We start from the raw sequence: 55,678 nt of genomic DNA, 5'->3' as shown, positions 1-55,678 counted from the left end.
GTCCTCGATCCATCCCGACCAGTCGGGCTTGCGGCGCTGGCGCTCGAGCGCGGCCCGGAGGCCGTCGAGCACCAGGGTGAGGTCGCCGTGCGCGCTGCCCGCCAGGGGGGCATGCCGGGAGAGCTGGGCTTCGGTGTCGGCGAGGTGGACGACCTTCGCCGTGGCTGCCTCTCCCTTCACGCCGAAGACGCCGTACCCGAGCCGGAAGTCGAGGGGAGTGCCGACGACGATCGCGAGGTCGCACCTCCCCAGCGCCGAGCTGCGCGCCTTGGTGACCAGCAAGGGGTGACCGCTCGGCACGACCCCTCGGCCCATCCCGTTGGTGATCGCCGGGAGGCCCACCTCCTCGACGAAGCGCAGGGCGGCCTCCTCGGCGCCGTCGGCCCACACGTCGGTGCCCAGGATGAGGACGGGCCGCTGCGCCTCGGAGAGGAGGGCGGCGACGGAGTCGAGGGCCTCCGGGTCGGGCTCGGTCCGCTGGCGAGCGGTGGGCGCGGGTCGGTCGAGGGTGGCTCGCTCGAAGAACTGGTCCATCGGCACGTCGAGGAACACGGGGCCGCGGTGTGGCGCGGCGGCGACCCGGAAGGCCTCGTCGACCTTGTCGACGATGTCGTCGGCGTTGTGGACGGTGGCGGCCATCTTGGTGATCGGAGCGAGGAACGGTGGGTGGTCGAACTCCTGGAGCGCCCCTGACCCCCAGCGCCCCGCTGGCGCGCGGCCGCCGATGACCACCAGGGGAGAGCCGGAGAACTGGGCCTGCGCGATGGCGCTGGACCCGTTGGTCACCCCGGGCCCCGCGGTCAGCACGGCGAGACCGGGGGAGCGGGTCAGCTTGCCGACCGCCTCGGCGGCGAACACGGCCGTCTGCTCGTGGCGCACGTCGAGGATCCGCATCGTCGGGTCGGCGTTGACGGCACCGTCGTACATCGGGAACACGTGGGCGCCCGACAGGGTGAACATCGTGTCCACACCGTGCAGGGCGGCCACGGCCACCGCGTGGTCGCCGGCGTGCCCGTCGGTCGGCCCGTCACCGGATGGGGCGGTCGGCTCGACGGACGGGTGTGTCGTGGCCTCGGAGAGGGGACCGGTGGTGCTCGGAGTCTGCGTCATGGCTCGACGCTAGGTCGCTCCGGAGGCTGGTGGGATGCCTCGACCGTCACAAGGTTGGTGCCGTGTCTTGTCACCCCGGTGACAAGACACGCCACCTCAGGGCCGACTCCAGCCGGTACCGCTCGTCCGAATCCTCCAAGGCGGGACCGAACAAGGCCTTGAGCTGGCGGACGCGGTAGCGGATGGTCTGCGGGTGCGCGTGCATGGCCTCCGCGGTCGCCACGACGCGTCCCTGCTCCCTGAGCCAGGTCAGCAGGGTCGCCTCGAGGGTCCGTCGGTGCCCCGGCTCGACCTGGAGCAGCGGGGCCAGGGCGCTGGTGGCGAACTCATCGGCCAGCCCCTCCTCCCAGCCGAGGATCAGCGTCAGCAGGTGGTCGGCGCACACCACCAGGTCCGTGTCGGGAAGCACGCCGGCGTGGAGGAGCCGCAGTCCTCGGGCCGCCTGGCGGTGGGACTCCTGGGCATGGACGAGGGGGACGGTGACCCCCACTGCTGCGCGGCGTCCCTTCACAGCGCGGCGCACGCGCGTCAGGCGACCGGCCGAGTCGGCGCGGGGGACGACCACGACGGCTACGTCCTCCAAGGTGGCGCCGATGCTGTCCGCGCTCACCATGCGCGCCAGCTGGTCGGCGTCAGCGCCCTCGACGACCAGCACGCCGACGCGCTCGGGGACCGGCCACCGGGCCGCCTCGGCCGCAGTCCTGACCCGCGTCTCGTCGACCGGGTTGGAGCCGACCAGGGCCGAGACGAGGCCCCGACGGGTCATCCCCAGGTCCAGCGAGGCCCGCGTCTGCTCCTCGAGGTAGCCCTCCGCGGCCGCCGCGGAGAGCTCGTCGAGGAAGGGGAGCAGTGCACCCGCCAGGACGTGGAGGTGCCGGGGCTCCATGGACGAGTCCTCACCGAGCTCGACGAGCACCGACCACATCGCCTGTGTGCCGGCCACCAACGTCGACCGCAGGGCGTCGATGAACCTGCCGTCGCGGAACTCCTCGCGGCCGAGCTGGCGAAAGACCTCCCTCACCGGCCCCAGCTCGTGCCCGGGGTCGGCGACCAGGGCGACGAACGCCTCGACCGCGGCACGCGTCCCCGCCTGGATCCCGCGTCCTGCGGCACCGTCGAGCGGTCGGCCCTGCCGCTGCGACGACGCGTGCGCCGCGTCGACGACGCGCTCGAGCAGGGTGGCCTGCACGTCCTGCAGCCGGTGTGGCACCGTGGGCGGGAGGACGCGGAGGAGACTCGGCAGATCGGCTCTGGGCGCGGTCACGTCCACCATCCTTCGCGAAGCCAACGGTGCCGGGCGACCAGTGTGGCACCTCCCCCGGAAGAGGAGCGTGCAGATGGCCAACCGACTCGCCGCCGCCACGTCGCCGTACCTCCTGCAGCACCAGGACAACCCGGTCGACTGGTGGGAGTGGGGCCAGGACGCCTTCGAGGAGGCTCGCCGCCGAAACGTGCCGGTCCTGCTGAGCGTCGGCTACGCCGCCTGCCACTGGTGCCACGTGATGGCGCACGAGTCGTTCGAGGACCAGGCGACGGCCGCCTACCTCAACGAGCACTTCGTCGCCGTGAAGGTCGACCGCGAGGAGCGCCCCGACGTCGACGCGGTCTACATGCAGGCCACCACCGCCATGACCGGTCACGGGGGCTGGCCGATGACCTGCGTGCTCGACCACGACGGCAGCCCGTTCTTCGCCGGCACCTACTTCCCCGACGAGCCGCGGCACGGCCAGCCGTCGTTCCGTCAGGTCCTCGAGGCGCTGGTCGACGCGTGGCACAACCGAGGTGACGACGTACGACGCGTGGCCGACAACCTGCGCGACCACCTGCGCCGCGAGGCGGCGATGACCGCGGGTCCGGTCGACCGGGAGGTGCTCGACAAGGCGGTCACCACCCTGCACCGGGAGTACGACGCGCAGCGTGGCGGCTTCGGCGGCGCACCGAAGTTCCCGCCCTCGATGGTGCTGGAGTTCCTCGTGCGCCACGGCTCGCCCGACGCGCTCACCATGGTCGACCACACGCTCGACGCCATGTCGCGCGGCGGCATCCACGACCAGCTCGGCGGGGGCTTCGCGCGCTACAGCGTCGACGCCGACTGGGTCGTGCCCCACTTCGAGAAGATGCTCTACGACAACGCGCTCCTGCTGCGCGTCTGCGCCGACCGTCGCACCCCTGTGGCCGCCTGGGCCGGCGAGGGGATCGCCGACTTCCTGCTACGCGAGCTGCGCACGCCCGAAGGTGGCTTCGCCTCCGCCCTCGACGCCGACAGCGAGGGGGAGGAAGGACGCTTCTACGTCTGGACGCCCGCCCAGCTCGTCGACGTCCTGGGCGAGGCCGACGGCAGGTGGGCCGCCGAGCTCTTCTCCGTGACCGAGGCCGGCACCTTCGAGCACGGCGCCTCGACCCTCCAGCTCCGCGAGGACCCCGACGACCTCGACCGCTGGCGCGACGTGAAGGCAAGGCTGCTCGCGGCCCGCGAGCAGCGCGTCCGCCCCGAGCGAGACGACAAGGTGGTCGCTGCATGGAACGGCCTGGCCGTCAGCGGCCTGGCCCGCCTGGGCCTGTGGCTCGACGAGCAGGAGTACGTCGACGCCGCTGCCCAGGCCGCCGACCTCCTGCTGCGCGTCCACGTGGTCGACGGTCGCCTCCGGCGGGTCTCCCGCGACGGCGCCGTGGGTGCTCCGGCCGGTGTGCTGGAGGACTACGGCTGCGTCGCCGCCGGGCTCCTCGACCTGGTGCAGGCCACCGGGGAAGCGCGCTGGCTCGACGCCGCGACCGGGCTGCTCGACACCGCGCTGGCCCACTTCGTGGCGGATGGCGGCGGCTTCTTCGACACTGCCGACGACGCCGAGGCGCTCGTCGTACGCCCCCGCGACCCCTCCGACAACGCGGCTCCCTCAGGCCTCTCGGCGACGCTCCACGCGCTGGTGACCTCGTCGGCGCTCACGGGCGACGACGGTCATCGCGATGCCGCCGAGCGCGCGCTCGCGTCGGTCCACCCGCTGGTCACCCAGGCGCCGCGCTTCGCCGGCTGGTCGCTGGCGGCGGCTGCGTCGATGCTCGAGGGCCCACGCGAGATCGCCGTCGTCGGCCCGTCGGGCAGCCCCCGCGACGCCCTCGCCGACGCCGCCCGGCGCGACCCCAACGCCGTGGTGGTCGTCGCCGACGGCCCGGACGACCGGATCCCGCTGCTGGCAGGTCGCGTGCCCGTCGACGGCCAGCCGGCGGCCTACGTCTGCCGCCACCACGTCTGCGCCGCCCCCGTCACCGACCCCGCCGACCTGGCCGGCGCCCCTCCCGGATAGCTCGCTGCGAGAAGCCGGCGTGTGGCCGGAGGACATCGGCGCGCCCGCCGGTGTGGAGGCAAGCGCCATTGTGACGGCGTGGCCGAGCCAGCACGGTCGAGACGATGTGACCGGCGTCACTCGGGTGCCGGTCGTCGCTCGAGGAGTCCTTCATGCACGTCCGCACCAGGCTCATCCGTTCTCGAAGCACCCAGTCCGTCCTCGCGACGTGGCTCGTCGCGGTGGCACTGCTCGTGCCGACCGGCGGTGCCCAGGCAGCGTCCGGCCCGCTCGACCAGGTCACCGGGTTCGGCAGCAACCCCGGCATCCTGACGATGCACGCCTTCGTCCCCGACGACCTGCCGGACGATGCGCCGCTGGTCGTGGCCCTGCACGGGTGCACGCAGAGCGCGTCGGCCTACCACTCCCACTCCGGCTGGTCAGAGCTCGCCGACGAGCACGGCTTTGCCATGGTCTACCCGCAGACGAGCTCGGCCAACAACGCCAACTCGTGCTTCAACTGGTTCGAGCCCGGGGACACCGCCCGTGGGCAGGGCGAGGCTCTCTCGATCCGGCAGATGGTCGCGCACGCTGTGTCGTCGTACGGGCTCGACTCCGACCGTGTGTTCATCACCGGGCTGTCGGCGGGTGGGGCGATGACCGCGACGATGCTGGCGACCTATCCCGACGTCTTCGCGGGCGGCTCGGTGGTGGCCGGCATCGCGCACGGGTGCGCCACGTCCGTGTCGCAGGCGTTCACCTGCATGTACGCGCCGCCCGACCGGACGCCCGACGCCTGGGGTGACCTCGTCAGTGCCGCCCACCCGGGTTACGGCGGCCCACGCCCGGTCGTGTCCATCTGGCACGGCACCGCCGACACCACGGTGCGTCCCGCGATGGCCCAGGAGACCCGCGACCAGTTCACCGACGTGGCAGGCGTGGGTGAGCAGCCCACCGCCACCGAGCGGCTGTCCGGCGGTACGACGTTGACCGAGTACGGCGGCGGGGCCGTGCGCATGTACCTCGTCGACGGCATGCGTCACGGGACGCCGGTCGATCCGGGTGCGGGATGCGGCCGCGAGGGGGACTACTTCCTCGACAGCATCTGCTCGGCCGGGTACGACGCGGCCTCGTTCGGCATCGCGGACGGGACCGGTGGTGACCCGGAGCCCGAGCCGGAGCCGGAGCCGGAGCCCGAGCCGGAGCCGGAGCCGGAGCCGACGTGCGTCACGACGAGCAACTACGCCCACGTGGACGAGGGGCGCGCCTACGTCGCCGGTGGCTACGCGTACGCCAAGGGTTCCGGTGACCCGATGGGTCTCTGGAACGTCTGGCAGACGACGTCGTTGCTGCGCACCGGGCCGGACCACTGGGAGGTCGGCTGCTAGCCGGGCGTGGGTGTCAGCCGCCGGTGGGAGAGTGGCCGCATGAAGGCTCGGGACCTCACCACGCACGTGCCGCAGCAGCCGCGGCGGTTCTACGACGGCGGCACCCTGCCCGCCGACGGGCGCCCCGGGTCGCCGCCCGACCCCGGCAGCGACCCGCGCATCGTCCTCGAACGCGAGACCAGCGAGGATGTCGAGCGCTGGCGCATGGGACGCCGGCTCGCCTACCTCGACCGCCACCTCGGCGAGATCCTGGTGCCGGCCGACGCCGGCTTCCGCACCGACCTGACCTCGGTCCCCTCGCTGTTCACCTGGCTGGTGCCCAGGACCGGGGCCCACCTGCCTGCGGCCCTGCTGCACGACGCGCTGGTCGCCGGGCCCGACGAGGCGTCGTACGACATCCCGGGCGGCGCGGCGGTCGACCGGGTCGAGGCTGACCGGATCTTCCGCGACGCGATGGCCGACACCGGGACGGGTGTGGTCCGGCGCTGGCTCGTCTGGACCGCGGTCACGACCGCCACGATCTTCGTGGGGCGCGAGGTGCCGTGGACACGGGTGCAGACGTGGGGCTACCGAGCGGCGGCGGCCGTGACGATCGTCGTGGTCCTCGTCCTCGGCGGGGTCGCGACCGCCGACCTGCTCGACCTCTCGTGGGCGCCGACCCTGCCGTGGATGGGTGACCGACCGTGGGTGGGTGAGCTGGCCGGTGGCCTGGCCGGGGCGATCGTCGTCCCGCTGGCGCTCAGCCTGCTGTGGGGGCGATTCCGTCTAGCCGGGGCGATCGCCGGGGTGGTGCTGGCGGTGCTCCTCCACGTCACGGTCGCCCTCGCGGTCATGACTGCGGTCTACCGCGGCGTCGAGCACCTCGCGACCCGGTCGCCCCTGGTCGCGTGGGTGGTGTGTGCGGTCGCGGTCGCGACCGCCCTGGGCGCCTTCGGCTGGCTCAGCCTGGCGTGAGCGCAGCTACCTGCCGAGCCCCCGCCTGCCGAGCGCGTCAGCGCAGGGAGTAGGTGGCCAGCGAGACGCCGACGTAGTGGGCGGCGAAGGCCACCACGGTGAAGGAGTGGAACAGCTCGTGGAAGCCGAACCACTGGGGCCACGGGTTGGGGCGCTTGAGGCCGTAGACCACGCCGCCGAGGGTGTAGAACACCCCACCGACCGCGACCAGGGTCAGCACCGCGATCGCGACGTCGTTGTTGAAGCGGTCGGCTCCCTCGATGAACTGGGGGATGAAGAAGAGCGCGGCCCAGCCGAGCGCGAAGTACATCGGGGTGTAGAGCCAGCGGGGGGCGTCGATCCACAGCACCCGGAAGGCCACCCCCGCGAGGGCGGCCACCCACACCACGACCAGGAGTGTCGTGCGGGCTGACCCCTCGAGGAACAGCAGGGCGTAGGGGGTGTAGGTGCCGGCGATGAGCACGAAGATGTTGGCGTGGTCGAAGCGGCGCAGGAACGCCCAGGTGCGTGGGGACCACGTGCCGCGGTGATAGATCGCGGACACGGTGAACACGAGGAGCGCCGACAGCACGAAGGCAGCAGACCCGATGCGTGTCTCCGCCGTGGGCGACAACATCACCAGGACGACACCGGCGGCGAGCGCGACAGGAGCCGTGCCGGCGTGGAGCCAGCCGCGCAGGTGAGGCTTCACCTCGGCCATCTTGTCGGCGACGATCTCGGAGGCCCGGTCGACGGCACGCTCGACGCGATCGCGCGGGCTGGTGACGGGACGGGTCATGGCCCCAAAGTTACGGCACGGCAGGTGACTGGGCGACCCTGCTCACGGAGTGGTTCGTCACGCGATGCTGTCGCGGTCGGGTGCCCCGTCGCGCTCGTCCTCGTCGCCCTGGGTGAAGAACGAGAAGCTGCCGTCGGTCTCCAGGACGCACAGCTCGATGTGGCGCATCCGGCGGATGCCCTGCTCGCGAGCCGCCTCGTGGATGTCCTGGATCGTGATCCGCTCGGCCCGGAGCATGTCGAGAAGCGGCTCCCCGTCGCGAACGACGATGCGGGCGCGGCCCTCGATCCAGGGTCGGAACGGCGGGAAGTGGATGGCCAGCGAGCTGAGCGTGATGCCGGCGATGGAGAAGGTCGCCACCGCGATGACCGCTGCGGTCAGGGAGTAGTCCTCCTGGACGATGCCCTGGCTGACCAGGTCGCCCACCGTGATGAGCAGGATCATGTCGAAGGCCGAGAGCTGGGCGACCTCCCGCTTGCCGCCCACCCGGACGATGAGCCACAGGAAGGCGAAGATGACCAGGGAGCGGATCAAGATGTCCATCAGGGCATCCTCCAGGTCGTGAACGCCGTCGAGACGACCGGCCGGTCGTCCTCGAGCACCGAGATCTCGCAGTCGCGGATCCCTCCGAACTGGCCGGGGGCCGAGCGGGCGTCGAGGCTGACCTCGAGCGTGTTGCCGGAGACCGGTGCGTCGAACTCGTAGACGACCTCGGTCGGCGTGGAGGTCTCCGCGGAGGGGTTGGGGTACCAGTTCTGGAAGTCGAAGTTGTCGAAGATGCCGTCACACGCGCTCACCTGCACGGTCTCCCCGAAGCCCGCCTCGGCGGTGATCCGGACATGGAGGGGAGCGGGCTGGCCCGCGCGCGTGACCTGGGGATAGGTGACGTCGAGCTGGTAGCCCCGGGCCGTCGCGGACGTCTCCGCGGTGCGTGGGCCCAGCAGCCCGACGGTCGCGGCCAGCAAGATCGCGACGAGGAGCGCGACTCCGGCCCACCTCCACCACTGGCCGCGTCGGGACGGGTCGTCGCTGAGCCGGGCGGTCGTGCTGTCCTCACCGAGCAGGGGATGCTTCTCCACCCGGTCACCATGCTGCAGACGCTCACGGAACGCATGCCGCCGCGCCGAGACGCCCGCTCGGAACCCTGTGACAGGGCTACCATCGCCGGGTGACGGGCTGGAAGGACGCTGTGCGCCGGGTGCTCTACCCGGCCTACGAGTCGCGCGTCGTGAGGTCGCTGCCGTCGGGCCGCATCCCCAAGCACGTCGGCGTCATGCTCGACGGCAACCGCCGCTGGGCCAAGGCCGTCGGTGCCGACACCGCACACGGCTACCAGGCGGGCGCCGACAACATCCGCCCGCTCCTGGGTTGGTGCGAGGAGGTCGGGGTCCAGGTGGTGACCCTGTGGCTGCTCTCCAGCGACAACCTCACCAGCCGGCCACCCGAGCAGCTCTCCGGGCTTCTCGGCATCATCGAGGGAGCCGTGCAGTCGCTCGCCGAGGCGGGCCGGTGGCGTATCCACCCGGTCGGTGCGCTCGACCTGCTCCCCTCCGACATGGCCGAACGGCTCAAGGCCGCCGAGGAGGCGACCCGCCACATCGACGGGGTCCTGGTCAACATCGCGGTGGGCTACGGCGGCCGCCGCGAGATCGCCGACGCCGTACGCTCCCTCATGCTCGAGCACAGCGCCCGTGGCGCCACCCTCGAGGAGCTCGCCGAGACCATCGACGTCGAGCACATCGCCCAGCACCTCTACACCAAGGGGCAGCCCGACCCCGACCTGGTGATCCGCACGTCCGGCGAGCAGCGGCTCGGCGGGTTCCTGCTGTGGCAGAGCGCGCAGTCGGAGTTCTACTTCTGCGAGGCCCTGTGGCCCGACTTCCGGCGCGTGGACTTCCTCCGCGCGATCCGCGCCTACGCCGAGCGCGAGCGCCGCTTCGGCGCCTGAACGGTTCATCTCGTCGTCACCCTCCGCTCGGGCGTGTCGTGCCCGGATCGTCCTGGACGGGCGTACTTTCGTGCTCATCGGCAGGTGGGGAAGCCGGCCGAACCGGGAGGCAGCAGTGAGAAGTCACGCACCACTTCAGGGAGCCGGCCGGTCCATGTGTTGAACAGGACCGGGCGAGGTGTGTCGCGCCGGTCCGTGAGGGGTAGACGTCCGTGGCAGCCAAGACCGAGACGCCCGCAAGGCTCACCTATGTCCTCGACACCAGCGTCCTGCTGGCCGACCCGGGCGCGCTGAAACGCTTCGCCGAGCACGAGGTGGTGCTCCCCGTCGTGGTGATCACCGAGCTGGAGGGCAAGCGACACCACCCGGAGCTGGGCTTCTTCGCCCGGACGGCTCTTCGATCGCTCGACGAGCTGCGCGTCATCCACGGCCGGCTCGACGAGCCCGTGCCGATCGGCGAAGAGGGCGGGACGCTGCGCGTCGAGCTCAACCACACCGACGCGACGTCGCTGCCGAGCGGCTTCCGCCTGGGTGACAACGACACGAGGATCCTGGCCGTCGCCAAGAACCTCGCCGACGAGGGTCACCGGGTCACCCTCGTCTCCAAGGACCTGCCGCTGCGCATCAAGGCCTCGGCCGTCGGCCTCGACGCCGAGGAGTACCGGGCCGAGGCGGTCAGCGACTCCGACACCGGCTACACCGGCATGGCCGAGCTCGAAGTGACCTCCGCCCAGCTCGACGAGCTCTACGAGGACGGGACCCTCGACCTCGACCTCGCCCGTGACCTGCCCTGCCACAACGGCCTGGTCCTGCTCTCCGACCGGGGTACGGCGCTGGGGCGGGTCGGTCCCGACAAGCAGGTCCACCTGGTGCGTGGCGACCGTGAGGCGTTCGGCATCCACGGCCGCTCGGCGGAGCAGCGGGTCGCGCTCGAGATGCTCCTCGACCCTGACGTGGGCATCGTCTCGCTCGGCGGCCGCGCGGGCACGGGCAAGTCCGCGATGGCGCTGTGCGCCGGCCTCGAGGCCGTCATGGAGCGCCGCCAGCACAAGAAGGTCGTGGTCTTCCGGCCCCTCTTCGCCGTGGGCGGCCAGGAGCTCGGCTACCTCCCCGGCTCCGAGAACGAGAAGATGTCGCCGTGGGCCCAGGCGGTCTTCGACACCCTCGGCGCGCTGGCCGGCAAGGACGTCATCGACGAGGTGATGGACCGCGGCATGCTCGAGGTGCTCCCGCTGACACACATCCGCGGCCGGTCCCTCCACGACTCGTTCGTGATCGTCGACGAGGCGCAGTCGCTGGAGCGCAATGTCCTGCTGACCGTGCTCTCGCGCATCGGGGCCAACTCCAAGGTCGTGCTCACCCATGACGTGGCCCAGCGGGACAACCTGCGCGTCGGCCGGCACGACGGCATCGTCGCGGTGGTCGAGAAGCTCAAGGGCCACCCGCTCTTCGCCCACGTCACGCTGACCCGATCCGAGCGGTCGCCCATCGCCGCGCTGGTGACCGAGATGCTGGAGAACGTCACGCTCTGACCTGCCTGGTCCTGCGAGGCCACCAGGGTGGCGGCACACGACACGCCTCCCCCTGAGGGTGGCGGCACACGACGCGCCCACGGGCGATCGGGGCGTCGTACGCCGCCACCCTCGCCCGCGCTGATGTCGTACGCCGCCACTGTGGAACGCCTCACGGTGAAACGTGCCCGATGAGGCAGGCGGGGCCAGTGTGATCAGTGGGGCCAATGAGGCACGGTGAATTGCTTCGTTCTCTTGGCGGGCCTTGAACGGCTCCGGCATGGTGGCTCGTGATCGTTTCGTGACCAAGCGGTCGGGGGCTCGGACCCTCGCCTGGTCGCACGCGTGACGAACCCCCGTCGTCAACCCCCCTGTGGACACACCTGTGCCGAAACCCGACAAGTACACCCCCAAGCACCGCGCGCCCGGTCGCCACAAGGCGACCCGCACGTCGGCCCGCGTGATTCGCCGGTCCGTCGTCGTGACAGGGGTCGCCGCCGCGGCCACCGGCGTCGCCGTGTCCGGGGGGCTCCTGGAGGCCCCGCCCGAGGTGACCGCAGCATCGGCGAACATCAGCTCGACCACGCCGTCCACCGCCGGCGCGGAGGCGCTCGAGGAGCGCGCCCCGGTCGTCTCGCGCTCGGACCGCCGCGGTCACCGCGACGCGACGAAGGCCGCCGCGCTCTCTGCGTCAGCAGGCACGGCGGTCAGCCGCAGCCAGGACCTCTCGCAGAGCGACCCGCGCGACATCGCCCGGGCGCTCCTCCCCGAGTACGGCTTCTCCGCCGACCAGTTCGCCTGCCTCGACTCGCTGTACGTCGGGGAGTCCAACTGGCGGGTCGACGCGGACAACCCCACGTCGTCTGCGTACGGCATCCCGCAGGCGCTCACCCAGCTGCACGACCTGCCGGCCGACTACATGACCTCGGCCGAGTCGCAGATCCGGTGGGGACTCGAGTACATCGCCGGGCGCTACGGCACGCCCTGCAACGCCGACAGCTTCAAGCGGAGCCACGGCTTCTACTGAGTCCACGCACCCCTACGGTGAAGGGCATGAACGAGGACTACAAGGCCGACCGCGTCGGCTCGGCGATCGCCGGGACCAACCCGACCGTGCTGCGCCGGCTCGAGGCCGGCTTCGCCGTGATCGGTGACAACCAGCACCTGCCGGGCTACTGCGTGCTGATCTCCGACACCCCCGGTGTCGATCAGCTCACCGACCTCGAGCCGGCACGCCAGCTGGTGTTCCTCCAGGACATGGCCGTGCTGGGGCGGGCCGTGGGGGCGGTGTGCGCGCGGCGCGACCCGCAGTTCCGCCGCATCAACCTGGAGATCCAGGGCAACACCGACGCCTTCCTGCACGCCCACGTGACGCCGCGGTACTCCTGGGAGCCGGCCGACATCGTCGGGTGGCCCGCAGCGTTGCACCACTGGGAGAAGCGCGTGGAGGAGCGGCCTGCGCTGGGCGGCGACCACGACGACCTCATCGAGGAGCTTCGCGCCGAGCTCGACCACCAGCAGGAGCTTCGGCTCTCGGGTGCCTGAGCCGGCTCGTTAACGTGGGGGCATGACCCAGGTTCCGACGCACACGCTCAACGACGGTCAGCCGCTCCCCGCGATCGGCCTCGGCACCTACCGGCTGCGTGGCGCCGACGGCGTACGTGCCGTGGCCTCCGGCATCGACGCGGGCTACCGCCTGCTCGACACGGCGGTGGCCTACGAGAACGAGGCCGAGGTCGGTGAGGGCATCCGCGCCAGCGGCATCGACCGTGACGAGCTGGTCGTCACCACCAAGATCCGCGGGCGGGACCACAGCGCCGACGGAGCCGTCCGCTCGGTAGAAGGGTCACTAGAGAGGCTCGGTCTCGACCGGATCGACCTGGTGCTCATCCACTGGCCCAACCCCTCGCGAGACCTGTACGTCGACACCTGGCGCGGCCTCGTCTACCTTCGCGAGCGAGGGCTCGTCGGCAGCATCGGGGTCTCCAACTTCACCCCGGCGCACCTGCAGCGGATCATCGACGAGACCGGCGTGACGCCCGCCGTCAACCAGGTCGAGCTGCATCCCCGCTTCGCCCAGGCCGACCTGCGCGCCGAGCACGAGCGACTGGGCATCCGCACCCAGTCGTGGAGCCCGCTGGGTGCTCGCAAGCCGCCCTTCGACGAGCCGGCGATCGCCGAGGCGGCGCGGGCGTACGACGTCACCCCGGCCCAGGTCGTGCTGCGCTGGCACGTGCAGCTCGGGGCGGTCCCCATCCCCAAGAGCGCGACGGCGCAGCGGCAGGCGAGCAACCTCGACGTGTTCGGCTTCGAGCTCGCCGACGCCGAGATGGCGGCGATCAGTGCTCTGGACGACCCGTCGGGCCGGCTGTGGGGCGGCGATCCGGAGACCCACGAGGAGATGTGAGCCTCAGGGGTGGGTCATCGACTCCACGTCGAGGGCGGCGTCGAGCTGCTCCTCGGTGAGGTCGCCGCGGTCGACGTACCCCAGCGCCAGCACGGTCTCGCGGATGGTCGCGCCGTCCTTCATCGCCTGCTTGGCCACCTTGGCGGCCTCCTCGTAGCCGATGTACTTGTTCAGCGGGGTGACGACGCTCGGCGACGACTCGGCGTAGGCGCGCATGCGCTCGGCATCGGCGGTGATCCCGTCGATGCAACGCTCCGCGAGCAGCACCGACGAGGTCGAGAGCACGTGGATCGACTCCAGCAGGTTGTGGGCGATCACGGGCATCATCACGTTGAGCTCGAAGTTGCCGGCAGCGCCGGCCCAGGCGATCGTCGCGTCGTTGCCGACGACCTGGGCGCACACCATCAGCGTCGCCTCGGGGAGCACCGGGTTGACCTTGCCGGGCATGATGCTCGACCCCGGCTGGAGGTCGGGCAGGTGGATCTCCGCGAGCCCCGTCGTCGGTCCCGACGACATCCAGCGCAGGTCGTTGCAGATCTTGGTGAGCCCGACGGCGATGGTGCGCAGGACCCCGCTGAGCTCCACGAGTGAGTCGCGGGTCCCCTGGGCCTCGAAGTGGTTGCGGGCCTCGGTGAACGGCTGGCCGGTACGACGACCCAGCTCCTCGATCACCTGGGCCGCGAAGCCCTGGGGGGTGTTGATGCCCGTGCCGACCGCGGTCCCACCCAGCGGCAGCTCGCGCACCCGGGGGAGGACCGACTCGAGCCGTTCGGCGCCGTAGCGGACGGTGGCGGCGTAGCCCCCGAGCTCCTGCCCGAGCATCACCGGCGTCGCGTCCATGAGGTGCGTGCGGCCCGACTTCACCGTCGTCGCGAACTCGTCGGCCTTCGTCTCCAGCGAGGAGGCGAGCACGTCGAGGGCGGGCAGCAGGTCCTCGGCGACGGCCAGGGTCGCGGCGACGTGGATCGACGTGGGGAAGGTGTCGTTGGAGGACTGGCTCGCGTTGACGTGGTCGTTGGGGTGGACCTCGACCCCGGCCCGGCCGGCGAGGGAGGCGAGCACCTCGTTGGTGTTCATGTTGGAGCTGGTGCCCGAGCCGGTCTGGAAGACGTCGAGCGGGAACTCCGAGTCGTGGCGGCCCTCGGCCACCTCGCCCGCCGCCGCGACGATGGCGTCGGCCTGCTCCCGGGTGATGACGTCCAGCTGCGCGTTGACCGTCGCAGCCGCCGCCTTGACGTGGGCCAGCGCCTGGATGTGGCGCGGCTGGAGGGTGATCCCGCTGATCGGGAAGTTCTCCACGGCCCGCTGGGTCTGGGCCCGCCACAGGGCGTCGCGAGGCACCTCGACCTCGCCCATGGAGTCGTGCTCGATCCTGGTCTCGTGGGCGCCGCTCGGTGTCATGGGTCCGACGCTACGCGCTGGAGCGGCGGGCGAGGTAGAGGTAGTACTGCTCGGGGCGGTCCTGGAGCAGGACGTCGTACGCCCGCTCCTCGGCCTTGCCGAAGACGTCCTCGAGCGTGCGCAGCAGCTCGGGTGACTCATTGGCCGCCCAGACCACCAGCACGCCGTCGGGGTTGAGGATCCGGCGGCACTGCTCGACCATCGCGGGCTCGTAGAGGCCGACGTTCTGGTCGTGGACGAGGTAGCCGGGCCCGTTGTCGACGTCGAGCAGCACGAGGTCGTAGGTGTGCCGCGCCTCGGCGACGGCCATCGTGATGTCGGCGTTGACGAGGTGGACACGGCGGTCGGCCAGCAAGGCCGGCCCGTGGGGGACCGTGCCGTCGCGCATCCAGCCGATGAGCGCCTCCTCGACCTCGACCACGCTCACCTTCTCGACCCGGGTGTCGGCCAGGACACGCTGGAGGGTGAACCCCAGGCCGAGCCCACCGATGACGACGTCGCGTGGGTCGGCCACGAGCTCGAGGGCAGCTGCCGCGAGCTCGGTCTCGGTGCTCGTCTCGAGGGTGTCCATCACGAAGACCCCGTTGGCGCGCAGCTCCAGCACGTCGGCGCCGGCATCCGACGTACGTCGTCTCAGCACCACCTCGCCCCGCTCCGACTCGGCGCGGGCGACTTCGTGGGCGGCCTCCTGCTGCATGTTTGCGAGAGTAGCCGGGTCCTGGCGCCACGGACGTCATACGGTGATTGACCGGTGGGTCCAGCGACGTATGACGTGCGTGCGGCATGACGCTCCCACGTGCGCGCGGCGCCCCGGAACAGGCCGTCAGTCGTCCACAGACGCCTCTGGTGCGGGTCGTCCACAAGGGCGGCGACCAGCCCCGGCGGTCGGCCGACGCCAATGGACATCCTCCTCGACATGGAGATCACGAGGAGCACGGCGGCGCGTCGCCGGGGCCATCACCTCACCGCGCACGAGCTGGGGGAGAAGCAGGCCGGAGTCGTCACCCGGGCGCAATTGAGCCGTGCGGGTCTGAGCCCAGCCGCGATCGCGGCCAACATCACGGCGAACCGGTGGCGCCCGCTGGGGGTGCACTCGATCGTGCTTCACTGCGGCCCGCTGGACGAGAGAGCCAAGCACTGGTCGGCAGTGCTGGAGGCGGGTCCGCGTGCCTACGTCGACGGAGCGTCGTCCTTGGTGCTCGGCGGGCTCAAGCATTTCGACGCCACGCCACTGCGCGTCACCGTGCCGCGCGGTGCGCGCGTGCGACACCGGGGCGCAAGCGTCGACATCAGGCAGACGAGGCGGTGGAACGAGGACGACATCGACCGGGAGGACGTCCCCCGCTCCCGCACTCCGGTCGCCGCCGTTCGAGCAGCCCTGTGGGCGAGATCCGACCGGCAGGCAGATCTCGTCCTGACGATGACCGTCCAACAGAAGCTGGCGACCCCCGGCGAGATCGCGGCGGCGCTGCTCGCCGTGCGGCGAGACCGTCGTCGTACGCGCATCGACTCGCTGCTCCTGGACCTGGCAGGAGGTGTGGGGTCTCTGGGAGAGCTCGACGTCCTGCGGGGCTGCCGAGAACGAGGGCTCCCCGAGCCTGACCTCCAAGCGCTCAGGCGGACATCGGCCCGGACCTACTACCTGGACTTCCGATGGAGCTGGTTCAGGGTGTGCCTCGAGGTCGACGGGATCCAGCACGGCTGGGTCCAGAACGCGATCGCTGATGCACTGCGACACAACACCATCGCGCTTGAGGGCGACATCGTGCTCCGACTCCCGGTGCTCGGACTGAAGGCATGTCCAGACGACTTCTTCGCACAGGTCGAGCAGGCGCTGGTCTCGCGCGGATGGAGGGCGCCGACGTCATACGGCGTGGGGACGTCATACGCGAGTCGACCGATGGGTCCACCAGCGTATGACGTCCGGGGCTAGCCGACCGAGCGGACGCGGATCCCGCTCAACGGCACCGTCGTGGTGCCGGCGGGGTCGGTGAAGAAGTCGTTGCCCTTGTCGTCGACGACGATGAAGGCGGGGAAGTCCTCCACCTCGATCTTCCACACCGCCTCCATGCCGAGCTCCTCGTACTCCAGCACCGAGACCGACTTGATGCAGTCCTGGGCGAGCCGGGCGGCGGGCCCGCCGATGGAGCCGAGGTAGAAGCCGCCGTGGGCGTGGCACGCGTCGGTGACCTGCTTGCTGCGGTTGCCCTTGGCGAGCATCACCATCGAGCCGCCGGCCGCCTGGAACTGCTCGACGTAGGAGTCCATGCGACCGGCCGTCGTCGGGCCGAACGAGCCGGAGGCCATCCCGTCGGGCGTCTTGGCCGGTCCGGCGTAGTAGACCGGGTGGTCCTTGAGGTAGGACGGCATCTCCTCGCCGGCGTCGAGGCGCTCCTTGATCTTGGCGTGGGCGATGTCGCGCGCGACCACGAGCGGGCCGGTCAGCGAGAGGCGGGTCTTGACCGGGTGCCTGGAGAGCTCGGCCAGGATCTCGGGCATCGGGCGGCGCAGGTCGATCGGCACGACCTCACCGCCGGCGATGTCGTGCGCCATGCCGGCGTCGGGCATGTACTGCGCCGGGTCGGTCTCGAGCTGCTCGAGGAAGACCCCCTCGGGGGTGATCTTGCCGAGTGCCTGACGGTCGGCCGAGCACGACACCGCGATCGCCACCGGGCAGGAGGCGCCGTGGCGGGGGAGGCGCACGACCCGTACGTCGTGGCAGAAGTACTTGCCACCGAACTGCGCGCCGATGCCGAAGGACTGCGTCAGCTCGAAGACCTCCTCCTCGAGCGCGGTGTCGCGGATGCCGTGGGCGCTCATCGACCCCTCGGTGGGCAGGTCGTCGAGGTAGTGCGCGGACGCGAGCTTCGCGGTCTTGAGCGCGAACTCCGCGCTGGTGCCGCCGATGACGACGGCGAGGTGGTAGGGCGGGCACGCGGCGGTGCCGAGCGAGCGGATCTTCTCGTCGAGGAACTGCATCAGCCGCGTCGGGTTGAGGACGGCCTTGGTCTCCTGGAAGAGGAACGACTTGTTGGCGGACCCGCCGCCCTTGGCCATGAAGAGGAACTTGTACTCGGGCACGTCCTGGGCCGGCGTGGAGTAGAGCTCGATCTGCGCCGGCAGGTTGGTGCCGGTGTTCTTCTCCTCGAAGGTCGTCAGCGGAGCGAGCTGGGAGTAGCGCAGGTTGAGGCGCGTGTAGGCGTCGTAGACGCCCTGGCTGATGGCCTCGCCGTCGTCACCGCCGGTGAGGACGCCCTCGGACTTCTTGCCCATCACGATCGCGGTGCCGGTGTCCTGGCACATCGGGAGCACTCCGCCGGCGGAGATGTTGACGTTCTTGAGCAGGTCGAGCGCGACGAAGCGGTCGTTGCCGGACGCCTCGGGGTCGTCGATGATCCTGCGCAGCTGGGCGAGGTGGCCGGGCCGCAGGTAGTGGCTGATGTCGTGCATCGCCTCGGCCGTCAGGCGCCGGATCGCCTCGGGGTCCACGCGCAGGAAGGTGCGCCCCTCGGCCTCGAAGGTGCTCACGCCCTCGCTCGTCACGAGGCGGTACGGCGTCTGCTCGGCGCCGTTGGAGCCAGCGGTCGGGAGCAGCTCGGAGTAGTGGAACTCGGGGCCGGTGGGGGCTGGCGTGGAGGCAGTGGGAGGTGCGACGGTCACGCCGGGATGCTACGCCCGCCAGTGGGAGACCAGGGCCTTGAGGTCAGCAGCGAGCTCCTGCTGCAGCTTGGGCCCGAACGTGACCCGGTGGACCCCCATGGCCTGAAGCTCCTCCAAGGGGCCGACCACCGAGCCGATGCGCGGGTTGGCGATGACGTTGACCGGGCCGGAGAGCTCGTCGAGGAGCGTGCGCAGGGTCTCGACGTCGGGGACTCCCACGGGGTAGACGCACCTCGCCCCGGCGTCCTCGCACGCCTTCAGCCTGGTGATCGCCTCGGCGACCGGGTCCTCGAACTCCGCCTTGCGGAGGAAGACGTCGGTGCGGGCGTTGATGACCACGTCGACCCCGGCGCCGTCAGCTGCCTGCCGCAGCCCGCCGATGTAGTCGGCGTGCTCGGCGACCGAGCGCATCCGCCCGCCCTCTGAGTGGACGGTGTCCTCGACGTTGAGGCCGACCGCCCCGGCCTCGAGCATCCGCTCGACCAGCTCGGCGGGGGCCACGCCGTAGCCCGCCTCGAGGTCGGCGGTGACGGGAACGTCGGGCACGGCGCCGCAGATGCGGCGCACGCCGTCGAGGGCGTCGTCGAGCGACATGTCCTCCTTGTCGCCCTGCCCGCGCGAGTCGGCCAAGGGGTGGCTCCCGATGCTCAGGGCAGGGAAGTCGGCCTCGGCGACGGCCCTTGCGGACCAGGCGTCCCAGACGTTGGGGAGGACCAGTGTGCGGCCGGTGTGGTGGAGGTCGAGCAGGGTGCGGGCGAGGCTGGTGAGGTCCATGCCTCCGAGGTTGCCACGCCGGCGCACGCCTGTGTAGGGGGAAGTGGGCCGGCATAGATGCGGCGGCCGGGGCGTTGTCACGGCATGACCTCCCGCGACTCCGTCCTCGACAGCGTGGTCATCGGCGCCGGTCAGGCCGGCCTGGCGGCGTCCTTCCATCTCCTGCGACGCGGTGTCGACCACGTCGTGCTCGACGCCGACCGGCGTCCCGGCGGCGCCTGGCAGCACCGGTGGGACTCGCTCACCATGGAGGACGTGCACGGCGTCGCCGACCTGCCGGCGACCCCTGCCCCGGGCCGCTCGCCGGCCCCGGCCAACGTCGTGGTGCCCGCCTACTTCGCGGACTACGAGAGCCGCCACGCGCTGCCGGTGCTGCGTCCGGTGCGCGTCGACCGGGTCGAGAGCGACGGTGACCTGCTCGTCGTACGCGCCGGCGACCGCGAGTGGCGCACTCGCACCCTCGTGAACGCGACCGGGACCTGGACGCGCCCGTTCGTCCCGCACTACCCGGGCATCGGGTCGTTCAAGGGCGAGCAGTTCCACACCGCGCACTACCCGGGTGCGGACCACCTCAGGGGCAAGCGCGTGCTGGTGGTCGGTGGTGGGGCTTCGGCCGTGCAGTTCCTCGGTGAGCTGGCACCTGTGACCAGCACCCTGTGGGTGACGCGTCAGCCGCCGCTGTGGCGCGAGGACGACTTCGACCGCGAGGCCGGCCTGGCCGCCGTGACCCTCGTCGCGGAGCGCGTACGACGCGGGCTGCCGCCGGCAAGCGTCGTCAGCGTCACCGGCCTGGCGCTGCGGGAGCAGGAACAGCGTGCCGCCGAGCTCGGAGCCTACGAGCGGCGACCCATGTTCGCGGCGATCGAGCCCGACGGCGTGCGCTGGGCGGATGGTGCCTTCGAGCCCGTCGACGTGATCCTCTGGGCCACCGGCTTCCGTGCCGCCGTCGACCACCTCGCCCCGCTGGGCCTGCGATCCTCCGGTGGGGGCATCGCCCTCGAGCCGGTGCCGGGCAACGTCCAGGCTGCGACCACCGCCGTCCTCGACCCCCGCGTCCAGCTCGTCGGCTACGGCCCGTCGGCGAGCACCATCGGCGCCAGTCGTGCCGGGAGAGCGGCGGCCAGCGCCGTCGTGGCTCTGCTACGGTCGTCGGCGTCCCCACGGGAGTCCGCGGCAGCGGGCTGAGAGGGAGCTGATACCGCTCCGACCGTCGTACCTGATCCGGGTCATGCCGGCGAAGGAAGTGAGCTCTGATGGTTGACCGCACGCCCAGCCTGCCCCGCCTGTTCTGCCTCGTCTCTGCGGCCGACGACCTCGCCCTGCTCGAGGACATGGCGAGCGTCGGTGTCGACGGCTTCCAGGTGCGCGACAAGGCCGCGACGACCCGAGAGCTCGTCGAGCTGACGCGGATCGTCCTCGCTGCGGTGCGGCCGAGTGGTGCCGTGGTGGTCGTCGACGACCGGCTCGACGTCGCGTTGGCGACGGGCGCCGACGGCGTCCACCTCGGGGCCGAGGACCTCGCCGTCACCGACGCCCGCCGGCTCGCGCCGGACCTGGTGGTCGGGGCGACCTGCAGGGACGCGGCGGCCGTGCGCAGGGCGGCCGCGGAGGGCGCGACCTACGCCGGGTTCGGGCCGGTCTTCGAGACCGCCAGCAAGGACTCGCTCCCGTCGCCGCTCGGCCTGGACGCGATCACGGCAGCCGCGGGGGTGCTGCCGCTGGTCGCCATCGGCGGGATCACGGTCGCCGGCGCGAGCAGGGCACGGCGCGCGGGAGCCCACGGAGTGGCCGTGATCGGCGCAGCCTGGCGACAACCCGACCCCGTCGCAGCAGCGAAGGAGCTCGTCGCGGCGGTGTGCTGATGCGCATCCACGTGATCGGCGGCGGGATCATCGGCCTGGCCTGCGCCCATGAGCTCTCGCTGCGCGGGCACCACGTCGTCGTGGTGGACCCGTCGCCGGGCACGGGCGCCAGCCACGCCGCCGCCGGGATGCTCTCGCCGGCCGGGGAGGCCTGGCACGGCGAGGCCTCGACGTGGGAGCTGGGGGTGCGCAGCGCGGCGCTGTGGCCGTCGTACGCCGCCGCCCTCGGCGTCACGCTGCGCCAGACCGGCACGCTGCTGGTCGGCCACGACGCCGGGGACGCCCAGCTCGTGCGGCGTCAGGGAGACCTGTTGGCGGGCCTCGGGGTCGAGGCCGAGGCGCTCGACCCGCGCGAGCTGCGGCTGAAGGAGCCGACCCTGGGGCGGGCGAGCGCCGGGCTGCTGCTGCCCGGCGACCACGCCGTGGACCCGAGGGAGGTGGTGGCGGCCCTGATGCGGCTGGTGCGCCTGGTGCCTGAACGCCCGGGGGAGTCGCCCGACGCCACGGTGATCGCGACCGGCAGCCGGCTACCGGCGCCGTACGACACCCTGGTCCGCGGAGTGCGCGGCGAGATCCTGCGGGCCCGCTGCGACGACCCCCCGCGGCACGTCGTGCGTGGCTGGGTGCGCGGAGAGGCGGTCTACGTCGTTCCTCGGCCCGACGGCGAGGTCGTCATCGGCGCCACGGTCGAGGAGCACGCCGCACCCCCGGTGGTGACCCTCGGCGGCGTCGAACGGCTGCTGCGGGCCGCGCGCGTGCTCGTGCCCTCGTTGGACCGGGCCGAGCTGCGCGAGGCGATCGCCCGGGACCGGCCGGCCACGCCGGACCACCTGCCGCTCGTCGGCCAGGTGGAGGACCGCGTCTGGTTGGCCGCCGGGCACTTCCGGCACGGCGTCCTGCTCGCCCCGCTGACCGCGCAGCTGCTCGCGGACTCGATCGAGCACGGCCGGGTCGAGCCGGCCGTGGACCCATGTCGCCTGCTCCGACCAGGAAGGACCGCGTGATGAGGCTCAGAGTCAACGGTCAGGAGACCGACGCCGCCGCGGCCACGCTCGGCGAGCTGCTCGGGCCGCTGCCCCATGGCAGCGCCGTCGCGGTGAACGGCCACGTCGTGCCGCGCGCCGGCGTGAGCGGGCACCCGATCGTGGACGGGGACGATGTCGAGGTCGTGACGGCGGTGGCGGGCGGATGAGCGGCCTCGTCATCGCAGGCATCCGGCTGTCCTCGCGGCTCTTCCTCGGCACGGGCGGGCTGCCGCGACCGAGCCTCCTGGAGCCCGTGCTCGATGCTGCGGAGCCGGCCCTGGTGACGGTGAGCATGCGTCGTACCTCCTCGGACGCGCCGGGCAGCGTCCTCGACGTGCTCGAGCGGCGTGGGATCCCGGTGCTGCCCAACACCGCGGGCTGCCTCTCAGCCCGCGAGGCGGTGCTCACCGCCGAGCTGGCGCGCGAGGCGCTGCAGACCGACTGGGTCAAGCTGGAGGTGGTCGGAGACGAGGCGAGCCTGCTGCCGGATGCGGTGGAGCTCATCGAGGCAGCCGGCATGCTGGTCTCGCGGGGCTTCACGGTGCTGCCCTACACGACGGCCGACCCGGTGCTGGCTCGCCGTCTCGCCGACCTGGGCTGCGCGGCCGTGATGCCGCTGGGCGCACCGATCGGGTCCGGGCTCGGCGTGCTGAGCCCCCACGACATCGAGGCGGTCGTCGCTGCCGTCGACGTCCCGGTCGTCCTCGATGCCGGCATCGGCACCGCGTCCGACGCTGTGCTGGCGATGGAGCTGGGCTGCTCCGCGGTGCTGGCCGCGAGCGCGGTCACGCGGGCCGAGGACCCGGTCGCCATGGCCCGTGCCCTGCGGCTCGCCGTGCACGCCGGCGAGCTCTCCCACGGGGCCGGACGCATCCCACGACGCGCGGCAGCCCGGTCCGCGAGTCCCCTCGAGGGGAGGGTCGGATGAGCGGCCCCGATGGACAGCGGTTCATTCACGTGCATGAACAGCCGGAGGTCACGTCGCTCCCACTGCCGCGAGTCGTGCTGGTGACCGACCGCTCCCTGCTGCCCCCCGGGCGGGGACTGCTGGCAACCGTGCGCGAGTGCACCGCCGCCGGCCTGCGGGCCGTCGTGGTCCGTGAGCACGACCTCTCCGTGCACGCCCGGGCACTGCTCCTGCGCGACCTCGCCCGCATCGACGGGCTCATGGTCATCTCTTCGCGCAGCCCCTGCCTCACCGCGCACGGGCTCCACCTCGCCGCGCACCAGCCGGCTCCCCGCTCTGGTCGCTGGGGCCGCTCCTGCCACTCGCGGCAGGATGTCGCACGCGCGGCCGGCGAGGGCGCTGCGTGGGCGACCCTGTCGCCGTACGCTCCCAGCAGGAGCAAGCCCGGTCGCCCGCCCCTGCCCGCCGACTCGTGGGCGGGTCACCCGGTCCCGGTCCTCGCGCTGGCCGGCGTCGACGCCACCAACGCCCGAGCGGCGATCGAGGCGGGCGCGCACGGCGTTGCCGTCATGGGTGCGGTGATGAGAGCCGATGACCCTGCCTCGGTGGTGGCTCAGTTGCTGGGGGAGGTCGGATGAGCACGCCCCCGGTGGTGCTGGCCGTGGCCGGCACCGACAGCGGAGGGGCAGCCGGCCTGGCCGCGGACGTGGCCACGATCGGTCACCTGGGCTGCCACGCAGCGTGCGTCGTCACCGCTGTCACCGCCCAGGACACGGCAGGAGTGCATGCGGTCCACGCGGTGCCCGCCCACCTCGTCGCTGCCCAGGTGGAGGCGGTCGTGGGCGACCTCCCCGTCGCTGCCGTGAAGACCGGGATGCTGGGCTCGCCCGAGGTTGTCGAGACGGTCGCGCACCGCCTGGGGGACCTGCCCCTCGTGGTCGACCCGGTGCTGGTGGCGACCAGCGGAGCGGTGCTCGGCGACGCCTCGGTGGTCCGTGCCTACGTCGAGCACCTGCTCCCGGTCGCGACGGTCGCGACGCCCAACCTCGACGAGGCGCGCGCGCTGACGGGTCGCGACGATCCACCCGGCGAGCTGGCAGCACGCCTCGCCGACCTGGGCTGCGTCGTCGTGCTGACCGGAGGCGGCGCTGCCGGCACGTGCACGGACTGGCTGTGCGTGCCCGGCGGACACCCTGAGCCACTGCGGCACCCCGCCGTCGCGACGACCGCCGACCACGGGACGGGCTGCACCTTCAGCAGCGCGCTGGCCGCGCGGCTCGCGCTCGGCGACGCGGTGCACGACGCCGCCCGGCGCGCGGCGTCGTACGTCGTCACCCAGCTCACGACCAGCAGCACCTGGGACCTCGGCCGCGGCCGAGGACCCATCGCCCACACCTCAGGAGGAGCACCATGACCGTCCACCCCCGCCCCGTCAGCCCCCACGTCGTCAGCCCCGCACACCAGCGAGTGCTGACCGGTGACCGCGAAGTCCCCGTCACTCGGGTGACGCTGACGAACGGCGAGACCTTCGACCGCTACTGCACCAGCGGGCCCGGCTCCGACCCCGAGCTCGGGCTCGCGCCCCGGCGCTCCGGGTGGATCGAGGAGCGGGGTGACACCGAGGTCTACGGCGGCCGCGCGACGCAGCTCCTCGACGACGGACGCGGCGCCCTGCGACGAGGGCGCCCGCGCGAGGAGTGGCGCGGCGAGCAGCGTCCACCTCGACGGGCGTTGCCCGGCCGCACGGTCACCCAGATGGCCTACGCCCGACGTGGCCTGGTCACCCCGGAGATGGAGTACGTCGCCGCGCGCGAGGGCTGCGAGGTCGAGCTCGTCCGCAGCGAGATCGCTGCCGGGCGCGCCATCATCCCGGCCAACGTCAACCACCCCGAGCTGGAGCCGATGATCATCGGGCGGCGCTTCCTGGTGAAGGTCAACGCCAACATCGGCAACAGCGCGGTCACCTCGTCGGTCGCCGAGGAGGTCGACAAGCTCACCTGGGCGGTGACGTGGGGAGCCGACACCGTCATGGACCTCTCGACCGGCGACGACATCCACACCACGAGGGAGTGGATCGTGCGCAACAGCCCCGTGCCGATCGGCACCGTCCCGATCTACCAGGCGCTGGAGAAGGTGGACGGGGAGGCCGACAAGCTCACCTGGGAGATCTTCCGCGACACCGTCGTCGAGCAGTGCGAGCAGGGCGTGGACTACATGACCATCCACGCGGGCGTGCTGCTCCGCCACGTCCCACTCACGGCGGAGCGGGTCACGGGGATCGTCTCGCGGGGCGGCTCGATCATGGCCGGGTGGTGCCTGGCCCACCACGAGGAGAACTTCCTCCACACCCACTTCGACGAGCTGTGCGAGATCTTCGCGCAGTACGACGTCAGCTTCAGCCTCGGCGACGGCCTGCGTCCCGGCTCGGTCGCCGACGCCAACGACGCTGCGCAGCTCGCCGAGCTGCGGACCCTGGCCGAGCTCACCGAACGGGCCTGGGCCCACGACGTGCAGGTGATGGTGGAGGGGCCGGGCCACGTGCCGCTCAACCTCGTGGAGGAGAACGTCCGCCTCCAGCAGGAGTGGTGCCACGGCGCGCCGTTCTACACGCTCGGCCCGCTCGTGACCGACATCGCGCCGGGCTACGACCACATCACCTCGGCGATCGGTGCAGCCACGATCGCGATGCACGGGACGGCGATGCTCTGCTACGTCACGCCCAAGGAGCACCTCGGCCTGCCCAACCGGGACGACGTGAAGACGGGAGTCATCACCTACAAGCTCGCCGCCCACGCAGCCGACGTCGCCAAGGGCCACCCGGGTGCCCGGGACTGGGACGACGCGCTGTCCCGGGCGCGCTTCGAGTTCCGGTGGCACGACCAGTTCGCACTCTCCCTGGACCCCCACACCGCCGAGTCCTTCCACGACGAGACCCTGCCGGCCGAGGCGGCCAAGACCGCGCACTTCTGCTCGATGTGCGGCCCGAAGTTCTGCTCGATGCGCATCAGCCAGGACGTCCGCGAGCGGTTCAGGGAGAAGTCCGCGGAGTTCGTGGAGCTCGGCGGAACGGTGTACGTCGACGCCGCGGCCGACTGAGGCGTCGTACGCCGCTCGGCCGGTTGGAGCCCTGAGGGTGGCGGCACATGACATGCCCGCCGCGAAGGTGGCGGCATACAACGTCCGAAACGTGAACTGAGCCGTCGTACGCCGCCAGGGTGGAGAGCCCGTTGTCATCTGCCGCCAGGGTGGATACAGCGAACCGCGTGGACACCCTAGGCTCGCTTCCGTGCGGATTCGCCTCGTCGTCACCGACCTCGACGGCACCCTGCTCCGCGACGACCTCAGCGTGAGTCCTCGGACCCGCGCGGCGCTCGACGGGGTGCGCAAGGCGGGAGTGCGCGTCGTACCCGTCACCGCGCGGCAGCCGATCGGCGTTCGCCACATCGCCGAGGACGCAGGTTTCGAGGACTGGGCGATCTGCAGCAACGGCAGCCTCGGCGTCCACCTGGGCACGGGTGAGCAGCTGTGGGAGACCCACCTCGCGGTGCAGGCCCAGCAAGCCCTCGTGAAGGCGCTCGTCACGGCGGTCCCGGGGGTGCTGTGCGCGAGCGTCCGCGACGGCGGCGACAAGTTCGTCGCGCAGGAGGGCTACAGCTCGATCGCGACGTACGACGACCACAAGCGCGACGTGACCACGATGGGAAACCATCCCGTGGCCGACGTGCTCGCCGAGCCCAGCCTGAAGCTCATCCTGCGCCATCCGGAGATCGGTGCCGAGGACCTCCGTCTGCGCCTCGACGAGCTGGGCCTGGGGGGCTTCTCCGTCACCTCGTCGGGTGCGCCCTTCCTGGAGGTGATGAGCGAGGGCATCACGAAGGCCTGGGGCGTGGCGCGGCTCTGCTCGCTCCTTGGGATCGAGCCCCGCGAGGTGATGGCTTTCGGTGACGCGCTCAACGACGTCGAGATGCTCACCTGGGCTGGGCGCGGAGTGGCCGTCGCCAATGCACACCCGGGGACGCGCGCGGTCGCCGACGAGGTGACCGCCAGCAACATGGACGATGGAGTGGCGCAGGCGCTCGAGCTGCTCGTGGAGCAGCAGGGCCACTGACGTCTGTCACAGGCGAGCGATGCGCAGACTCGTCTAGGCTGGTTGCATGGGGGAGATCGAGAACCGTCCGACCGGTCCCGCACAGATGCGCATCTCCGACGCCGACCGCCAGAAGGTCGCCGAGGTGCTGCGTGACGCTGCCGGTGAGGGGCGCATCGACCTCGACGAGCTCGACGAGCGGCTCGAGGCCACCTGGGCGGCCAAGACGTACGCCGACCTGGTCCCCATCACGGTGGACCTGCAGGTTGCCGGGCACTCGCCCGTCCCCGCCGCGCAAGCACCGGTGGGCCCCGTCACCGGCCACGCGTCGTCGATCGCGATCATGGGCGACTGCAAGCGGCGAGGCGTCTGGCAGGTGCCGGAGAGCCACTCCGCCTTCTCCTTGATGGGCAGCGTCACCCTCGACCTGCGTGAAGCCGTCATGACGAGCCACCACACCCTGATCAACGCCAGCGCTGTGATGGGTGACGTCAAGATCATCGTCCCGGCCCACTTCCACGTCGTCGTCGACGGGACGCCGATCATGGGCGACTACGGGCAGGGCAAGGACAAGGCCCCCGCGCAGGTGAGTCCCGACTCACCGACCGTGCGCGTGCGCGGAGTGGCTCTGATGGGGTCGGTGCAGGTGCAGCGGCAGCCGCCGCGGGGCACGCCGAAGAAGTTCCTCGGCTCCTACTGAGGCGGTCGGCCGCGCCCTACTGGGTCGTCTTGGCGTCCCCGGCGGCTCCGGCGGGCTGTACGGCGTCCTGCTTCTCCCCGGCCTGCTCCGCCTTCGCCATGGCGTTGTCGCCCGGCACGGTCCCGGCCTTGTCGGGGTCCATGGTGAGGTTCTCGCCGGTGGCGGGGTCGAAGAGGTGGATCTTGCGCGCGTCGACCCAGATCTTGGCCTGGTCGCCCTCCTTGATCTGGCTGGCGCCGTCGAGCGAGACGACCAGCTGGGTGCGCAGTGACTCACCATCGAGGTCGCGCTCGAGCTGCTGTAGCTGCTTGGTGACCTCGGGCGGCGCCTCGAACGGGATGTAGGCGTAGGCCTCGTTGCCGAGCCACTCCACCACGTCGACGGTGGTGTCGAAGGTGGCCTCGTCGGCCGGGTTGTCCACGACGCTGGCGTCCTCGAAGTGGTCGGGACGGATGCCCGCGATCAGCAGGCCCTTGCCCTGCGCCCGCTCGGCCTTCTCGGCCGGGATCTTCACGGTGCCGAACGGCAGCTCGACGCTGTCTCCCTTGACGGTGGCAGGCAGGAAGTTCATCGGAGGCGACCCGATGAACCCGGCCACGAACAGGTTGCAGGGGTTCTCGTAGAGCTCACGCGGAGTGGCGAGCTGCTGGAGCACGCCACGCTTGAGGACGGCGACCCGGTCGCCCAGCGTCATCGCCTCGGTCTGGTCGTGGGTGACGTAGACCGTGGTGATGCCGAGCTTCTTCTGCAGGCGCGAGATCTCGGTGCGCATCTGCCCGCGGAGCTTGGCGTCGAGGTTGGAGAGCGGCTCGTCGAAGAGGAACGCCTCAGCGTCGCGCACGATCGCGCGACCCATGGCGACCCGCTGTCGCTGGCCGCCCGACAGGTTGCCCGGCTTGCGCTCGAGGTGCTCGTCGAGCTCGAGCGTCTTGGACGCCTCGCGCACCTTCTGGTCGACCTCGGAGTCCGAGGCGCCCGCCAACCGGAGCGGGAACGCGATGTTCTCGTAGACGCTGAGGTGGGGGTAGAGCGCGTAGTTCTGGAAGACCATCGCGAGGTTGCGGTCGCGTGGGGCGAGGTCGTTGACCTTCTTGCCACCGATGACCATGTCGCCGCTGGTGATGTCCTCCAGGCCGACGATCATCCGCAGGAGGGTGGACTTCCCGCAGCCCGAGGGCCCGACGAGGATCAGGAACTCCCCGTCTGCGACGTCGATGCTGACGTCGTTGACGGCAGGGAAGCCGTCGCCGTACTGCTTGACGATGTTCTTCATCTCGATGGCAGCCATGGCAATCAACCCTTCACTGCGCCGGAGGTGAGGCCGGCGACGATCTTTCGCTGGAACAACAAGACGACGATGATGATCGGAATCGTGGAGATCACCGCTGCGGCCGCGAGCAGCGAGGCCGGGCGGTTGAACGGATCGGCACCCACGAAGAACGCCAGCGATGCCGGGATCGGTCGCGCAGCCTCGGTGGAGGTGAGCGAGATGCCGAAGACGAAGTCGTTCCACGCGAAGAAGAAGGTCAGGATCGCCGCGGTGAACACGCCCGGTGCGGCCAGCGGGACGATCACCTTGCGGAACGCCTGCCAGGAGGTGGCGCCGTCGACCTGGGCGGCCTGCTCCATCTCCCACGGGATCTCCCTGAAGAACGCCGAGAGGGTCCAGATGGCCAGCGGCAGGGTGAAGCTCATGTAGGGGATGATCAGCCCGATCCACGTGTCGTAGATCCCGAACGTGCGCCACATGTCGAACAGCGGGCCCACCAGGGACACGACCGGGAACATCGCGATGACCAGGGCGAGCGAGAGCACGAGCTTCTTGCCCTTGAACTCCAGTCGGGCGATCGCGTAGGCGGCCAGCGTGGCGACGATGACCGAGAGCAGCGTCGCGATCAGGCTGATCCCGATCGAGTTGAGGATCGCTCGCGGGAAGTAGTCGTAGAGGGGGTCGGTCAGGACCTTGTCGTAGTTGGCCCAGCCGGCATTGGTGCCCTCACCGGGGAGGAAACCGGGGTTGCCGGCGGTGATCGACTCCTCTGACTTGAACGACAGCGAGATGATCCACACGACCGGCAGCAGGCACCAGACCAGGATGAGCAGCACCCCGAGCGGGACTCCGAGCTTCTTCATCGTCATCACTCCTGTCGGGCAGCGGCCAGGTCGACACGGAACAGCTTGATGATCAGGAACGCGATCAGCAGCACGGACAGGAAGAGCAGCACCGACAGCGCCGAGCCCATGCCGAGCTGGAACTGCTCGATGGTCTGGCGGTAGGTCAGGAAGCTGATCGACGCGGTGTCCTCGGCACCGTTGGTCATCACGAAGATGTTGTCGAAGATGCGGTAGGCGTCGAGTGCGCGGAAGAGGACGGCGACCATGATCGCCGAGCGCATGTTGGGGATCACGACCTTCCACAGGCGCTGCCACCAGGTGGCCCCGTCGACCTTGGCGGCCTCGAGCATGTCCTCGGAGACCTGCGCGAGGCCGGCGAGGAGGAGCAGCGACATGAACGGCGTGGTCTTCCAGATCTCCGAGACGCAGATGGCGATGAAGGCGGGCAGGGTGTCGCCGAACCAGTTGAAGCTGTCCTCGATGCCGGGGAGCCAGGAGTTGACGAAGCCGTTCTGGTAGGAGAACGCGAACTGCCAGGCGAAGCCCGAGACGACGGTGATGATGCCGTAGGGGATGAGGATCGAGGTGCGTACGACGCCGCGCGCGAAGATCACGCGGTGCATGACCATCGCGAAGATGAAGCCGATGACGAGCTCGATCGCGACCGTCACCAGCATGTAGAGGACGGTCATCCCCGTGGTCTTCCAGAACAGGTCGTCGCTCAGTGCTGTCAGGTAGTTGGAGAGCCCCACGAAGTTGCGGTCGTCCGGCGCGGTGAGGGTGTAGTCGAAGACCGAGAGCCAGACGGCGCGGAGCATCGGGAACGCGGTGACGATCAGCATCAGGATGATCGCCGGCAGCACGAGCTTCTGGCCCAGGCGGTTCTCCGCCCTGCTGCGGTCGCTGACCTCCGGCCGGGGGGCCTTCTTGCCCTGCGCCGTCGCAGTCTGCACGGTGGTGCTCATAGCAGCTCCTTGCCTTCGAGCACGGCCTCCAGGAATGTCGCCGACTCCTTCGGCGTGCTGCTCGGGTCGACGGAGCCGGGCGCGTGCCACTGGGTCTGGAGGGCGTTGGAGATCGTCGCGTAGAACGCGCTCTTGGGTCGCGGGCCTCCGGTGTCGACGCTGTCGCGGAAGAGCTCGACGAGGTCCTCGGGGTAGTCGCCGCTGGAGGCGACCTCCTCGTAGGCGGCGTTGGTCGACGGCATCAGCCCTGCCTTGAGGGCCAGGTCGACCTGTGCCTCGGTGGAGGTGATGCACTCGGCCGCCTCGGCCGCCCAGTCCGGGTGCTCGGAGTAGGCGCCGACCCCGATGTCGATGCCACCGATGGGAGGCCTGGACTCCTCGCCCTCGACCGTGGCGGGGTAGCGCGCCCAGCCGAGGTCCTCGAAGGCCTGGTCGTCCTCGGGGCCGCCGGCGGCGCCGACCTGGCCCTCGTAGTTCTTGTAGACGAAGGTCCAGTTGACCATGAACTCGCCGGGGTCGGACCACATCGGGCCGAGGACCGTGCCCTCGTTGGACACCGACAGGTCGGGCTGGGCCGCGGGGGACTCAGCGAGGGACTGGATCACCTCGGCGGCCTTCTGTCCGGCCTCGGAGCCGATCGTGACGTCGGCGTCGCGGCCGGCCTCGGTGTTCTCGACGATCGAGCCACCGGCGCCCTCGACGAGTGCGTTGATCCAGACGACGTAGCCCTCGTAGCGGTTGGCCTGCACCCCCACGCTTCCACCCTCGGAGCTGGCGGCGTCGATGATCTGCTGCCAGGTCACCGGCTGGTCCATGTCGAGCCCGGCCGCCTCGGCGAGCGACTTGCGGTACCAGAGCACCTGGGTGTTGGCCCATTGCGGGATCGCATAGACGGTGTCGTCCCAGACCACCGTCTCCGCGGCGCCGGTCAGGTAGTCACCGTCGCCCTCGATGCTGGAGAGGATCTGCTCCGCCTTCTCCTGGGGCACCTCGGCGAGCCAGCCGGCATTGGCGAACTCCGCCACGAACACCGGGTCGAGGTTCATCAGGTCGGTCGAGGAGTCCTCGGCAGCCAGACGACGCGCGAGCTGGACGCGCTGGTCGGTCGCGCTCGAGGGCAGCTGCTGCACCGAGATGTCGTAGTCGTCGGTGCTGCACGAGTCGGCGTACTCCTGGAAGATCTCGACCCCGTCGGGGTTGACGTACCAGGTGAGGGAGGTCTTGCCCTCGCCGCCACAGGACGCGAGCAGTCCGCACGCGAGGCCGAGCACTGCGGCGGATGCCGTCCGCCGGACGCCGGGACGCCCCCGCAGTCGGGTCCTAGATGGTGAAATCATCGGCGCCCTCCCTGTTGTGACTCAGGCCACTGGTCTAGTGCCAATGGGCCATGTTTGGCAACAGGCAGGACTACGAGACGCTCAGATCTGGGCGTCGGAGCGGGCCCGATCAGCGGTGCGACGGATGGCGTCGACGAAGGTGTCGAAGAGCGCGGGCGGGAGGTCGTGGCCCATCCCGTCGACCAGCACCAGCTCCGCGCCGGGGATGGCAGCGGCGGTCGAGCGCCCCCCGCTCACGTGCACCATGCGGTCCGACATCCCGTGCAGCACCAGGGTCGGGACCTTGACGCTGCGGAGCCTTGAGGTGCGGTCGGGCTGGGTGAGGACGGCCAGCATCTGGCGCAGCACGCCGCTGGCGCTGATCCCACGGTCGAACGTCTCGCCCGCTCGCTTCTCGAGAGCGGTCGGCTCGGTCGGGTAGCCGGGCGAGCCGATCAGCGCCCACATGGCGGCACTGCTGCGGACGTAGGCCTCGCGGCCCGCCCTGCGCGGTCCGATCAGCATCGGGAGCAGCCGAGGGTCCTGCCATCCCACGGTGCGGCGCCCGGTCGTGGACATGATGCTGGTCAACGACCGGGTCCGTGCCGGATGCTCGATGGCCACCGTCTGGGCGATCATGCCGCCCATCGAGATGCCGGCGACGTGGGCGGAGTCGATCCCGAGGTGATCGAGCAGTGCGACCGCGTCCTGGGCGAGGTGGGACATGGAGTACGGCGCCCGCACCCGGCGCCCTGCGAAGGCGCGCACCAGGTGGCCGCGACGGACGCGTCCGGGGAGCTTGGTCGACCTGCCAACGTCGCGGTTGTCGTAGCGGACGACGAAGAACCCCGCTCGCGCCAGGGCCAGGCACAGCTCCTCGTCCCACCAGGTCATCGGACCCGACAGGCCCATCACGAGCAGCAGGGGCTCGAGGTCCTGGTCGGAAGGGTCGCCGAAGGTCTGGTAGCACAGCTCCACGTCGTTGCCGACGGGTGCGAAGAGCTCCTCGGAGACGAGGACATCGGCGTCGGAGGAGGGGACAGACATGCCTCAAGTCAACACGACGCCTGACTGAAAGCCACGAAATCCACATACATGGCGGGTTTCTGGTTACCGTTCCCGTTGTGACCCAGCGCACAGTGGCTGAATTCCTCACCCCGGCGGGCTTCGCCCCGCCCTCGCTGGCCGCCGTCCTGCGGGAGGCGCGAGTGCTGCGCGAGGCCGGCCACTACGCAGCACGCACGGCCGGGCAGCGAAGGATGGCCAGGCGGACGCCGTACGCCGGGAGGCTAGTGCCCCGCGCTGCGGAGCCGGTGCTCCTGGTTCCCGGCTTCATGGCGGGCGACGCGACACTGAGGCCGATGGCCCGCTCGCTGCAGCGCGAGGGGTTCCGCACCTACGACTCGCAGATCCGCGCCAACGTCGGCTGCACGCAGGCCGCCATGGCACGGCTGGAGGAGCGGCTCGAGGACATCGCGCACCACCGTGACTCCCGGGTGCGCATCGTGGGGCACAGCCTGGGCGGCGTGTTCGGGCGTGCCCTGGCCGTGCGCCGTCCCGACCTGGTCTCCGGCGTCGTCACCATGGGGAGCCCGGTGCTGGCGCCCGGCGCGCACCACGCCACCCTGGCGCGAACCGTGGACGTGCTCGTGCGGCTGAACCGCGCCGGTCTGGCCGCGCTGATGGCCGAGGACTGCGTGGCGGGGGAGTGTGCGCGAGAGGGGTTCGGCCAGGCTCGTCACCCGATCCCCGACGACGTCGCGCTCACCGCGATCTACAGCCGTCGCGACGGCATCGTCGACTGGCGCGCGTGCGTCGACCCCGAGGCCGAGTCCGTCGAGGTCACTGCGTCCCACGTGGGCATGGCCATGGACTCCCAGGTCATCGCGGCGGTCGTGCACGCACTGCGCTCGACGCCGCGGACCGCCGAGGTCGCGGCCGCCGTCTGATCAGCCGTCGAAGTCGATGGCAGAGAAGTCGCGCAGCTTGGAGAGCCGGTGCTCGGCCGTGATCGAGCGGATCGTGCCGCTGCGTGAGCGCATCACGAGGGAATGCGTGGTGGCGCCGTTGCCGCGGTAGCGCACGCCCTTCATCAGCTCGCCGTCGGTGATGCCGGTGGCGACGAAGAAGCAGTCGTCGCCGGTGACCAGGTCGTCGGTGCCGAGGACGAAGTCGGGGTCGAGGTCGTGGCCGGCGTCCAGCGCTCGCTGCCGCTCGGCGTCGTCCTGGGGCCAGAGGCGTCCCTGGATCGTGCCGCCGAGGCACTTCATGGCGCAGGCGGTGATGATGCCCTCGGGGGTGCCGCCGATCCCCAGCAGCAGGTCGACGCCGGTGTCGGGACGAGCCGCCATGATCGCACCGGCGACGTCGCCGTCGGTGATGAACTTGATGCGGGCGCCGGTCTCCCGGATCTCCTCGACGAGCTTTGCGTGCCGGGGGCGGTCGAGCACGACGACGGTCACGTCACCGGCCGAGCTGCCCTTGGCCTTGGCGACCCGGTCGATGTTCTCGGCGACCGGCAGGCGGATGTCGACGGCCCCGGCGGCCTCCGGACCGGTGACGAGCTTCTCCATGTAGAACACCGCGCTGGGGTCGTACATCGTGCCCCGGGGCGAGACCGCCATCACCGAGATGGCGTTGTTCATCCCCTTGGCGGTCAGGGTGGTGCCGTCGATCGGGTCGACCGCCACGTCGCACAGCGGCCCGGTGCCGTCGCCGACCTCCTCGCCGTTGTAGAGCATGGGCGCTTCGTCCTTCTCGCCCTCGCCGATGACGACGACTCCGCGCATGCCGACGCTGGCGATCATCACGCGCATCGCGTCGACGGCCACGCCGTCGGCATCGTTCTTGTCGCCGCGGCCCACCCAGCGGCCTGCCGCCATCGCGGCGGCCTCGGTGACGCGCACCAGCTCCAGGGCGAGGTTGCGGTCGGGCTTGCCGGTCATGGGGCTCATGGCGCGAATGTTAGCGGCCCCTCGCGGTGGTGCCCTCACGGCTCACAGCCGTGGCCTTCACCGACAACCAGACGTCTCGCCCGGCCACGAGTCCCAGCTCTGCAGCCGCTGCATGCGTCACGTCGGCGATCAGATCCGTCTCGCCGCGGACCAGCACGCGCAGCGCGTCGCCGTGGGGAGCGAGCGTCGCCACGGTGCCGTACCACCTCAGGCGCGGAGACCCCTCGGGCTCGCGCACCGAGACGTTCACCGCCGACGGGCTGAAGGTGACCAGCTCGTCCCCGAGCCGTACGACGTTGAGCCCGACGAGGCGTGCCACGTGAGCCGTCTGTGGCCGGGCGGCGACCTCCTCGGGACGCCCGACCTGCGCGACGACGCCGCCGTCGAGCACCAGCACCCGGTCGGCGAGGGTCAGCGCGTCGATCGCGTCGTGCGTGACGAGCAGGGTGACTCCTGCGAAGTCGCGCAGATGCTGGGACAGCTCGATCCGCAACGACGTCGCCGCCGTGGTGTCGAGGCCGGTGAAGGGCTCGTCGAGCAGCAGGACCTGCGGGTCGGTGGCCAGCGCCCGGGCGAGGGCGACGCGTTGTGCCTGGCCCCCGGAGAGCTGGCCGGGCCCGCGGTCCGCGAGGTCACCGATGCCGAAGCGGTCGAGCCAGTGCCGCGCCCGTGCGCGCGCCTCCCGGCGGGGGACACCGCGCGAGCGCGGCCCGAACTCGACGTTGGCCACCGCGGAGAGATGGGGGAAGAGGCTCTGGTCCTGGAAGACGTAGCCGATGCGGCGCCGCGGAACCGGCAGGTCCGTCCAGTCGTCGTCGCCGACCCGCACCGCGGCCCGCTCCAGCCCCGCGACGGCTCGCAGCAGCGTCGACTTGCCGGCCCCGTTGGGCCCGATGACGACGAGCACCTCACCGGCCGGCACCTCCAGCTGCGCGACGACCCGGCCCGGCAGGTCGACCCGGACGAGCATGGTCGGCCCCCCGCTCACCGGGTGGCCCACCGCTCGCGCAGGAGCACCAGGACCGCGACGGAGAGGACCAGCAGGATCAGGCTCAGCGTCCGGGCGACCATGGGATCGGACCCGAGCGCGACGTAGATCAGGCTCGGCATCGTCTGGGTCGACCCGGGGTAGTTCCCCGCGAAGGTGATGGTCGCCCCGAACTCGCCGAGGCTGCGGGCCCACGCCAGGGCGCTGCCGGCGAGGATGCCTGGGAGGGCGAGCGGGAGCGTGACACGGCGGAAGGTCGTCCACCGGTCGGCACCCAGCGTCGCCGCCACGACGTCGTACGCCGCTCCGCGGGTGCGCAGGGCTCCCTCGACCGCGAGGACGTAGAACGGCAGGGACACGAACGTGTGGGCGAGGACCACGCCAGCGGTCGTGTAGGGGACCGAGAACGGCAGGTGCTGCCCGACCAGGCCGCTGCGGCCAAGGGCGGTGACCAGCGCGACGCCCGCGACCACCGGCGGCAGCACCAGCGGAACCAGCACGAGCGAGCGGACCACCCGCCGGCCGCGGAAGTCGACGCACGCCAGCAGCCAGGCCAGCGGGGTGCCGATCACGACGCACACGGCGACGGTCAGCAGGCTGCTCACTGCGGTGATGCCGAGCGCCTGTCGTACGGGCTCGGAGCCCAGGTGCTCGGGCAGCGTCCGCCACGGGGTGTCGAGGACGAGCGTGAGGAGGGGTACGACGAGCAGCGCGACGCCACACACGGCCGGGACGACCAGGAGGAGCGGAGCCCGCCCCAGTCGGACGCTGCCCAGTCGCGCGGTGCTCAGGCCGCTGGTGCTCACTCGACCACGACCCCGCTGAAGCCGGCGTCCTGGAGGACCTGGCGGGCCCGGTTGCTGCGCACGAGGGTGACGAACTCCGCTGCGAGGTCGGAACGCTCGGCGTCGTCGCCGTGCAGGGGCGCGACGAGGTAGTTGGTGGTCAGCCCTTCCGGAAGTGGCACTTCGGTGACGGCGTCGCCGGCTGCCACGGCGTCGGTGCGGTAGACCAACCCCGCGTCGGCCTCGCCCTGCTCGACGCGGGCCAGCACGGCCCGGGCGTCGACCTCCTGGCTGGCGGGCGGCTGCGCGACTTCCTGCTGGTCGAGCAGCTGCACCGCGAGCGCGCCGCAGGGGGCGGCCTCCGCGCACACCACGTAGTCGACACCCTCCCGGTCCAGGTCGGTGAGGGAGGCGATGCCGGCCCGGTTCTGCGGCGGCGTGACGAGGGTGAGGGCGTTGCCGGCGAACGCGTAGGGGCCGTCGGCCAGGGTGCTGCCGTCCTCGGCCACCCGCATCGAGCGCTCGTCGGCCGTCGCGAGGACGTCTCCGGGGGCGCCGTCGACCACCTGCTCGGCCAGCATGGTGGAGGAGCCGAGGACCAGCCGCACGTCGGTGCCCGGGTGCTCGTCCTCGAACAGCTCGGCAAGGTCGGCGAAGGTGTCGGCGAGGCTCGAGGCGGCGAGCACGGTGAGGACCTGGTCGTCGTCGGTGCCGCTGCACGCCGCGAGTGGGAGGGCGAGGACGACGGCCAGGAGCGCCCGCATCAGGGGACCTCGACCACGACGTTGGTCGACTTGATCGAGGCGACGGCGCGCGAGCCGGGCTCCAGCCCGAGCTCCTCGGCGGCGTCGCTGCTCATCAGCGAGACGACGCGGTAGGGGCCGCAGACCATCTCCACCTGGGCCATCACCGCGTCGCGCCGGACCCGGGTGACGATGCCGCTCATCCGGTTGCGGGCGCTCACCGAGCCTGCCCGAGTGCGGTCGCGCTCGAGGGCCGCGGCCGACTCGATCAGCCCCTCCGCGAACTCCGCAAGGTCGGCGCCGTCGACCACCGCCCTGCCCTCGGCCGTGCGGGAGGGCAGGCGGCCGGCGTCGACCCAGCGTCGTACGGTGTCGTCGCTGACCGCCAGGACCTCGGCTGCTTCCGCAATTCTGTAGGTGGTCACGCGTGAAGTATGCCGCATCTGCGGAGGTCTGACCTGGGTCCGGCGACTGTGAGGACGCTGGGAGGATGTACGGCGTGAGCCAGCAGCCCGGAGCCAACCAGCCCAGTCGATACCAGCGCTCGTTCTCCGGCATGGTGGGCGCGATGCTGGTGACGCTGCTCGTCGTGCTCGCCTTCGTCGGCTGGCGGGCGCTCTTCCGCCCTGACATCGAGAACGAGCCCGAGCCGATCGACTGGCAGGAGAGCGTGAGCCTCGCCGAGGAGGCAGGGCTGCGCGTCGTCCACCCCGAGCAGCTGCCGGAGGGGTGGATCGCCACCACCGTCGACCTGCGAGCCGGAGACATCCCCAGGTGGGGGCTCGGAGTGCTGACCGACGAGGGCGACTACATCGGCATCCGGCAGGAGGACTCCTCGATCGAGGAGCTGGTGCGGACCTACATCGACAAGGACTACGTGGACGGCGAGCCGGCGCAGGTCGACAGTGACGTCGCCGACACCTGGGAGACGTGGTCGGACGCGGGCGGGGACCACGGCTACTCCACCGAGGTCGACGACGATGCCGTGCTCGTCTACGGCTCCGCGCCGGTCGAGGACATCGAGGCCTACCTCGGGATGCTCACACGGTAGTCGGCATCCGCGCAGGATCAGTCTTCGGCGGAGTCGCCGATCACGGCGTCAAGTCGCTTGCGGGCACCGTCGAGCCACTCCTGGCACACCTTGGCCAGCGCCTCGCCGCGCTCCCACAGTGCCAGTGACTCCTCCAGCGTGGTGCCACCCGTCTCGAGGGTGCGGACGACCTCGACGAGCTCAGCCCGGGCGTCCTCGTAGGTCGGAGTCTCGGTCGCAGCCTGGTCGGCCGCCTTGTCGGTGGCCTTCTCACGTGGGGGCATCGGCTGCTCCTTCGACGGATTCGGTGGTGGCTCGCACGCGGCCGTCGGCCACGCGGATGGAGAGGGAGGAGCCCGGCGAGGTGCCGGCGACGGAGGTGAGCACCCGGCCCTCGGCGTCCTGCACGACGGCGTAGCCCCGCTGCAGCGTCGCCAGCGGTGACAGGGCCCGGGCGCGGGCGCGGTGGTGGCCGACGTCGTCGGCCGCGCGGTCGAGGCGATGACCGAGACTGCGGCGGGCGCGCCCCACCAGTTCCTCGACCTCGTGGGCGCGGTCGGCGAGCAGGGTGCGAGGGTCGGCCATGGCGGGCCGCGATCGCAGCTCGTGGAGCCACTGCTGCTCGCCGGTCACCCGCTGGTCGACCAGCTGGCGCAGGCGGTCGCGGGCCCAGGAGACCCCACGAACCTCCTCGGCCATGTCCGGGACCACGAGCTTGGCCGCGTCGGTGGGGGTCGAGGCGCGCACGTCGGCGACCAGGTCGAGCAGCGGCTGGTCGGGCTCGTGCCCGATGGCGCTTACGACGGGGGTGCGCATCCGGTGGACCACGCGGATGAGGGCCTCGTCGGAGAACGGCAGCAGGTCCTCGACCGAACCCCCACCCCGGGCGACGACGATGACGTCGACGCGCTCGTCGCGCTCGAGACGCTCGAGGGCCTCGATGACCTCGGCCGCGGAGCGGGTGCCCTGCATGGCGGCGTAGGCCACCTCGAACCCGACCGAAGGCCACCGTCGCCGCGCGTTGTCCAAGACGTCGCGCTCGGCGGCGCTGTTGGGCGCGGTGACGAGGCCGACGCGGTGGGGGAGGAAGGGGAGGTCGCGCTTGAGCTCGGGGGCGAAGAGCCCCTCGGCGGCGAGCAGCTGGCGACGGCGCTCGAGGCGGGCGAGGAGCTCGCCGAGACCGACCATCTTGATGGCGCGCGCCTGGAGCGAGAAGGACCCGCGGTTGGGGTAGAAGCTCGGGCGGGCGTGCACGACCACGCTCGCCCCCTCGACGAGCGGTGGGTTGAGGGAGTCGAACAGCGAGCGCTGGCAGGTCAGCGTCACCGAGATGTCGGCGACGGTGTCGCGCAGCGTCATGAAGACGGTGTTGACGCCCGGCCGGCGGTTGACCTGGGCGATCTGGCCCTCCACCCACACGGCGCCGAGCCGGTCGATCCACTGGGTCACCGCATTGGCCACCGCGCGCACCGGCGCCGGTGCCTCGGGGGTCGCGTCGCGGAGGGTGGGCACGCGGTGACTCTAGGTGACGGCGCCGACACTGCGCCGTACCCTGCGGGTGCCTAGACTCAGGCCCATGAGCTCCGACCTCGGCATGCCACCGGTCCTTGACCCAGACACTGCCAAGAACGTCCTGCTGGCTGCCCCGCGCGGCTACTGCGCCGGGGTCGACCGGGCCGTGATCACGGTCGAGAAGGCGCTGGACCTCTACGGCGCGCCCGTCTACGTCCGCAAGCAGATCGTCCACAACAAGCACGTGGTGGCCAACCTCGAGTCCCGCGGGGCGATCTTCGTCGAGGAGCTCGACGAGGTGCCCCTCGGCCAGACGGTCGTCTTCTCGGCCCACGGGGTCTCCCCGGCCGTCCACGCCGAGGCGCAGGAGCGTGGGCTCAAGACGATCGACGCCACCTGCCCCCTGGTCACCAAGGTCCACCACGAGGCCAAGCGGTTCGCCGGCGAGGACTACGACATCCTCCTGATCGGCCACGAGGGCCACGAGGAGGTCGAGGGCACCGCCGGCGAGGCGCCCGACCACATCCAGCTCGTGCAGTCTCCCGCCGACGTCGTCAACATCGAGGTCCGCGACCCCAGCAAGGTCGCCTGGCTGTCCCAGACCACCTTGAGCGTGGACGAGACCCTGGAGACCGTCGCGGCGATCCGCGAGAGGTTCCCGCTGCTGCTCGACCCGCCCAGCGACGACATCTGCTACGCCACCCAGAACCGCCAGCTCGCCGTCAAGGAGATCGCCCAGGACGCCGACCTCGTCATCGTGGTCGGGTCCGGCAACTCCTCCAACTCCGTGCGCCTGGTCGAGGTGGCGCTCGAGGCCGGGGCCAAGGCGTCCTACCGGGTCGATGACGCCTCCGAGATCGACGAGACCTGGCTCGACGGCGTCGACAAGGTGTCGGTGACCTCAGGGGCCTCGGTGCCCGAGGACCTCGTCGACGGAGTGCTCGCTTTCCTGGCCGAGCGCGGCTACCCCGACGCCAAGGCCGTGCACACCGCCGAGGAGTCCCTGATCTTCGCGCTGCCGCCCGAGCTGCGCCGCGACCTTCGCGCCGCCCAGACCGCCCAGGGTTGAGCCGATGGCGCGCTTCCTCGACATCCACCCGGACAACCCGCAGCCGCGGCTCGTCGCGCAAGTGGTCGAGGCGCTGCGCGACGACGCGCTGATCGCCTACCCGACCGACTCCGGCTACGCACTCGGCTGTCGGCTCGGCAACCGCGATGGTCGCGACCGCATCCTCGCGATCCGCGAGCTCGACGAGCGCCACCACTTCACCTTGATGTGCAAGGACTTCTCCCAGCTGGGGCAGTTCGTCCACGTGGCCAACTCGTCGTTCCGCGCCATCAAGGCGGCGACGCCGGGCCCCTACACATTCATCCTCCCGGCCACCACCGAGGTGCCCAAGCGGCTCATGCACCCCAAGAAGCGCACGGTCGGGGTGAGGATCCCCGAGCACCGCCTCGTGTGCGCCCTTCTGGAGGAGCTCGGCGAGCCGATCCTCACCAGCACCCTGATCCTCCCCGGCGAGACCGAGGCCCGCACCCTGGGCTGGGAGATCAAGGAGGACCTCGACCACGTCGTCGACATCGTGATCGAGTCGGGCGAGGTCACCGCCGAGCCGACGACCGTCATCGACTGGTCCGAGGCCGAGCCCGTCGTCGTACGACACGGGGCCGGGGACGCGTCCCGCTTCGAGGCCTGAGCGACCCGCCGGACCGCGCTCTCGCGGCGTTCATTCACATGAATGAACGGATGGGACCCTCTGCTCCCGCTTCGCCGGCGTCGGCCTGCCCGGGCTGTGCGGCCGGCTCCGACCGGATCCGCCACGCCAGCCACCCCAGGCACAGGACGTAGCCGGCGAACAGGGCGACGCCGTGGGTCGCGACCCCTGACACGACGGCCTGGACGAGGTTGTCGCGCGGATCGGCGACGGCGTCGCGCGCCACCAGGGAGACGAATGCGAACACCGCGACCATGAGCAGCGGCGGCAGCAGGGCCACCACGAAGAAGCCGTCACGCCTGACCAACGCGGCCAGCCCCAGGCAGAGCGCGACGAAGCACAGGTCGAAGAAGAAGGTGAGGTGGCCGACCAGCCAGACGTCGAGGAAGACGGCCGTCAGCGCGAGCGCGACCCCGAGCGCGACGACCTGGTGAGCCCGCTCGGAGCCCGCCTCCCAGGGGGCGTGGACCCGGTTCACGGTGATCAACCTAGGCCCGTGGCTCAGGCGCCCTCGGCGCGGCGCGCCGACACGTCGTCGGCCGGCTCGGGCAGGAGGTCGTCGAGTGTGGGATCGCCGGCAGGCTCGGCGACGTCGCCGAGCGCAGCCAACTTTGGCGCTGCCAGGGAGCGCGGCATGGTCTCGACCTGGCGCGGCTCGACCAGGTCGTCCGTGGTCACGCCCAGGTCGGCGAAGCGGCGTGCCGAGACCAGCACGCGTCCCTCGAGGGACCCCATCGCCTGGTTGTAGGCCGTGACGCTGGCGTTGAGGGAGCGCCCGACCCGGTCGAGGTGGCCGGCCATGGAGACCAGGCGCGCGTGGAGCTCCTGGCCCAGCCGCTGCACCTGGCGGGCCTGGGCGTTGAGCGTCTCGTGCTGCCACCCCTGGGCGACCGTGCGGAGCAGGGCGATCAGCGTGGAGGGAGTGGCAAGCACGACGTTCTTGGCGGTGGCCTGCTCGACGAGGTCGGGCACGGCCTGCAGCGCGGCCTGGAGGATCGTCTCGCCCGGGAGGAAGAGCACCACGAACTCGGGCGTCTGGGGGAGGGCCTCCCAGTAGCGTCGCGACCCGAGGTCGGCGACGTGCTTGCGGACGTGCTCGCCGAGGCGCGCGAGGGCCCGGTCGTGCTCTGCCGGATCCTCCGCACCCGCGGCGTCGAGGAAGGCTGCCAACGGGGCCTTGGCGTCGACCGCGATGGTGCGGCCGCCCGCCAGGGAGACCACGAGGTCGGGGCGCAGGCGCCCCTCGTCGAACTGCACCTGCTCGGCGAAGTCGCAGTGGTCGACCAGCCCGGCCAACTCGACGGTGCGCCGCAGGTGGAGCTCACCCCACTGACCCCGCACCTGGGGCTTGCGCAGCGCGGTGGCCAGGCTCGAGGTCTCCCTGCGCAGGCTGTCGGTGGTCTGCCGCATGTCGGCCACCTGCTGGTGCAGCTGGGCCTGCCAGGCGACGCGATCGTGGGCGAGGTCGCTGAGCTGGTCCTGGAGACGGTCGAGGCCCTCGCGCACCACGGCCTGCTCGGCGGCGCGCTGCTCGAGGGCGGCCACGGCAGCCGGCTCGGACGCACGCCGGGCGTGGGCGGCCAGCCAGCCGATCAGCCCGCCCAGCGCCACTCCGAGCAGGAGCGTCATCAGGAGAGTCAGAAGGTCCATGCGCCGATCATGGACGACGCCACCGACAGGGCGACTCAGCGTTGGTCGAAGGCGGCGTCGAAGGACGTCTCGGGGAGGTCGAAGTCGAAGCGCCGGAGGAACTCCAGCGCCTCGGGCGCTCCGCGCAGGCGGTCCATTCCCGCGTCCTCCCACTCGACCGAGACAGGGCCGTCGTAGCCGATCCTGGACAGGGCTCGGAAGGCGTCCTCCCACGGCACGTCTCCGCGCCCGGTCGAGACGAAGTCCCAGCCGCGGCGCTGGTCGCCCCACGGAAGGTGCGACGAGAGCCGGCCGTTGCGGCCGCCACCGATGCGCATCCGCGTGTCCTTGCAGTCGACGTGGTAGATCCGGTCGGCGAAGTCGGTGATGAACGCGACAGGGTCGATGTCCTGCCACATCATGTGGCTGGGGTCCCAGTTGAGGCCGAACGCCTCGCGGTGCCCGATGGCCTCCAGGGTGCGCTGGGTCGTCCAGTGGTCGTAGGCGATCTCGGAGGGGTGCACCTCGTGCGCGAACCGCACCCCGCACTCGTCGAAGACGTCGAGGATCGGGTTCCACCGGTCCGCGAAGTCCTGGTAGCCCGCCTCGATCCGCTCGGCCGGCACCGGCGGGAACATCGCGACGTACTGCCAGATCGAGGATCCGGTGAAGCCGACGACGGTGTCGACACCGAGCGCACGAGCCATGCGCGCGGTGTCCTTGAGCTCGTCGGCGGCGCGACGTCGTACGCCCTCGGGATCTCCGTCGCCCCACACGCGCTCCCGCACGATGCCCTGGTGCCGGAAGTCGATCGGGTCGTCGCAGACCGCCTGACCGTGCAGGTGGTTTGAGATCGCCCACACGTCGAGCCCGTGGCGGGCCAGGATCTCGCGACGGGAGGCGACGTAGTCGGCGTCGTCCCAGCGAGAGGCGTCGAGGTGGTCGCCCCAGCAGGCGATCTCGAGGCCGTCGTACCCCCACTCGCCGGCGAGCCGGGCCACCTCCTCGAACGGCAGGTCGGCCCACTGGCCGGTGAAGAGTGTGAAGCGCTTGCCCATGGAGAGGCTCCTTCTGGTGCGTGAGGTCTCAGTGTGCGATGTCCACCTGCGCGCCACGGGTGCCGGCGCTCTCCTCGACGGCAGCGAGGACGCGTTGCACGGCGAGCCCGTCGGCGAAGCTCGGCTGGGGCGGCGTCCCGGACGCTATGCAGGCGAGGAAGTCGGCGGCCTGGGAGGTGAACGTGTGGTCCCAGCCGAGCACGTGGCCGGGCGGCCACCACGCCTCGAGGTAGGGGTGGTCGGCCTCGGTCACCAGGACGCGGGTCCCTCCGGTGCCTGCGTCGACCACGAGCTCGTTGAGCGACTCGAGGTGGAAGCTGATCGAGCCCTCGGCGCCGAAGATCTCCAGCGACAGGCCGTTCTTGCGTCCGAAGGCCATCCGGCTCACCTCCATGCTCACCGTGGCGCCTCGGGCCGTGCCCAGCCACGCCCAGGCGACGTCGTCGACGGTCACGGCCTCGGGTCCGTGGCTGCCGGGTCGCGACTCGACGAACGTCTCGAGACGGCCGCTGGCCGTGGTCACGGCGTCGTCGAGCAGGAACTGGACCTGGTCCACCACGTGGGACCCGAGGTCGCCGAGTGCTCCGGATCCCGCCTCGTCCTTGCGCAGGCGCCAGGTCATCGGTGCGCCGGCATCGGCCAGCCAGTCCTGGAGGTAGGCGGCGCGAACCTCGCGCACGACCCCGATGCGGCCGCTCGAGACGAGGTCGCGCGCGAGGGCCAGCGCAGGCACGCGCCGGTAGTTGAACCCGACCATCGAGAAGACCCCGCGGGCGCGTGCGTCGGCGGCCTGCTCGACCAGCCTCTCGCACTCGAAGACGGTGTTGGCGAGCGGCTTCTCCACGAGCACGTGCTTGCCGGCGGCGAGGGCGGCCTCGGCGACCTCGGCGTGGAGGTGGCCCGGGGTGCAGATGTCGACGATGTCGACGTCGTCGCGCTCGATCACCTCCTGCCAGCTCGTGGCGGCCTCCTGCCAGCCGTAGCGGCCCGCGGCCGCCTTGACGCGGGCGTGGTCGCGGCCGACGATGACCCGCTGCTCGGTGTGCGGCACGTCGGGGTAGAAGGCGCTCACGTTGCGCCAGGCGTTGGAGTGGGCCTTGCCCATGAACGAGTGGCCGATCACGGCGACGCCGAGAGGGCGGCCCCGCTGCGGGCTCGTCATGCCAGGCCCCCGTCCCGGGCGCCCACCAGGTCGCGCAGGAACGCCAGCCCGTCGCGCGCCAGGTCGTCCTGACTGGGTGCGAGGGGGCGCCAGACGGAGGCGGCCTTGGCGATGGCCGCGTTGTCGGCCGTGAAGCTCTCGATGTCGAGCGGGCCGGCGTAGCCGACCTCGTCCAGCGCGTCCAGCAGGGCCTCCCAGTCCGTCTGGTCGCCACCCGGGGCACCACGGTCGTTCCCGCACACCTGCACGTGGACGAGATGCTCACCGGCACTGCGGATGGCTGCGCTGCTGGAGCGCTCCTCGATGTTGAGGTGGTAGCTGTCGAGGGCCAGGCCGAGGCTCGGGCCCAGCAGTCCGTCGAGCCCCTCCAGCGCCTGGTCGACGGTGTTGACGAGCGACGTCTCGTAGCGGTTCAGGGGTTCTATCCCGAGGACGACCCCGCGCTCTGCGGCGTGCTCGACCACGGGCGAGAGGTTCGTGCGCCACTCGGCGTACGACGCCCTGCGCTCGGTCGGCGACATCGGCCAGACGCGCCCGGTCGCCGCGTAGAAGGGGCCGCACACGGAGGCGGCGCCGATGCCGGCCGCCAGGTCGATGCAGGAGCGCAGGTAGTCCTGGGTGGCGCGCACGGACTCGGCGTCGGTGCCGACGAGGTCGCGGCCGGGCGCCATCGCCCCGACGACGTAGGCGTCGAGACCGCTTCTCCCCAGGGCGACGGCGACCTTCTCTGCGCTGAGGTCGCCGGGGTTCTCCAGGGGCAGCTCGACCGCGTCGAAGCCGAGCGACGCGACGTGGTCGAGGGTCTCGTCGACGTTCAGGTCGGTCAGTGGTGAGGTCCAGACCCAGGTGTTGATGCCGATGGCGCGCACGCGCGGTCCTCCGTCAGCTGTGGCGGTGGTGCCGGCCGGCTGCGACGGGCGCCGCAGCCGACCGGCCGGATCAGTGGATCAACGGTCCTGCCACGCCTCCGGGAAGCCCGGCAGGTCCTGGCCGCCGAACTTCGCGTAGTGCCCATCGGGCATGCCCTCGTTGGCGGCGAGGAACTCGGCGCGCTCGTCCTCGGTGATGGGCTCCTGCGGCAGCACCCACTCGCGCGGGATCTCCTCGCCGGCGAAGATCTTCTCCACGGCCAGCAGCGGGGTGCGCCACTGGAAGTTGGAGTAGACGGGGGCGAGTCCGGTCAGGCCGGTCTCCTCCCACTTGCGCAGGAAGCTCATCTCGTCCTCACCCGTCATCACCGGGTAGTCGACCCCGGCATCCTCGAAGGCCTCGATCGCAGCGACGGCGCCGTCACCGGCGTCCATCCAGACTCCCGCGACCTCCCCCTGGTTCAGGGCGTCGGTGATGATCTTCTTGATCTCGGTCGGGTCGGCTCCGGTGAAGAAGTCCTCGGCCTCGATGCCGTTCTCCTCGAAGATCTTCTCCGCAGCCGCCCAGCGCGTCTCGAGCACGTCGACGCCGGGCAGGATGCGCAGCGCGACGACCTTGTCGCCCTCCTCGAGGTTGTCCACCAGGAACTCCGCGGTGTCGATGCCCCAGGCGTAGCCGCCGATCGGGTGGATGAAGGTGGTGGCGCAGTCGGTCTCCACGCCACGGTCGAACACGATGACGGGCTTGCCGGTCTCGCAGGCGCGCTCGACACCCGGGGTCATGGCCGCGGTGGAGTTGGGCGAGATGATGAACGCGTCGCAGTTGCCCTCGGAGATGAAGTAGTCGATGTCGGCGAGCTGGGTGTTGTCGTCGTCCTGCGCGTCACGCACCTCCATCTCGGAGATCACACCCTGGTCCTTCAGCGCCTTCAGCTGCTGCTTCATCGTGATGAAACCGGTCTGGCGCCAGGGGTTGCTCACCGAGGCGTTGGCGAAGCAGACCTTCTTGGCGCCCTGCGACTTGTACTCCGAGGTGTCGGTCATCTCTCCGTCGATGTACTGCAGCCACGGCTCCTCGTCGCTGCCCTCGAACGTGGCGGAACGCTGGGCGTCCTGCTCCTCGTAGTCGGCCTGGACGAACCACTCCTCGGAGCTGCTCTCCTCGCTGCTCGAGTCGGATCCTGTGTCGGGCTCGTCCTCGATCGTGTCGGTGCTGCAGCCAGCCAGCAGCGCCAGCACGGCGGCGGACGCGAGCGTCGCCCTGAAGGTTCTACGCATCAGACTTCTCCTTGGGTCGTGCCCGGGTCGGGCCGGTTTGTTGAGGGTCGAGCTGTACGGCGGGGGCGCCGGGCGCCCTGCCAGGTGCGGGCGCCGAGGGCGACGGCGGCGATGATGATCAGGCCCTGCACGGTGTCGCGCCACGTCGACTCCAGCCCCAGGTTGTTGAGCAGGACGAAGAGCAGCTCGAGGGCGAAGGCCCCGGCCGCTGCGGAGGACCCACCCACGGCCACCGCCGAGGAGGACGCCGCCGAGGACGACGGCCGTGATGGCGGTGAACTCGTAGCCGGCTCCGACCGAGGGGTGCACGCCGGCGTAGCCGACGAGGATGATCCCCGCCACGGTCGCCGAGAGCGAGGACAGGACGAAGGCCCGCGTCTTCAGCCACCACACGGCGGTCCCGGAGTAGTGCGCGGACTCGGGGTTGTCGCCCACGGCGACGAGCGTGCGGCCGAAGGGACGACGCATCAGCCAGGCCGATCCGGCTGCCACGACGAGCAGGATCACGACGGGGTAGGGGATGAGGTCCACCACCGGGACGTCCTCGATGCCGCCACGGCCGATCTGGCGGAAGCTGTCGACCGGGTTGCCGGTGGCCGCCCCGCCCGTCAGGTAGCGGACCAGGCCGCTGAGGGCGAGCATCATGCCGAGGGTGACGATGAAGCTCGGCACCTTCAGCAGGGTGGTCGTGAGCCCGTTGACCAGGCCGATCAGGACTCCCACGGCCAGCATCAGGAGCAGACCGGGGATGATCCGGCTCTCGTCCTGGCCGATGAAGTTGCCGGCCAGGACCACCTGGGTGGTGATGACCGCTGCCATGGAGAGGTCGAACTCGCCGCTCACGATGACGTAGTACTGGCCCATCGCCGCGATGGCGATCGGCGCCGTACGACCGACGAACCGGATCAGGGAGCCGGGGTCGGTGAAGTTGGGGTTGGCGACCATGACCGAGACGAGGAGGACGGCGACGAGGACCCAGACGGCGCCGCTGGGCGTGGCGAGCGCGGTCCCGACCCGGTTCACCACGGGGCCGTGGGTCGCCGGCAGCGGGGGGCGCGCCTGCGTCTCACCTGTCGTGATGTGGGGCGCTGCGGAGCTCATCTCGCCTCCTGGGCGGTGACAGCGGGACCGACCGTCCCACCGAAGCGGGCCGGGCGGCGGTCGAGGTCGCGTCGGGCGTAGACGGCGACGGCCACGACGATCACGAGGCCGCGGACCACGTCCTTGAGGAACGGGTCGGTCTGCATGACGCCCATGACGTTGTCGAGCACGGCGAAGATCGCGACGCCCGCGATGGTGCCGCTGATGTTGCCCTTGCCGCCCGCCAGCAGGGTGCCTCCGAGGACGACCGCGGCGATGGACATCAGGTCGTAGCTGCCCTGCGACCCGACGGTGGGTTGACCGACCCCGAGCCTCGCGAGGAGCAGCAGCCCGGCGATCGCGGCCAGCACGGAGCACAGGACATGGGCTGCGACGACCGGGGCCGCGGTGCGGATGCCCGACATCCGCGCCACGTCTGCGTTCCCGCCGACGGCGTACAGGTGGTGCCCGAGGCGGGTACGGCGCAACATCAGGATCGCCAGCACCGCGGCGGCGAGCATGAGGAGGGTGGCGATCGGGACGGGGCCGATCCGGGTGGCGTCCAGGAGCCGGAACTCACGCGGGGCGCGGCCGAAGCTGCCCTGGAAGTTGCTGGCGAGGTAGCCCGAGAGGATGAGGCCCATCCCGAGGGTGGCGATGAAGCCGTGCACCTTGAGCCCGCTCACCACGGCGCCGTTGACCAGGCCGATCACGGCCGCCAGGAGCAGAGTGACCAGCACGGCCGGCACGATCCTGCCGGCGCCGTCGGCCATGATGCCGGCACCGGTGACGCTCGCCAGGCTCACCACGAACGGGACGGAGAGGTCGAGGGAGCCGACCAGGATGACCAGCGTCTGACCGATGGCGATGAAGCCGAGGATCGTCGTGGTGGTCAGGATGTTGTCGATGTTGCCGACGCTGAAGAAGTTGCGGCCCTTCGATGCCGTCATGAGGGCGCCGACCACGATGGCGATCACCAGGACCCCGTAGACGATGCCCGTGGAGGTCAGGTGCCGGGATCGCGGCAGGGCCGGACGCGGGAGTGCCGCCATCACGCCACGTCCTCTCGGTCCTGCGAGCCTGCCGCCATGGCGAGCACTGCTTCCTCGGTGGCCCCGGCGGCGAGCTCCCCGGCCAGGCGGCCGTCCCTCATGACCACGATCCGGTCCGACATCCCGATGACCTCCGGCAGCTCGCTCGAGACCATCAGGACGGCGACGCCGTCGGCCGCCAGGCTGCGCATCACCTCGTAGATGGCGTGCTTGGCGCCGACGTCGATGCCGCGCGTCGGCTCGTCCATGAGCACGACGCCGGGTCCCGCTGCGAGCCATCGGGTGAGGACGACCTTCTGCTGGTTGCCGCCGGAGAGGAACTGCGCCTCCTGGGCCATCGACCGTGCCGAGACGGCCAGTGTCGAGAGCATCTGCGGCACGGCTGCGCGCGCCGCGCCGGTGCGCCCGGGGAACACGGAACGGACGACGCCGAGCGCGTTGTCGAGGATCGACTGGTGCAGGGCGAGGCCGGTGGCCTTGCGGTCCTCGGTGATCAGGGCGAGCCCGTGTCGGATCGCCTGCCGGGGGGTGCGGACCTGGGTCTCGGTGCCGTCGAGGAGCAGCTGGCCACGGGTGAAGGGGTCCACGCCGAAGATGGCGGACAGCAGCTCGGTGCGGCCGGACCCCTGCAACCCGGCCACCCCGACGATCTCGCCGGCGTGCAGGGTCAGGTCGACACCGTCGACGTACCCGTTGCCTGCGCCGCGGAGCTCCAGACGGGGCTCTCCCACCGTGGTGCCCGGCAGGGGGTCGGGGAAGAACGACGACATCGACCGACCGACCATCAGGCGGACGAGACCGCCCTCATCGAGGTCGGCCGCCTGCTCGGTGGCGACCTGCTCGCCGTCCTTGAGGACGGTGATGGTGTCGCAGAGCCTGAAGATCTCCTTGAGCCGGTGCGACACGTAGAGGATCGCCACTCCTCGCTCGGTCAGCCGCTCGATGATGCGGTAGAGCAGCTCGACCTCGTGCCCGGCCAGCGCGGCTGTCGGCTCGTCCATCGAGATGATGCGCGAGTCGAAGCTGACGGCCTTCGCGATCTCGACGACCTGCTGCTCCGCGACGGAGAGGGAGCGCACCCGGCGGGTGGGGCGTAGGCCCGTGATCCCGAGGCCCGCCAGCAGCTCCTCGGTGTCGCGGTTCATGGTCGCGGTGTCGACGACGCCGCGACGGCGCGGCTCGCGGCCGAGCCAGATGTTCTCCGCGATGGAGCGCTCGGGGAGGAGGTTGAACTCCTGGAACACGGTGGACAGCCCGGCGTGCTGGGCCTGCACGGGATGGGTGAACGTCACGGGGCGACCGTCGATCTCGATCGTCCCGGAGTCCGGTTGGTGCACGCCGGCAAGCACCTTCATCAAGGTCGACTTGCCTGCGCCGTTCTCGCCGACGAGCCCGAGGACCTGTCCGGCGTGGAGGTCGAGGTCTGCGTCGCGCAGCACCACGTTGCCCACGAAGGACTTGGTGAGTCCCCGGACGCGGAGCACGGGAGCAGCAGGCGCGGAGTTGTCGACCACGCGGTCACTGTGGCATGGCTCACAGGCTTTTGTCGAGACTCCGGCAAAAGATCATTGATGGACGCACAAAAGGTTTGGTGGTTGAATCGCCGACGTGAAGACCAGCGACGTGTTCGAGCTGCTGCGCGACGGCAGCCCGAAGACGCGCGCCGAGCTCGCCCGGTCCACCGGCCTCGCGCGCTCGACGATCGCGGCGCGGATCGACACCCTGATCCGGCTGGGCCTCGTCGCCCCCTACGGTGACGCCGTGTCGACCGGGGGCCGACCTCCCTCGCTGCTGGCGCTCAACCCCACCGCCCGGGTGGTGGTCGGGGTCGACCTGGGCGCCACGCACGCCCGGGCAGTCCTCACCGACCTGTCCGGCAGGATCCTGGCCGAGGAGCGCGAGGACCTCGACATCGCCGAGGGGCCCGAGAAGGTGCTCGGCTGGGTGACGCGGACCGTGCGCTCGCTGCTCCGCCGGGAGAAGCGCCGCATCGCCGACCTGGCCGCCATCGGGATCGGCCTGCCCGGTCCCGTGGAGCACGCGACCGGGCGGGCCATCAATCCGCCGATCATGCCCGGCTGGGACCGGTACGACGTGCCGGCCCGGGTGCGCCGTGACCTCGACGTGCCCGTCCTCATCGACAACGACGTCAACATCATGGCGCTGGGCGAGAAGCATGCCCACTTCCCCGACGTCGACGACCTGGTCTTCATCAAGGTCTCGACGGGCATCGGTGCCGGCATCATCTCCGGCGGGTCGCTGCAGCGGGGTGCCATGGGCACGGCCGGCGACGTGGGGCACGTCCGGCTGCGGCGCGCGGACGGGGTGGCCTGCCGCTGCGGCAACGAGGGCTGCCTCGAGGCGGTCGCGGCCTCACCGGCACTCACGGCCGAGCTGCGCTCGGTCGGCGAGGACGTGCACAGCGGCTCCGACGTCGTCGACCTGGTGCGCAGCGGGAACGTCGCCGCCATCCAGGTGGTGCGTCAGGCCGGCCGGGACATGGGCGAGGTCGTCGCGATGGTCGTCAACTTCATCAACCCCTCCGTCGTCGTGGTGGGTGGCGCCCTGTCCGCTGCCGGCGAGCACCTGATCGCAGGGATCCGCGAGACGGTCTACCAACGCTCGCTCCCGCTCGCGACCGAGCACCTCCGGATCGTCCCGTCCGCCGCGGGGGAGCGGGCGGGCGTCATCGGCGCCGCGGCGATGGCCATCTCCCACGTGCTCTCACCCGAGGAGATCGAGCGGGCCAGCCTGGCCCTGCAGGGGTGAGCGCGCTCAGGTGAGGTCGACGACGACGGGCGCGTGGTCGGAGGGGGAGCCCGATCCCTGGGCCGGGTCGCGCTCGTCGCGGTCGATGAAGGCGCCCGTCACGCGGGAGGCCAGCGCAGGGGACCCCAGCACGAAGTCGATCTTCAGCCCTCGGTCGCGCTCGAACCGCTGGCGGTAGTAGTCCCAGTAGGTGAACCCCGGCGCGTGGGGCCGAGTCACCTCGGCGTAGCCGTCGTCCAGGAACCCCTGGAAGGCCGCCCGCTCCGGCGGCGTCACGTGGGTGGAGTTGCGGAACTGGGCGGGGTCGAAGACGTCGGCGTCGGTGGGGCAGATGTTCCAGTCACCGACCAGCGCGGTCTCCCCGGCCAGCCAGCCGCGTGCCGTCTCCCGGAGGGACGCGAGCCAGTCGAGCTTGTAGAGGTAGTGGGGGTCGTCGGGCTTGCGACCGTTGGGCACGTAGAGCGACCAGATCCGGACCCCGCCGCACGTCGCGCCGATCGCGCGGGCCTCGGCGGCCACCGGGTCGCCGTACCCCGGCATGGCGTCGAAGCCGACCTCGACGTCCTCGAGCCCGAGCCTGGAGATGAGGGCGACTCCGTTCCACTGGTTGGTGCCGGCGACCGCGACGTCGTAGCCACGCGCCTGCAGCCCCATCAGGGGCAGCTGGTCCTCGCGGGCCTTGGTCTCCTGCAGCGCCAGGACGTCGACGTCGTGGCGGTCGAGGAACGCCTCGACACGGTCGATCCGGGAGCGGAGCGAGTTGACGTTCCAGGTGGCGATTCGCACGGGCCCGACCCTATCCACCACGGGTGGCGAGGAACGGCGTCAGCAGGCCGGGGGTCGCGGCGTCGGCAAGCTCGACCGCTCGCTCCACGGCGACGTCCTGCACGACGACCCGCTCGCTGCCGGCGGCCGTCGTCGCGACGAGCGTGCTGAGACCGCTGCGGCGCTGCCACCAGGACTGCTCGAGGTTCCAGCCGATGATGCCGTCGGTCTCCAGCACGGTCCGGATGCGGGCCAGGGCTCCGCTCCCGGCAACCAGGTGGCCGGGCGACAGGGCGTGACCGAGGTGGCGGTAGGCCATCTCGCCGACGACGGCGCCGGCGACGAGCGAGGCGACGGCGAACACTGCCCACCAGGTCCAGGCGAGGTCGAAGAACCAGAAGGGCGCGATCATCAGCAGCGGCACCAGGAAGACACCGTCGGCGTGGCGGAGCCAGGAGCGACGCCGGGCTCGCGGCCCGTGCTCGCGCAGCGGCACGTTCATCGGCCCGGCCCCACCCAGGACCTGGTCGCCGACCGCCAGGGCCACGTGGCGCGGGCACGGCGGGAGCACCTGGTGGGTGCCTTCTTCGAGCCCGGTCGCGAGGGTGCTCAGCTCGGCGCCGCCCACCAGGCGCAGCAGCACCGGCTCGGTGAGCTCGACGCCGCGCACCTTCGCCTCCTCGACCGTGACGGACCGGGTCGTGAAGAGTCCTGAGGTGAGGTGGAGGGCGCCGCTCTCGCGGGTCAGCCGGAAGCGCCACCACTGCACGACGTAGCCGGACACCGAGATGACCAGCCAGGCGACCAGCGAGACGATGAAGAGGACCGCGGCCACCAGCGCCACCGTGAAGCGCGTCACCCAGTCCCAGGCGCTGCGTGCGGTGTCCTCGTCCCAGATCGGCAGCTGGTCGCCGAACTGCGAGAGCACGCCGAGGGCCCCCGCGACGATGACGAGGCGGGCGAGGCTGAAGGGGGCGAACCGCAGCCAGGACCAGTCGATCGTCGCCAGCAGCTGCGCCGGCGCCTGCGGCTCGTGGAGTACGACGTCGTGCTCGCCCGGTGCGTCGGTCCCGGCGTCGATCTCGTCGCCGGTCCCGGCGCCCGGCCGCTCCGCCACGACCGGTGCCGGCGACTTGCGCAGGAGGGTCGTGCGCAGCTCCCGGGCGTCGGCGCGGTCGAGGGCGTCCAGGGTGATGCGCTCGTCGTCGACCCCCGTGCCGACCTGGACCTTCTCGAGCCCGAGGATGCGGTGGAGGAGCGACGCCTCGAGGTCGACGCTGCGCACCCGGTCGAGCGGAGCGGTCGAGGTCCGCTTGTTGAGGATGCCCGAGCGCAGCTGGAACTGCGTCTCGGTGAGTCGGTAGTGCGTGGTGAACCACGGCAGCACGCCGGCGGCGCAGGCGCCGAGGGCGACGAGGGGCACGCTCCACCACGGCAGCCCGCCGCCGCTCTGGCTCACGCCGACCAGGGCGATGAGGGCCGGGACCAGGACCTGCCGCAGCACCTTGACCGGGTCGACGAGGACCTTGCGCGGGCTGAGCCGGACCCAGCCCTCGCCGGGTGCCGGGATCACGTGGCGTCGCCCTCGGACGCGGCGGTGACCTCCGTCAGCTGCGCCACCAGGCGCCGGGCGGTGTCGGCGTCGAGGCAGTCGATGGTGATCGGTCCGGCCGCTGACGCCGTGGTCACGGTGAGCGAGGCCAGCCCGAACAACCGCATCAGCGCACCCTGCCGCGAGTCGACCGTCTGGACCCTGCTGATGGGAGCGATGCGGGTCTCCCGGCCGATCCACCCGGAGAGGGTGTGGATGGCGAGCTCGGAGACCTCCCAGCGGTGGACTCGGTAGCGGATGGTCGGCATCGCGACCACGTGGACGACCACCCCCACCACCAGGAGCACCAGCAGCACGGTCGCCCACCACGGGCGTTCGGGGACCAGTGCGTAGGCGAGCACGGCGGCCGCGACCAGGACCAGGTCGCCCAGGAGGGCCGAGGTGCGCCAGTAGCCCACGGCCCGGGGCGACACTCGGTGGGCAGGAGCGCGCAGCGCGACGGGTGCCGGGGTGATGGCCTCAGTCATGGTCGTGAGGGTGGCACACGT

General features: G+C 71.3%; 56 protein-coding genes and 1 riboswitch (1 of these 57 only partly in view). Of the genes, 24 read left to right on the top strand and 32 right to left on the bottom strand.

Translation table 11 applies throughout. From position 1 onward, the window contains the following. Window positions 1-1,110, bottom strand: the 5' portion of a protein-coding gene (locus EXE58_RS03085; RefSeq protein ID WP_135266526.1) for an acetolactate synthase. The gene continues 624 nt to the left of window position 1, outside the view; only the first 1,110 of its 1,734 coding nucleotides appear in the window; its start codon is at window positions 1,108-1,110; its stop codon lies off the left edge, out of view. Window positions 1,111-1,180: 70 nt separating this feature from the next. After that, the gene (locus tag EXE58_RS03080) at window positions 1,181-2,374 is read right to left on the bottom strand and encodes a PucR family transcriptional regulator (protein WP_135266525.1); all 1,194 of its coding nucleotides are present in this window, start codon (window positions 2,372-2,374) and stop codon (window positions 1,181-1,183) included. Between the two features lie 73 nt (window positions 2,375-2,447). Between EXE58_RS03080 and EXE58_RS03075 the strand changes: the two genes are divergently transcribed. The 3 genes from EXE58_RS03075 to EXE58_RS03065 all read left to right on the top strand — a co-directional run bounded on the left by EXE58_RS03075 (window position 2,448) and on the right by EXE58_RS03065 (window position 6,733). Beyond that, window positions 2,448-4,412, top strand: a complete 1,965-nt coding sequence (locus EXE58_RS03075; protein ID WP_135266524.1) for a thioredoxin domain-containing protein — start codon at window positions 2,448-2,450, stop codon at window positions 4,410-4,412. A gap of 152 nt (window positions 4,413-4,564) precedes the next feature. After that, a complete protein-coding gene (locus tag EXE58_RS03070) occupies window positions 4,565-5,779 on the top strand; it encodes an extracellular catalytic domain type 1 short-chain-length polyhydroxyalkanoate depolymerase (protein ID WP_135266523.1) in 1,215 nt (404 codons plus the stop codon). A 39-nt stretch (window positions 5,780-5,818) separates the two neighbouring features. Beyond that, window positions 5,819-6,733 carry a DUF1353 domain-containing protein gene (locus tag EXE58_RS03065; protein ID WP_208544110.1) on the top strand — a complete coding sequence of 305 codons (915 nt, stop codon included), beginning with the start codon at window positions 5,819-5,821 and terminating at the stop codon, window positions 6,731-6,733. 37 nt (window positions 6,734-6,770) lie between these two features. Here the strand turns inward: EXE58_RS03065 and trhA are convergent, their stop codons facing one another. From trhA to EXE58_RS03050, 3 genes are read right to left on the bottom strand one after another with little or no spacing between them, the layout of a single operon-like run. Then, a complete protein-coding gene (gene trhA / locus EXE58_RS03060; RefSeq protein ID WP_208544109.1) occupies window positions 6,771-7,511 on the bottom strand; it encodes a PAQR family membrane homeostasis protein TrhA in 741 nt (246 codons plus the stop codon). Between the two features lie 57 nt (window positions 7,512-7,568). Continuing rightward, window positions 7,569-8,054, bottom strand: a complete 486-nt coding sequence (locus EXE58_RS03055; RefSeq protein WP_135266522.1) for a DUF421 domain-containing protein — start codon at window positions 8,052-8,054, stop codon at window positions 7,569-7,571. Further along, window positions 8,054-8,590, bottom strand: coding sequence for a hypothetical protein (locus EXE58_RS03050; RefSeq protein WP_135266521.1), 537 nt, complete (start codon window positions 8,588-8,590; stop codon window positions 8,054-8,056). The genes EXE58_RS03055 and EXE58_RS03050 overlap by 1 nt, the downstream gene beginning before the upstream one ends. 89 nt (window positions 8,591-8,679) lie before the next feature. Between EXE58_RS03050 and EXE58_RS03045 the strand changes: the two genes are divergently transcribed. From EXE58_RS03045 to EXE58_RS03025, 5 genes are all read left to right on the top strand, one after another. Beyond that, window positions 8,680-9,459 carry an isoprenyl transferase gene (locus EXE58_RS03045; protein ID WP_135266520.1) on the top strand — a complete coding sequence of 260 codons (780 nt, stop codon included), beginning with the start codon at window positions 8,680-8,682 and terminating at the stop codon, window positions 9,457-9,459. Window positions 9,460-9,671: 212 nt separating this feature from the next. Further along, window positions 9,672-10,991: an RNA 5'-3' helicase PhoH2 gene (gene phoH2 / locus EXE58_RS03040; protein WP_135266519.1), complete on the top strand. Its 1,320-nt coding sequence runs from the start codon at window positions 9,672-9,674 to the stop codon at window positions 10,989-10,991. Between the two features lie 364 nt (window positions 10,992-11,355). Then, the gene (locus EXE58_RS03035) at window positions 11,356-11,997 is read left to right on the top strand and encodes an aggregation-promoting factor C-terminal-like domain-containing protein (protein ID WP_135266518.1); all 642 of its coding nucleotides are present in this window, start codon (window positions 11,356-11,358) and stop codon (window positions 11,995-11,997) included. A gap of 26 nt (window positions 11,998-12,023) precedes the next feature. Beyond that, window positions 12,024-12,515, top strand: a complete 492-nt coding sequence (locus EXE58_RS03030; protein ID WP_135266517.1) for an HIT family protein — start codon at window positions 12,024-12,026, stop codon at window positions 12,513-12,515. Between the two features lie 22 nt (window positions 12,516-12,537). Then, complete coding sequence (locus EXE58_RS03025) at window positions 12,538-13,377, top strand: aldo/keto reductase (protein WP_135266516.1); 840 nt, start codon at window positions 12,538-12,540, stop codon at window positions 13,375-13,377. Between the two features lie 3 nt (window positions 13,378-13,380). Here EXE58_RS03025 and EXE58_RS03020 read toward each other — a convergent pair whose 3' ends face one another. Together EXE58_RS03020 and EXE58_RS03015 are read right to left on the bottom strand one after the other, a co-directional pair. Continuing rightward, complete coding sequence (locus tag EXE58_RS03020) at window positions 13,381-14,778, bottom strand: class II fumarate hydratase (protein WP_135266515.1); 1,398 nt, start codon at window positions 14,776-14,778, stop codon at window positions 13,381-13,383. A 10-nt stretch (window positions 14,779-14,788) separates the two neighbouring features. Beyond that, window positions 14,789-15,475: a spermine/spermidine synthase domain-containing protein gene (locus EXE58_RS03015; protein ID WP_135266514.1), complete on the bottom strand. Its 687-nt coding sequence runs from the start codon at window positions 15,473-15,475 to the stop codon at window positions 14,789-14,791. A gap of 219 nt (window positions 15,476-15,694) precedes the next feature. Between EXE58_RS03015 and EXE58_RS03010 the strand changes: the two genes are divergently transcribed. Further along, complete coding sequence (locus tag EXE58_RS03010) at window positions 15,695-16,711, top strand: hypothetical protein (RefSeq protein ID WP_135266513.1); 1,017 nt, start codon at window positions 15,695-15,697, stop codon at window positions 16,709-16,711. Here EXE58_RS03010 and EXE58_RS03005 read toward each other — a convergent pair. Together EXE58_RS03005 and EXE58_RS03000 are read right to left on the bottom strand one after the other, a co-directional pair. After that, a complete protein-coding gene (locus EXE58_RS03005; protein WP_135266512.1) occupies window positions 16,708-18,438 on the bottom strand; it encodes a fumarate hydratase in 1,731 nt (576 codons plus the stop codon). The genes EXE58_RS03010 and EXE58_RS03005 overlap by 4 nt on opposite strands. A gap of 9 nt (window positions 18,439-18,447) precedes the next feature. After that, on the bottom strand, window positions 18,448-19,212 hold the full coding sequence (locus EXE58_RS03000) for an isocitrate lyase/PEP mutase family protein (RefSeq protein ID WP_135266511.1): 765 nt from the start codon (window positions 19,210-19,212) through the stop codon (window positions 18,448-18,450). Window positions 19,213-19,296: 84 nt separating this feature from the next. On the opposite strand from EXE58_RS03000, the gene EXE58_RS02995 reads away from it, so the two are divergent. The 10 genes from EXE58_RS02995 (at window position 19,297) to EXE58_RS02950 (ending at window position 27,793) form a co-directional block, all read left to right on the top strand. After that, the gene (locus EXE58_RS02995) at window positions 19,297-20,397 is read left to right on the top strand and encodes an NAD(P)-binding domain-containing protein (RefSeq protein WP_167288649.1); all 1,101 of its coding nucleotides are present in this window, start codon (window positions 19,297-19,299) and stop codon (window positions 20,395-20,397) included. Then, window positions 20,363-20,472, top strand: a riboswitch (TPP riboswitch). It overlaps the preceding gene by 35 nt. Continuing rightward, a complete protein-coding gene (locus EXE58_RS02990; protein WP_135266510.1) occupies window positions 20,466-21,074 on the top strand; it encodes a thiamine phosphate synthase in 609 nt (202 codons plus the stop codon). Its footprint overlaps the riboswitch before it by 7 nt. Next, on the top strand, window positions 21,074-22,078 hold the full coding sequence (locus EXE58_RS02985) for an FAD-dependent oxidoreductase (RefSeq protein WP_135266509.1): 1,005 nt from the start codon (window positions 21,074-21,076) through the stop codon (window positions 22,076-22,078). Before EXE58_RS02990 ends, EXE58_RS02985 begins: the two co-directional genes overlap by 1 nt. Next, window positions 22,078-22,266 carry a sulfur carrier protein ThiS gene (gene thiS, locus EXE58_RS02980; protein WP_135266508.1) on the top strand — a complete coding sequence of 63 codons (189 nt, stop codon included), beginning with the start codon at window positions 22,078-22,080 and terminating at the stop codon, window positions 22,264-22,266. The genes EXE58_RS02985 and thiS overlap by 1 nt, the downstream gene beginning before the upstream one ends. Beyond that, window positions 22,263-23,027, top strand: coding sequence for a thiazole synthase (locus EXE58_RS02975; RefSeq protein ID WP_135266507.1), 765 nt, complete (start codon window positions 22,263-22,265; stop codon window positions 23,025-23,027). The genes thiS and EXE58_RS02975 overlap by 4 nt, the downstream gene beginning before the upstream one ends. A gap of 29 nt (window positions 23,028-23,056) precedes the next feature. Next, a complete protein-coding gene (locus tag EXE58_RS02970; protein ID WP_167288647.1) occupies window positions 23,057-23,644 on the top strand; it encodes a thiamine phosphate synthase in 588 nt (195 codons plus the stop codon). Continuing rightward, window positions 23,641-24,420, top strand: coding sequence for a bifunctional hydroxymethylpyrimidine kinase/phosphomethylpyrimidine kinase (gene thiD, locus EXE58_RS02965; protein WP_135266505.1), 780 nt, complete (start codon window positions 23,641-23,643; stop codon window positions 24,418-24,420). Before EXE58_RS02970 ends, thiD begins: the two co-directional genes overlap by 4 nt. Further along, window positions 24,417-26,102 carry a phosphomethylpyrimidine synthase ThiC gene (gene thiC, locus EXE58_RS02960; RefSeq protein WP_135266504.1) on the top strand — a complete coding sequence of 562 codons (1,686 nt, stop codon included), beginning with the start codon at window positions 24,417-24,419 and terminating at the stop codon, window positions 26,100-26,102. Before thiD ends, thiC begins: the two co-directional genes overlap by 4 nt. A gap of 190 nt (window positions 26,103-26,292) precedes the next feature. Next, window positions 26,293-27,114 carry an HAD family hydrolase gene (locus EXE58_RS02955; protein WP_135266503.1) on the top strand — a complete coding sequence of 274 codons (822 nt, stop codon included), beginning with the start codon at window positions 26,293-26,295 and terminating at the stop codon, window positions 27,112-27,114. A 46-nt stretch (window positions 27,115-27,160) separates the two neighbouring features. Then, window positions 27,161-27,793 carry a DUF1707 SHOCT-like domain-containing protein gene (locus EXE58_RS02950; RefSeq protein ID WP_135266502.1) on the top strand — a complete coding sequence of 211 codons (633 nt, stop codon included), beginning with the start codon at window positions 27,161-27,163 and terminating at the stop codon, window positions 27,791-27,793. A gap of 16 nt (window positions 27,794-27,809) precedes the next feature. Here the strand turns inward: EXE58_RS02950 and EXE58_RS02945 are convergent, their stop codons facing one another. The 5 genes from EXE58_RS02945 to EXE58_RS02925 form a co-directional block, all read right to left on the bottom strand. Then, window positions 27,810-29,081, bottom strand: coding sequence for an ABC transporter ATP-binding protein (locus EXE58_RS02945; RefSeq protein ID WP_135266501.1), 1,272 nt, complete (start codon window positions 29,079-29,081; stop codon window positions 27,810-27,812). 5 nt (window positions 29,082-29,086) lie between these two features. Further along, window positions 29,087-29,926 (bottom strand): carbohydrate ABC transporter permease, encoded by an 840-nt coding sequence (locus EXE58_RS02940; RefSeq protein WP_244242398.1) that lies wholly within the window; start codon window positions 29,924-29,926, stop codon window positions 29,087-29,089. A gap of 5 nt (window positions 29,927-29,931) precedes the next feature. Further along, a complete protein-coding gene (locus EXE58_RS02935) occupies window positions 29,932-30,873 on the bottom strand; it encodes a carbohydrate ABC transporter permease (protein WP_135266499.1) in 942 nt (313 codons plus the stop codon). Continuing rightward, on the bottom strand, window positions 30,870-32,210 hold the full coding sequence (locus tag EXE58_RS02930) for an extracellular solute-binding protein (protein WP_135266498.1): 1,341 nt from the start codon (window positions 32,208-32,210) through the stop codon (window positions 30,870-30,872). The genes EXE58_RS02935 and EXE58_RS02930 overlap by 4 nt, the downstream gene beginning before the upstream one ends. An 81-nt stretch (window positions 32,211-32,291) precedes the next feature. After that, a complete protein-coding gene (locus EXE58_RS02925; RefSeq protein ID WP_135266497.1) occupies window positions 32,292-33,236 on the bottom strand; it encodes an alpha/beta fold hydrolase in 945 nt (314 codons plus the stop codon). A 77-nt stretch (window positions 33,237-33,313) separates the two neighbouring features. Here EXE58_RS02925 and EXE58_RS02920 point away from each other — a divergent pair, with 77 nt between their 5' ends. Next, window positions 33,314-34,138, top strand: a complete 825-nt coding sequence (locus EXE58_RS02920; RefSeq protein WP_135266496.1) for an alpha/beta hydrolase — start codon at window positions 33,314-33,316, stop codon at window positions 34,136-34,138. Here the strand turns inward: EXE58_RS02920 and glpX are convergent, their stop codons facing one another. The 5 genes from glpX to EXE58_RS02895 are packed head-to-tail and all read right to left on the bottom strand — an operon-like array spanning window position 34,139 to window position 38,084. Next, window positions 34,139-35,143, bottom strand: coding sequence for a class II fructose-bisphosphatase (glpX, locus tag EXE58_RS02915; RefSeq protein WP_135266495.1), 1,005 nt, complete (start codon window positions 35,141-35,143; stop codon window positions 34,139-34,141). 10 nt (window positions 35,144-35,153) lie between these two features. Next, complete coding sequence (locus tag EXE58_RS02910; protein ID WP_135266494.1) at window positions 35,154-36,113, bottom strand: ABC transporter ATP-binding protein; 960 nt, start codon at window positions 36,111-36,113, stop codon at window positions 35,154-35,156. 14 nt (window positions 36,114-36,127) lie between these two features. Then, the gene (gene modB, locus EXE58_RS02905; RefSeq protein ID WP_244242397.1) at window positions 36,128-36,937 is read right to left on the bottom strand and encodes a molybdate ABC transporter permease subunit; all 810 of its coding nucleotides are present in this window, start codon (window positions 36,935-36,937) and stop codon (window positions 36,128-36,130) included. Continuing rightward, the gene (gene modA, locus EXE58_RS02900) at window positions 36,934-37,680 is read right to left on the bottom strand and encodes a molybdate ABC transporter substrate-binding protein (RefSeq protein ID WP_135266493.1); all 747 of its coding nucleotides are present in this window, start codon (window positions 37,678-37,680) and stop codon (window positions 36,934-36,936) included. The genes modB and modA overlap by 4 nt, the downstream gene beginning before the upstream one ends. After that, entirely contained in the window at window positions 37,680-38,084 is a 405-nt protein-coding gene (locus EXE58_RS02895) for a TOBE domain-containing protein (RefSeq protein ID WP_135266492.1), read from the bottom strand. The genes modA and EXE58_RS02895 overlap by 1 nt, the downstream gene beginning before the upstream one ends. Window positions 38,085-38,158: 74 nt before the next feature. Here EXE58_RS02895 and EXE58_RS02890 point away from each other — a divergent pair, with 74 nt between their 5' ends. Further along, window positions 38,159-38,710, top strand: a complete 552-nt coding sequence (locus EXE58_RS02890; protein WP_167288645.1) for a DUF4245 domain-containing protein — start codon at window positions 38,159-38,161, stop codon at window positions 38,708-38,710. A 17-nt stretch (window positions 38,711-38,727) separates the two neighbouring features. Here EXE58_RS02890 and EXE58_RS02885 read toward each other — a convergent pair whose 3' ends face one another. Next, complete coding sequence (locus tag EXE58_RS02885) at window positions 38,728-38,973, bottom strand: exodeoxyribonuclease VII small subunit (protein ID WP_135266490.1); 246 nt, start codon at window positions 38,971-38,973, stop codon at window positions 38,728-38,730. After that, window positions 38,960-40,201, bottom strand: a complete 1,242-nt coding sequence (gene xseA / locus EXE58_RS02880) for an exodeoxyribonuclease VII large subunit (protein ID WP_135266489.1) — start codon at window positions 40,199-40,201, stop codon at window positions 38,960-38,962. The genes EXE58_RS02885 and xseA overlap by 14 nt, the downstream gene beginning before the upstream one ends. A 64-nt stretch (window positions 40,202-40,265) precedes the next feature. Here xseA and EXE58_RS02875 point away from each other — a divergent pair, with 64 nt between their 5' ends. Further along, a complete protein-coding gene (locus EXE58_RS02875; RefSeq protein WP_135266488.1) occupies window positions 40,266-41,270 on the top strand; it encodes a 4-hydroxy-3-methylbut-2-enyl diphosphate reductase in 1,005 nt (334 codons plus the stop codon). Window positions 41,271-41,274: 4 nt separating this feature from the next. After that, on the top strand, window positions 41,275-41,898 hold the full coding sequence (locus tag EXE58_RS02870) for an L-threonylcarbamoyladenylate synthase (RefSeq protein ID WP_135266487.1): 624 nt from the start codon (window positions 41,275-41,277) through the stop codon (window positions 41,896-41,898). A gap of 34 nt (window positions 41,899-41,932) precedes the next feature. On the opposite strand, the gene EXE58_RS02865 is transcribed toward EXE58_RS02870, so the two are convergent. From EXE58_RS02865 to EXE58_RS02825, 8 genes are all read right to left on the bottom strand, one after another. After that, entirely contained in the window at window positions 41,933-42,394 is a 462-nt protein-coding gene (locus tag EXE58_RS02865; protein WP_135266486.1) for a DUF6542 domain-containing protein, read from the bottom strand. A 23-nt stretch (window positions 42,395-42,417) separates the two neighbouring features. After that, window positions 42,418-43,566, bottom strand: coding sequence for a DNA recombination protein RmuC (locus EXE58_RS02860; RefSeq protein ID WP_135266485.1), 1,149 nt, complete (start codon window positions 43,564-43,566; stop codon window positions 42,418-42,420). A 35-nt stretch (window positions 43,567-43,601) separates the two neighbouring features. Further along, the gene (locus tag EXE58_RS02855) at window positions 43,602-44,603 is read right to left on the bottom strand and encodes a sugar phosphate isomerase/epimerase family protein (RefSeq protein WP_135266484.1); all 1,002 of its coding nucleotides are present in this window, start codon (window positions 44,601-44,603) and stop codon (window positions 43,602-43,604) included. Window positions 44,604-44,631: 28 nt separating this feature from the next. After that, window positions 44,632-45,765 carry a Gfo/Idh/MocA family protein gene (locus EXE58_RS02850; RefSeq protein ID WP_135266483.1) on the bottom strand — a complete coding sequence of 378 codons (1,134 nt, stop codon included), beginning with the start codon at window positions 45,763-45,765 and terminating at the stop codon, window positions 44,632-44,634. Then, entirely contained in the window at window positions 45,762-46,634 is an 873-nt protein-coding gene (locus EXE58_RS02845) for a sugar phosphate isomerase/epimerase family protein (RefSeq protein WP_135266482.1), read from the bottom strand. Before EXE58_RS02845 ends, EXE58_RS02850 begins: the two co-directional genes overlap by 4 nt. A 78-nt stretch (window positions 46,635-46,712) precedes the next feature. Then, window positions 46,713-49,013: an ABC transporter permease/substrate-binding protein gene (locus EXE58_RS19640; RefSeq protein WP_208544108.1), complete on the bottom strand. Its 2,301-nt coding sequence runs from the start codon at window positions 49,011-49,013 to the stop codon at window positions 46,713-46,715. Further along, complete coding sequence (locus EXE58_RS02830) at window positions 49,010-50,044, bottom strand: ABC transporter permease (RefSeq protein WP_135266480.1); 1,035 nt, start codon at window positions 50,042-50,044, stop codon at window positions 49,010-49,012. Before EXE58_RS02830 ends, EXE58_RS19640 begins: the two co-directional genes overlap by 4 nt. Further along, window positions 50,044-51,558: a sugar ABC transporter ATP-binding protein gene (locus tag EXE58_RS02825; protein WP_135266479.1), complete on the bottom strand. Its 1,515-nt coding sequence runs from the start codon at window positions 51,556-51,558 to the stop codon at window positions 50,044-50,046. The genes EXE58_RS02830 and EXE58_RS02825 overlap by 1 nt, the downstream gene beginning before the upstream one ends. 94 nt (window positions 51,559-51,652) lie before the next feature. Here EXE58_RS02825 and EXE58_RS02820 point away from each other — a divergent pair, with 94 nt between their 5' ends. Further along, window positions 51,653-52,813, top strand: a complete 1,161-nt coding sequence (locus EXE58_RS02820) for an ROK family protein (RefSeq protein WP_244242396.1) — start codon at window positions 51,653-51,655, stop codon at window positions 52,811-52,813. Window positions 52,814-52,819: 6 nt separating this feature from the next. Here EXE58_RS02820 and EXE58_RS02815 read toward each other — a convergent pair whose 3' ends face one another. From EXE58_RS02815 to EXE58_RS02805, 3 genes are read right to left on the bottom strand one after another with little or no spacing between them, the layout of a single operon-like run. Continuing rightward, entirely contained in the window at window positions 52,820-53,599 is a 780-nt protein-coding gene (locus tag EXE58_RS02815; protein WP_135266477.1) for an exodeoxyribonuclease III, read from the bottom strand. Window positions 53,600-53,609: 10 nt separating this feature from the next. Beyond that, window positions 53,610-55,151, bottom strand: a complete 1,542-nt coding sequence (locus EXE58_RS02810; RefSeq protein WP_167288643.1) for a PH domain-containing protein — start codon at window positions 55,149-55,151, stop codon at window positions 53,610-53,612. Continuing rightward, window positions 55,148-55,657, bottom strand: coding sequence for a PH domain-containing protein (locus tag EXE58_RS02805; RefSeq protein WP_135266475.1), 510 nt, complete (start codon window positions 55,655-55,657; stop codon window positions 55,148-55,150). Before EXE58_RS02805 ends, EXE58_RS02810 begins: the two co-directional genes overlap by 4 nt. Window positions 55,658-55,678: the final 21 nt, after the last annotated feature.

The organism is Nocardioides seonyuensis (genome assembly GCF_004683965.1).
GTDB lineage: Bacteria > Actinomycetota > Actinomycetes > Propionibacteriales > Nocardioidaceae > Nocardioides > Nocardioides seonyuensis.
Note: the sequence above shows the minus strand (reverse complement) of the source record. Positions and strands in the feature narration are given on the sequence as shown.

Bases quoted from the DNA above. Each gene is read 5' to 3' on its own strand.
- EXE58_RS02830 (WP_135266480.1), bottom strand. From the start codon at position 50,044: ATGGCGGCACTCCCGCGTCCGGCCCTGCCGCGATCCCGGCACCTGACC.
- EXE58_RS02990 (WP_135266510.1), top strand. From the start codon at position 20,466: ATGGTTGACCGCACGCCCAGCCTGCCCCGCCTGTTCTGCCTCGTCTCT.
- EXE58_RS02850 (WP_135266483.1), bottom strand. From the start codon at position 45,765: ATGACGAGCCCGCAGCGGGGCCGCCCTCTCGGCGTCGCCGTGATCGGC.
- EXE58_RS02935 (WP_135266499.1), bottom strand. From the start codon at position 30,873: ATGAGCACCACCGTGCAGACTGCGACGGCGCAGGGCAAGAAGGCCCCC.
- trhA (WP_208544109.1), bottom strand. From the start codon at position 7,511: ATGACCCGTCCCGTCACCAGCCCGCGCGATCGCGTCGAGCGTGCCGTC.
- EXE58_RS03070 (WP_135266523.1), top strand. From the start codon at position 4,565: ATGCACGTCCGCACCAGGCTCATCCGTTCTCGAAGCACCCAGTCCGTC.
- EXE58_RS02805 (WP_135266475.1), bottom strand. From the start codon at position 55,657: ATGACTGAGGCCATCACCCCGGCACCCGTCGCGCTGCGCGCTCCTGCC.
- EXE58_RS02995 (WP_167288649.1), top strand. From the start codon at position 19,297: ATGACCTCCCGCGACTCCGTCCTCGACAGCGTGGTCATCGGCGCCGGT.
- EXE58_RS02930 (WP_135266498.1), bottom strand. From the start codon at position 32,210: ATGATTTCACCATCTAGGACCCGACTGCGGGGGCGTCCCGGCGTCCGG.
- EXE58_RS02860 (WP_135266485.1), bottom strand. From the start codon at position 43,566: ATGGACCTTCTGACTCTCCTGATGACGCTCCTGCTCGGAGTGGCGCTG.
- EXE58_RS02925 (WP_135266497.1), bottom strand. From the start codon at position 33,236: ATGTCTGTCCCCTCCTCCGACGCCGATGTCCTCGTCTCCGAGGAGCTC.
- EXE58_RS02940 (WP_244242398.1), bottom strand. From the start codon at position 29,926: ATGAAGAAGCTCGGAGTCCCGCTCGGGGTGCTGCTCATCCTGGTCTGG.
- thiC (WP_135266504.1), top strand. From the start codon at position 24,417: ATGACCGTCCACCCCCGCCCCGTCAGCCCCCACGTCGTCAGCCCCGCA.
- EXE58_RS02910 (WP_135266494.1), bottom strand. From the start codon at position 36,113: ATGCTCGTCCGGGTCGACCTGCCGGGCCGGGTCGTCGCGCAGCTGGAG.
- EXE58_RS03025 (WP_135266516.1), top strand. From the start codon at position 12,538: ATGACCCAGGTTCCGACGCACACGCTCAACGACGGTCAGCCGCTCCCC.
- EXE58_RS03020 (WP_135266515.1), bottom strand. From the start codon at position 14,778: ATGACACCGAGCGGCGCCCACGAGACCAGGATCGAGCACGACTCCATG.
- EXE58_RS03000 (WP_135266511.1), bottom strand. From the start codon at position 19,212: ATGGACCTCACCAGCCTCGCCCGCACCCTGCTCGACCTCCACCACACC.
- glpX (WP_135266495.1), bottom strand. From the start codon at position 35,143: ATGAGCCCCATGACCGGCAAGCCCGACCGCAACCTCGCCCTGGAGCTG.
- EXE58_RS03010 (WP_135266513.1), top strand. From the start codon at position 15,695: ATGGAGATCACGAGGAGCACGGCGGCGCGTCGCCGGGGCCATCACCTC.
- EXE58_RS03015 (WP_135266514.1), bottom strand. From the start codon at position 15,475: ATGCAGCAGGAGGCCGCCCACGAAGTCGCCCGCGCCGAGTCGGAGCGG.
- EXE58_RS03055 (WP_135266522.1), bottom strand. From the start codon at position 8,054: ATGGACATCTTGATCCGCTCCCTGGTCATCTTCGCCTTCCTGTGGCTC.
- EXE58_RS02945 (WP_135266501.1), bottom strand. From the start codon at position 29,081: ATGGCTGCCATCGAGATGAAGAACATCGTCAAGCAGTACGGCGACGGC.
- EXE58_RS02855 (WP_135266484.1), bottom strand. From the start codon at position 44,603: ATGGGCAAGCGCTTCACACTCTTCACCGGCCAGTGGGCCGACCTGCCG.
- EXE58_RS02870 (WP_135266487.1), top strand. From the start codon at position 41,275: ATGGCGCGCTTCCTCGACATCCACCCGGACAACCCGCAGCCGCGGCTC.
- EXE58_RS02885 (WP_135266490.1), bottom strand. From the start codon at position 38,973: ATGCCCCCACGTGAGAAGGCCACCGACAAGGCGGCCGACCAGGCTGCG.
- EXE58_RS02975 (WP_135266507.1), top strand. From the start codon at position 22,263: ATGAGCGGCCTCGTCATCGCAGGCATCCGGCTGTCCTCGCGGCTCTTC.
- EXE58_RS03075 (WP_135266524.1), top strand. From the start codon at position 2,448: ATGGCCAACCGACTCGCCGCCGCCACGTCGCCGTACCTCCTGCAGCAC.
- EXE58_RS19640 (WP_208544108.1), bottom strand. From the start codon at position 49,013: ATGAGCTCCGCAGCGCCCCACATCACGACAGGTGAGACGCAGGCGCGC.
- EXE58_RS02950 (WP_135266502.1), top strand. From the start codon at position 27,161: ATGGGGGAGATCGAGAACCGTCCGACCGGTCCCGCACAGATGCGCATC.
- EXE58_RS03065 (WP_208544110.1), top strand. From the start codon at position 5,819: ATGAAGGCTCGGGACCTCACCACGCACGTGCCGCAGCAGCCGCGGCGG.
- modA (WP_135266493.1), bottom strand. From the start codon at position 37,680: ATGCGGGCGCTCCTGGCCGTCGTCCTCGCCCTCCCACTCGCGGCGTGC.
- thiD (WP_135266505.1), top strand. From the start codon at position 23,641: ATGAGCACGCCCCCGGTGGTGCTGGCCGTGGCCGGCACCGACAGCGGA.
- thiS (WP_135266508.1), top strand. From the start codon at position 22,078: ATGAGGCTCAGAGTCAACGGTCAGGAGACCGACGCCGCCGCGGCCACG.
- EXE58_RS03030 (WP_135266517.1), top strand. From the start codon at position 12,024: ATGAACGAGGACTACAAGGCCGACCGCGTCGGCTCGGCGATCGCCGGG.
- EXE58_RS02985 (WP_135266509.1), top strand. From the start codon at position 21,074: ATGCGCATCCACGTGATCGGCGGCGGGATCATCGGCCTGGCCTGCGCC.
- EXE58_RS02875 (WP_135266488.1), top strand. From the start codon at position 40,266: ATGAGCTCCGACCTCGGCATGCCACCGGTCCTTGACCCAGACACTGCC.